The 57671-nt window shown below is 70.2% G+C and carries 54 protein-coding genes and 1 tRNA gene (2 of these 55 cut by a window edge); 42 read left to right on the plus strand and 13 right to left on the minus strand.

Annotated features, from left to right (window positions below; all coding sequences use genetic code 11):
* Together ACIA03_RS10295 and ACIA03_RS10300 are read right to left on the minus strand one after the other, a co-directional pair.
* On the minus strand, positions 1-217 hold the beginning of the coding sequence (locus tag ACIA03_RS10295) for a M15 family metallopeptidase (protein ID WP_396981915.1). 692 nt of this gene lie to the left of the window's left edge; only the first 217 of its 909 coding nucleotides appear in the window; it begins with the start codon at positions 215-217; its stop codon lies beyond the left edge, outside the window.
* Complete coding sequence (locus ACIA03_RS10300) at positions 199-792, minus strand: TetR/AcrR family transcriptional regulator (protein ID WP_396981917.1); 594 nt, start codon at positions 790-792, stop codon at positions 199-201. Before ACIA03_RS10300 ends, ACIA03_RS10295 begins: the two co-directional genes overlap by 19 nt.
* Before the next feature lie 67 nt (positions 793-859).
* On the opposite strand from ACIA03_RS10300, the gene ACIA03_RS10305 reads away from it, so the two are divergent.
* Positions 860-1615, plus strand: a complete 756-nt coding sequence (locus tag ACIA03_RS10305; protein ID WP_396981919.1) for an SDR family NAD(P)-dependent oxidoreductase — start codon at positions 860-862, stop codon at positions 1613-1615.
* A 42-nt stretch (positions 1616-1657) separates the two neighbouring features.
* Entirely contained in the window at positions 1658-2113 is a 456-nt protein-coding gene (locus ACIA03_RS10310; protein ID WP_396981921.1) for a MerR family transcriptional regulator, read from the plus strand.
* Here the strand turns inward: ACIA03_RS10310 and ACIA03_RS10315 are convergent.
* On the minus strand, positions 2070-3080 hold the full coding sequence (locus tag ACIA03_RS10315) for an aldo/keto reductase (RefSeq protein WP_396981923.1): 1011 nt from the start codon (positions 3078-3080) through the stop codon (positions 2070-2072). The two genes, ACIA03_RS10310 and ACIA03_RS10315, sit on opposite strands and share 44 nt — an antisense overlap.
* A 107-nt stretch (positions 3081-3187) precedes the next feature.
* On the opposite strand from ACIA03_RS10315, the gene mfd reads away from it, so the two are divergent.
* The 9 genes from mfd to ACIA03_RS10360 all read left to right on the plus strand — a co-directional run bounded on the left by mfd (position 3188) and on the right by ACIA03_RS10360 (position 12886).
* On the plus strand, positions 3188-6799 hold the full coding sequence (gene mfd, locus ACIA03_RS10320) for a transcription-repair coupling factor (RefSeq protein ID WP_396981925.1): 3612 nt from the start codon (positions 3188-3190) through the stop codon (positions 6797-6799).
* A gap of 201 nt (positions 6800-7000) precedes the next feature.
* The gene (locus ACIA03_RS10325; RefSeq protein WP_396981927.1) at positions 7001-8383 is read left to right on the plus strand and encodes a hypothetical protein; all 1383 of its coding nucleotides are present in this window, start codon (positions 7001-7003) and stop codon (positions 8381-8383) included.
* Positions 8384-8432: 49 nt separating this feature from the next.
* Complete coding sequence (locus ACIA03_RS10330; RefSeq protein WP_396981930.1) at positions 8433-9050, plus strand: MarR family transcriptional regulator; 618 nt, start codon at positions 8433-8435, stop codon at positions 9048-9050.
* Complete coding sequence (locus tag ACIA03_RS10335; RefSeq protein WP_396981932.1) at positions 9010-9462, plus strand: hypothetical protein; 453 nt, start codon at positions 9010-9012, stop codon at positions 9460-9462. The genes ACIA03_RS10330 and ACIA03_RS10335 overlap by 41 nt, the downstream gene beginning before the upstream one ends.
* A gap of 174 nt (positions 9463-9636) precedes the next feature.
* The gene (locus ACIA03_RS10340) at positions 9637-10305 is read left to right on the plus strand and encodes a nucleotidyltransferase domain-containing protein (protein WP_396981934.1); all 669 of its coding nucleotides are present in this window, start codon (positions 9637-9639) and stop codon (positions 10303-10305) included.
* A 29-nt stretch (positions 10306-10334) separates the two neighbouring features.
* Positions 10335-11369 carry an alpha/beta fold hydrolase gene (locus tag ACIA03_RS10345; RefSeq protein WP_396981936.1) on the plus strand — a complete coding sequence of 345 codons (1035 nt, stop codon included), beginning with the start codon at positions 10335-10337 and terminating at the stop codon, positions 11367-11369.
* Positions 11370-11441: 72 nt separating this feature from the next.
* On the plus strand, positions 11442-11834 hold the full coding sequence (locus ACIA03_RS10350; protein WP_396981938.1) for a hypothetical protein: 393 nt from the start codon (positions 11442-11444) through the stop codon (positions 11832-11834).
* Between the two features lie 60 nt (positions 11835-11894).
* Positions 11895-12476 (plus strand): NUDIX hydrolase family protein, encoded by a 582-nt coding sequence (locus tag ACIA03_RS10355; protein WP_396981940.1) that lies wholly within the window; start codon positions 11895-11897, stop codon positions 12474-12476.
* The gene (locus tag ACIA03_RS10360) at positions 12473-12886 is read left to right on the plus strand and encodes a MazG nucleotide pyrophosphohydrolase domain-containing protein (RefSeq protein ID WP_396981942.1); all 414 of its coding nucleotides are present in this window, start codon (positions 12473-12475) and stop codon (positions 12884-12886) included. Before ACIA03_RS10355 ends, ACIA03_RS10360 begins: the two co-directional genes overlap by 4 nt.
* A 40-nt stretch (positions 12887-12926) precedes the next feature.
* Here ACIA03_RS10360 and ACIA03_RS10365 read toward each other — a convergent pair whose 3' ends face one another.
* Positions 12927-14396 carry an MFS transporter gene (locus tag ACIA03_RS10365; protein ID WP_396981944.1) on the minus strand — a complete coding sequence of 490 codons (1470 nt, stop codon included), beginning with the start codon at positions 14394-14396 and terminating at the stop codon, positions 12927-12929.
* Between the two features lie 135 nt (positions 14397-14531).
* Positions 14532-15155, minus strand: a complete 624-nt coding sequence (locus ACIA03_RS10370; protein ID WP_396981946.1) for a malonic semialdehyde reductase — start codon at positions 15153-15155, stop codon at positions 14532-14534.
* A gap of 93 nt (positions 15156-15248) precedes the next feature.
* On the opposite strand from ACIA03_RS10370, the gene ACIA03_RS10375 reads away from it, so the two are divergent.
* The 10 genes from ACIA03_RS10375 (at position 15249) to ACIA03_RS10420 (ending at position 22220) form a co-directional block, all read left to right on the plus strand.
* On the plus strand, positions 15249-15602 hold the full coding sequence (locus ACIA03_RS10375; RefSeq protein ID WP_396981948.1) for a winged helix-turn-helix transcriptional regulator: 354 nt from the start codon (positions 15249-15251) through the stop codon (positions 15600-15602).
* Between the two features lie 100 nt (positions 15603-15702).
* Positions 15703-16980, plus strand: a complete 1278-nt coding sequence (gene eno / locus ACIA03_RS10380; protein ID WP_396981950.1) for a phosphopyruvate hydratase — start codon at positions 15703-15705, stop codon at positions 16978-16980.
* A 175-nt stretch (positions 16981-17155) separates the two neighbouring features.
* On the plus strand, positions 17156-17755 hold the full coding sequence (locus ACIA03_RS10385; protein WP_396981952.1) for a septum formation initiator family protein: 600 nt from the start codon (positions 17156-17158) through the stop codon (positions 17753-17755).
* Between the two features lie 3 nt (positions 17756-17758).
* Positions 17759-18268, plus strand: coding sequence for a DUF501 domain-containing protein (locus ACIA03_RS10390; protein WP_396981954.1), 510 nt, complete (start codon positions 17759-17761; stop codon positions 18266-18268).
* On the plus strand, positions 18265-19185 hold the full coding sequence (locus tag ACIA03_RS10395) for an exopolyphosphatase (RefSeq protein WP_396981956.1): 921 nt from the start codon (positions 18265-18267) through the stop codon (positions 19183-19185). Before ACIA03_RS10390 ends, ACIA03_RS10395 begins: the two co-directional genes overlap by 4 nt.
* Before the next feature lie 99 nt (positions 19186-19284).
* Positions 19285-19923: a hypothetical protein gene (locus ACIA03_RS10400; protein WP_396981958.1), complete on the plus strand. Its 639-nt coding sequence runs from the start codon at positions 19285-19287 to the stop codon at positions 19921-19923.
* 72 nt (positions 19924-19995) lie between these two features.
* The gene (locus ACIA03_RS10405; protein WP_396981960.1) at positions 19996-20514 is read left to right on the plus strand and encodes a glycine cleavage system protein R; all 519 of its coding nucleotides are present in this window, start codon (positions 19996-19998) and stop codon (positions 20512-20514) included.
* 79 nt (positions 20515-20593) lie between these two features.
* Positions 20594-21151 (plus strand): peptide deformylase, encoded by a 558-nt coding sequence (gene def, locus ACIA03_RS10410; RefSeq protein WP_396981962.1) that lies wholly within the window; start codon positions 20594-20596, stop codon positions 21149-21151.
* 18 nt (positions 21152-21169) lie between these two features.
* Positions 21170-21244 (plus strand) — tRNA-Leu (locus tag ACIA03_RS10415).
* A gap of 127 nt (positions 21245-21371) precedes the next feature.
* Entirely contained in the window at positions 21372-22220 is an 849-nt protein-coding gene (locus tag ACIA03_RS10420) for a Bax inhibitor-1/YccA family protein (protein WP_396981964.1), read from the plus strand.
* A gap of 172 nt (positions 22221-22392) precedes the next feature.
* On the opposite strand, the gene ACIA03_RS10425 is transcribed toward ACIA03_RS10420, so the two are convergent.
* Positions 22393-23403, minus strand: coding sequence for an SGNH/GDSL hydrolase family protein (locus ACIA03_RS10425; RefSeq protein WP_396981966.1), 1011 nt, complete (start codon positions 23401-23403; stop codon positions 22393-22395).
* Positions 23404-23490: 87 nt separating this feature from the next.
* On the opposite strand from ACIA03_RS10425, the gene ACIA03_RS10430 reads away from it, so the two are divergent.
* The gene (locus ACIA03_RS10430) at positions 23491-24891 is read left to right on the plus strand and encodes a cystathionine beta-synthase (protein WP_396981968.1); all 1401 of its coding nucleotides are present in this window, start codon (positions 23491-23493) and stop codon (positions 24889-24891) included.
* 58 nt (positions 24892-24949) lie between these two features.
* Entirely contained in the window at positions 24950-25306 is a 357-nt protein-coding gene (locus tag ACIA03_RS10435; protein WP_396981971.1) for a hypothetical protein, read from the plus strand.
* Here the strand turns inward: ACIA03_RS10435 and ACIA03_RS10440 are convergent.
* The gene (locus ACIA03_RS10440; RefSeq protein ID WP_396981973.1) at positions 25267-27831 is read right to left on the minus strand and encodes a LuxR C-terminal-related transcriptional regulator; all 2565 of its coding nucleotides are present in this window, start codon (positions 27829-27831) and stop codon (positions 25267-25269) included. The genes ACIA03_RS10435 and ACIA03_RS10440 overlap by 40 nt on opposite strands.
* Before the next feature lie 465 nt (positions 27832-28296).
* Between ACIA03_RS10440 and ACIA03_RS10445 the strand changes: the two genes are divergently transcribed.
* Genes ACIA03_RS10445 through ACIA03_RS10460 form a run of 4 tightly spaced genes read left to right on the plus strand, consistent with a single transcriptional unit; the run spans position 28297 to position 34960 of the window.
* A complete protein-coding gene (locus ACIA03_RS10445; RefSeq protein ID WP_396981975.1) occupies positions 28297-29766 on the plus strand; it encodes a cytochrome ubiquinol oxidase subunit I in 1470 nt (489 codons plus the stop codon).
* Positions 29767-29776: 10 nt separating this feature from the next.
* Positions 29777-30778, plus strand: a complete 1002-nt coding sequence (gene cydB / locus ACIA03_RS10450; RefSeq protein ID WP_396981977.1) for a cytochrome d ubiquinol oxidase subunit II — start codon at positions 29777-29779, stop codon at positions 30776-30778.
* Between the two features lies 1 nt (position 30779).
* Positions 30780-34304, plus strand: a complete 3525-nt coding sequence (gene cydD / locus ACIA03_RS10455; RefSeq protein WP_396981979.1) for a thiol reductant ABC exporter subunit CydD — start codon at positions 30780-30782, stop codon at positions 34302-34304.
* Positions 34298-34960 (plus strand): response regulator transcription factor, encoded by a 663-nt coding sequence (locus tag ACIA03_RS10460; protein WP_141792128.1) that lies wholly within the window; start codon positions 34298-34300, stop codon positions 34958-34960. The genes cydD and ACIA03_RS10460 overlap by 7 nt, the downstream gene beginning before the upstream one ends.
* Before the next feature lie 5 nt (positions 34961-34965).
* Here the strand turns inward: ACIA03_RS10460 and ACIA03_RS10465 are convergent, their stop codons facing one another.
* Positions 34966-36660, minus strand: a complete 1695-nt coding sequence (locus ACIA03_RS10465) for a sensor histidine kinase (RefSeq protein WP_396981982.1) — start codon at positions 36658-36660, stop codon at positions 34966-34968.
* A 97-nt stretch (positions 36661-36757) separates the two neighbouring features.
* Positions 36758-37183: a YchJ family protein gene (locus tag ACIA03_RS10470; protein WP_396981984.1), complete on the minus strand. Its 426-nt coding sequence runs from the start codon at positions 37181-37183 to the stop codon at positions 36758-36760.
* 173 nt (positions 37184-37356) lie between these two features.
* Here ACIA03_RS10470 and ACIA03_RS10475 point away from each other — a divergent pair, with 173 nt between their 5' ends.
* The 6 genes from ACIA03_RS10475 to ACIA03_RS10500 all read left to right on the plus strand — a co-directional run bounded on the left by ACIA03_RS10475 (position 37357) and on the right by ACIA03_RS10500 (position 46192).
* Positions 37357-40152: a BTAD domain-containing putative transcriptional regulator gene (locus tag ACIA03_RS10475; protein ID WP_396981986.1), complete on the plus strand. Its 2796-nt coding sequence runs from the start codon at positions 37357-37359 to the stop codon at positions 40150-40152.
* Positions 40149-41552, plus strand: a complete 1404-nt coding sequence (locus ACIA03_RS10480) for a magnesium chelatase (RefSeq protein WP_396981988.1) — start codon at positions 40149-40151, stop codon at positions 41550-41552. Before ACIA03_RS10475 ends, ACIA03_RS10480 begins: the two co-directional genes overlap by 4 nt.
* A gap of 109 nt (positions 41553-41661) precedes the next feature.
* Positions 41662-43677, plus strand: coding sequence for a hypothetical protein (locus ACIA03_RS10485; RefSeq protein WP_396981990.1), 2016 nt, complete (start codon positions 41662-41664; stop codon positions 43675-43677).
* A 59-nt stretch (positions 43678-43736) separates the two neighbouring features.
* A complete protein-coding gene (locus ACIA03_RS10490) occupies positions 43737-44516 on the plus strand; it encodes a TSUP family transporter (RefSeq protein WP_396981992.1) in 780 nt (259 codons plus the stop codon).
* A gap of 1 nt (position 44517) precedes the next feature.
* A complete protein-coding gene (locus ACIA03_RS10495; RefSeq protein ID WP_396981994.1) occupies positions 44518-45147 on the plus strand; it encodes a YigZ family protein in 630 nt (209 codons plus the stop codon).
* 43 nt (positions 45148-45190) lie between these two features.
* Positions 45191-46192, plus strand: a complete 1002-nt coding sequence (locus ACIA03_RS10500; RefSeq protein WP_396981996.1) for a GNAT family N-acetyltransferase — start codon at positions 45191-45193, stop codon at positions 46190-46192.
* An 11-nt stretch (positions 46193-46203) separates the two neighbouring features.
* Here the strand turns inward: ACIA03_RS10500 and ACIA03_RS10505 are convergent, their stop codons facing one another.
* Positions 46204-47007, minus strand: coding sequence for an SDR family oxidoreductase (locus ACIA03_RS10505; RefSeq protein ID WP_396981998.1), 804 nt, complete (start codon positions 47005-47007; stop codon positions 46204-46206).
* A gap of 228 nt (positions 47008-47235) precedes the next feature.
* Positions 47236-48339, minus strand: a complete 1104-nt coding sequence (locus ACIA03_RS10510) for a diacylglycerol kinase (protein WP_396982000.1) — start codon at positions 48337-48339, stop codon at positions 47236-47238.
* Positions 48340-48414: 75 nt separating this feature from the next.
* Between ACIA03_RS10510 and ACIA03_RS10515 the strand changes: the two genes are divergently transcribed.
* Entirely contained in the window at positions 48415-48954 is a 540-nt protein-coding gene (locus ACIA03_RS10515) for a DinB family protein (RefSeq protein ID WP_396982002.1), read from the plus strand.
* A complete protein-coding gene (locus ACIA03_RS10520) occupies positions 48954-49433 on the plus strand; it encodes a GNAT family N-acetyltransferase (RefSeq protein ID WP_396982004.1) in 480 nt (159 codons plus the stop codon). Before ACIA03_RS10515 ends, ACIA03_RS10520 begins: the two co-directional genes overlap by 1 nt.
* Positions 49434-49435: 2 nt before the next feature.
* Here ACIA03_RS10520 and msrA read toward each other — a convergent pair whose 3' ends face one another.
* On the minus strand, positions 49436-50089 hold the full coding sequence (gene msrA / locus ACIA03_RS10525) for a peptide-methionine (S)-S-oxide reductase MsrA (protein ID WP_396982007.1): 654 nt from the start codon (positions 50087-50089) through the stop codon (positions 49436-49438).
* 103 nt (positions 50090-50192) lie between these two features.
* On the opposite strand from msrA, the gene ACIA03_RS10530 reads away from it, so the two are divergent.
* The 5 genes from ACIA03_RS10530 to greA all read left to right on the plus strand — a co-directional run bounded on the left by ACIA03_RS10530 (position 50193) and on the right by greA (position 56097).
* Complete coding sequence (locus ACIA03_RS10530; RefSeq protein WP_396982009.1) at positions 50193-51362, plus strand: cystathionine gamma-synthase; 1170 nt, start codon at positions 50193-50195, stop codon at positions 51360-51362.
* Positions 51349-52716, plus strand: a complete 1368-nt coding sequence (locus ACIA03_RS10535) for a glutamate mutase L (protein ID WP_396982011.1) — start codon at positions 51349-51351, stop codon at positions 52714-52716. Before ACIA03_RS10530 ends, ACIA03_RS10535 begins: the two co-directional genes overlap by 14 nt.
* Before the next feature lie 10 nt (positions 52717-52726).
* Positions 52727-54157 carry an AI-2E family transporter gene (locus ACIA03_RS10540; protein WP_396982013.1) on the plus strand — a complete coding sequence of 477 codons (1431 nt, stop codon included), beginning with the start codon at positions 52727-52729 and terminating at the stop codon, positions 54155-54157.
* Entirely contained in the window at positions 54150-55370 is a 1221-nt protein-coding gene (ilvA, locus tag ACIA03_RS10545; protein WP_396982015.1) for a threonine ammonia-lyase, read from the plus strand. The genes ACIA03_RS10540 and ilvA overlap by 8 nt, the downstream gene beginning before the upstream one ends.
* Positions 55371-55587: 217 nt before the next feature.
* The gene (greA, locus tag ACIA03_RS10550; protein ID WP_045548421.1) at positions 55588-56097 is read left to right on the plus strand and encodes a transcription elongation factor GreA; all 510 of its coding nucleotides are present in this window, start codon (positions 55588-55590) and stop codon (positions 56095-56097) included.
* A 19-nt stretch (positions 56098-56116) separates the two neighbouring features.
* Here greA and ACIA03_RS10555 read toward each other — a convergent pair whose 3' ends face one another.
* Positions 56117-56509 (minus strand): DUF4307 domain-containing protein, encoded by a 393-nt coding sequence (locus tag ACIA03_RS10555; protein WP_396982017.1) that lies wholly within the window; start codon positions 56507-56509, stop codon positions 56117-56119.
* 125 nt (positions 56510-56634) lie between these two features.
* On the opposite strand from ACIA03_RS10555, the gene mca reads away from it, so the two are divergent.
* Together mca and ACIA03_RS10565 are read left to right on the plus strand one after the other, a co-directional pair.
* On the plus strand, positions 56635-57621 hold the full coding sequence (gene mca, locus ACIA03_RS10560; RefSeq protein WP_396982019.1) for a mycothiol conjugate amidase Mca: 987 nt from the start codon (positions 56635-56637) through the stop codon (positions 57619-57621).
* 44 nt (positions 57622-57665) lie between these two features.
* Positions 57666-57671: the beginning of a hypothetical protein gene (locus ACIA03_RS10565; RefSeq protein ID WP_045548424.1), read on the plus strand. Its footprint extends 282 nt past the window's final position; the window shows 6 of its 288 coding nt (coding positions 1-6); its start codon is at positions 57666-57668; its stop codon lies off the right edge, out of view.

Below are 57671 nucleotides of genomic sequence, written 5' to 3' on the forward strand. Positions count from 1 at the left end.
GTGGCACCGACCCGGGCTTCGGGGCAACCGGAGAAGACGACGGTACGTCGCTGGGCGAAGGCTCCGCCGACGCCGATCTCGAGGCGTCCGCCGTCGGGCTCGGCGAGGGCCCGGCACTGGAGGCCTGACCACAAGCGGCGAGCGCGAGCGCGAGGGCCGCCAGCGTGGCGGCGTACGTCCGGGTTCTCACCTTCCCGGTCAACGCGTTGCCGGCCACGCGTTCATCGTGATCGTGGCGAGAGCGCGCAGGTCGGCGCGGGTGGCGCCGTCGATCGCCTGCACCGACATCCCCTGGACCACGGCTCCGACGAGGCGGGCGAGGGCGGCAACGTCGGCTGTCGCCGGGAGCTCGCCGTCGTCGACGGCCCGTCGCAGCCGCTGCTCGATCCCGTCGAGCGTCTGCGCCCGCATCCGGGCCGGCCGGGTGGCGACCCCGCGCTGCGCGGCACCGACGCCCAGGGCGGCCGTCGAGATCATGCAGCCCGGCGGCAACCCGCCCTCGCTGAACCGGTCGGCCGCATCGAGCAGGAACTCCGCGATGGCCTCGCGAGCCGGCCCGTCGGGCCGCAGCACGGTGCCGTGCTCGCTCGCGTAGCGCTCCAGGACGGTCTGGTAGAGGACCTCCTTGGAGCCGAACGCCCCGTAGAGGCTGGGTGCCTTGAGCCCGGTCGCGGCCTCGAGCGTCGCGACGCTCGTGCCTTCGTACCCGTGCTCCCAGAACGCCCTCATCACGGCGTCGAGCACCGCGTCCTCGTCGAAGGAGCGAGGTCGCCCGCGAGAAGCCTTGCGCATTTCCATAGTGATCCCTACATTAACCGTCAGGGAGTTATTTAGCGACTACTACAGAAATGAGACCGAGATGACCCGCAACGCACTCGTCACCGGAGCATCGCGTGGGATCGGCCGCGCCATCGCCGTACGTCTCGCCACCGACGGCGTCGGCCTGATCGGCATCCACTACGGCTCGAACCGGGCGGCTGCCGAGGAGACCGCGAGGCTCGTCGAGTCCGCCGGGGCGCGGGCGGTACTGATCGAGGCGGATCTCGGCAAGGACGGCGCGCAGGCGGCGGCCGACATCGCCGACGCCTGGGCCGAGGAGGCGCTCGCCGACGAGGACGGCTTCGACATCCTGGTCAACAACGCCGGCATCAACGGCAACCAGGAGCTCCACGAGCTCGACCCGGACACCGCTCGCCGCGTTCTCGAGGTCAACCTGATCGCGCCGATGTTCCTGACCCAGGCGATCGTGGCGCGGATGCGCGAGGGCGGCCGCGTGATCAACGTGTCGACCGGATACACCCGGGTGGCGGCGCCGACCCACCTGGCGTACGCCGCGGCCAAGGCCGGCATCAACAACCTCACCCGCGCCCTGGCGGCGCCGGTCGCGGCGCGGGGCGCGACGGTCAACGCCGTGCTTCCCGGTGTGATCGAGACCGACATCAACGCCGACTGGATCAACCTCCCCGGGCCGCGAGCGCAGGCCGAGGGGCTGTCGGTGTTCGGTCGGATCGGCACGGCGGAGGACGTCGCCGACGCCGTCGGCTTCCTCGCCTCGCCCCAGGCGCGCTGGGTGACCGGCGAGACGCTCGACGTGACCGGCGGCTCCGCACTCTGAATCACTTGACTTCGAGTGCACTCCAACCCGGACACTGGAGTCATGACGACGCAGGCGCACAGCGACGGGCTCAGCGACGGGCTCAGCATCGCCGAGGTGGCCGAGCGGACCGGCCTGACCGCCCACACGCTGCGCTACTACGAACGCGACGGCCTGATGCTCGGTGTCGGCCGCAATGGCTCCGGCCACCGCGCCTACACCGAGGACGACCTCGGCTGGATCACGCTGATCACCAGGCTGCGCTCGACCGGGATGCCGATCCGGGAGATCCGGCGCTACGCCGAGATGGTCCGCTCCGGCGTGGGCAACGAGTCCGACCGCCTGGCCCTGCTCCGCGCACACCGCGACCGGGTGCGCGCGCAGCTCGCCGAGACGGCCGCGCACCTGGAGGCGATCGAGTTCAAGGTGGACTACTACGAGGCGACGGTCGGGGGCTGCGACCCCGACGCCGAGCTCATCGCCCAGCAGCGTCGAGCCGACGTCGCTGCTCCTCGCTGAGCTCCAGATCCACCGCCGCCAGGCTCTCGTCGAGCTGGGCGACCGACGACGCCCCGACCAGCGGGATCACCGGAAGCGCGTCGCCGAGCATCCAGGCCAGCACGACCTGGTTTCGGGTCGCACCGGTCTCGGCAGCGACCTCGTCGAGCACCGCGAGCCGCGCGGTCGTCCCCGGGTGGTCATAGGCGGGATCGAGAGGCTTCGCAGGGTTCGTGTAGGCCCCGCTGAGCAGCGGCGTGTATGCCACCAGAGTCAACCCCGGAGTGGCCCGGACCAGCGCGAGCAACGAGGCGTCCGCCACCCCGATCTCGCCGTCGACCGAGAGCCGCCGGTCGGGGATGTCCGTGCGCATCCGCAGGTAGGTGTGGTGAAACTGAAGCACGCTCGGCCGCGCCGCCTCCGGGTTGACCGCCCGGGCTCGCTCCACCTGCCAGGACCAGTGGTTGCTCAGCCCGAACTGGCCGATGACACCGTCCTTCACGAGGGCCGCGAAGCCGGCGGCGTACTCCTCCAGCGGCACGCCGTTCATGTCCGGCACGTGCGCGTAGTAGAGGTCGAGCCGGTCGACGCCGAGCCGCTCGCGGGAGCGGTCGGCCTGCTCGTGTACGTTCTCCGGAGCCAGGCCCTCCCAAACCCGGGTCCGCTGGTTCTCCCAGCCGTTCTCGACACGCTCGACGACGTCGGTGGGACGCGCGCCGACCTTGGTGGAGATGACGAGCTCGTCGCCGATCCCGCGGTCACGGCGCCACTGGCCGAGCACGGTCTCGCTCTCGCCGCCCTGGGTGCCGTTGGCCCAGTAGGCGTAGTTGTTGGAGGTGTCGACGAAGGTGCCGCCGGCCTCGACGAAGCGGTCGAGGATGTCGTAGGAGGTCGAGACGTCCGTGTCCGTCCCGAACTTCATCACGCCGAGGGCGAGCTTGCTGACGCGCCGGGAGCCGGCGCCTGATCCGATGGTCGTGTATCTCATGCGATGCACGCTCCGGCTTCGCGTGCGCTCGAAGTCAAACGTCTTGATGCGCTTCTCCTAGACTGGTGCCCGCACCCCCTGTTCCTCCCGGCCGGGGGCTCTCGTGCATGCCCGTCACTTTGGAGTCACCCGTGATCCTCGCCCCGCTCGCCGATCTCGTCCTGCGCGATGCCGCCCTGAGCGAGGTGATGGCGGAGGCCAAGGGCGGCCGGATGCTGGCGCTCGACGTCACCGGCCCGGAGGCGCTGCGCCCCTTCGTGGTCACCGGTCTCGTACGCCAGGAGCGCACCGTCCTCGCGGTCACCGCCACCTCGCGCGAGGCGGAGGACCTGGTCAACGACCTGACCGACCTGCTGCCGCCCGACTCGGTCGCCTACTACCCGAGCTGGGAGACGCTGCCTCACGAACGGCTCTCCCCGCGCAGCGACACCGTCGGGCGCCGGCTCGCGGTGCTCCGCCGACTCCGTCACCCGGACGCTGACGGAGTCCACGGTCCGCTGAAGGTGGTCGTCGCGCCGGTCCGCAGCGTGCTCCAGCCGCAGGTCAAGGGTCTCGGCGACCTGGAGCCCGTGGAGCTGGTCAAGGGCCAGGAGGCGAGCCTCGACGACGTCGTCACGAAGCTCGCCGATGCCGCCTACTCCCGCGTCGACCTGGTCGAGAAGCGTGGCGAGTTCGCGGTCCGCGGTGGCATCGTGGACGTCTTCCCGCCGACCGAGGAGCACCCGGTCCGCGTCGAGTTCTGGGGCGACGAGGTCGACTCGATCCGCCACTTCGCCGTCGCTGACCAGCGCGCCATCCCCGCCGAGCACGGTGGCGAGACCGAGCGCCTCTGGGCGCCGCCGTGCCGCGAGCTCCTGCTGACCCCGGAGGTCAGGGACCGGGCCCGAAAGCTGGGCGAGGACCACCCGACCCTGATCGAGCTCACCGACAAGATCGCCGCCGGGATCGCGGTCGAGGGCATGGAGTCGCTGGCTCCCGCCCTCGTCGACGACATGGAGCTGCTGCTCGACCTGATCCCCGAGGACAGCCACGTGCTGCTCCTCGACCCCGAGCGGATCCGCAGCCGGGCCCACGACCTGGTCGCCACCGCCGACGAGTTCCTCGGTGCCTCCTGGGCCGCTGCGGCCAGCGGAGGAGTCGCCCCGATCGACCTCTCCGCTGCCTCCTACAAGGACCTCGCCGACGTACGCGCCCACGCCATCGCGCAAGGCAAGCCGTGGTGGTCGGTCAGCCCGTTCGGGATCGACACTGAGCACGCTTCCTCGGGCTCCGCCGATCTCGCCGACCCCGACGTCGTCGGCGTTCCCGCTCGCAAGATCGACTGGCAGCCCGCGAAGGCCTACCGCGGCGACACCGCCGCAGCGCTGGCCGACATCGAACGCTGGCGCGACGACAGCTGGCGCGTGGTCGTCGTCCAGCCGGCACACGGCACGGCGCAGCGTACGGTCGAAGCCCTCGGCGAGCGGGACGTGCCCGCCCGACTGGCCGAGGAGCCGGGGGACGATGCCAAGCCCGTCCACAAGACGGTGACCGTCATCCACGCACGGCTCAACCACGGCTTCCTCGACGAGGCCAACCAGCTGGTCGTGCTCACCGGCGAGGACATCTCGGGCCAGAAGTCGTCGACGCGCGACATGGTCAAGATGCCCGCGCGACGCAAGAAGCAGATCGACCCGCTCGAGCTCAAGCCCGGCGACTACGTCGTCCACGAGCAGCACGGCGTGGGCCAGTTCATCGAGATGAAGCAGCGCGAGGTGCAGGGCGCGACCCGCGAATACCTCGTCCTCGAATACGGGGCGAGCAAGCGCGGCGCCCCGCCCGACCGCCTCTACGTCCCGGCCGACGCCCTCGACCAGGTCACCAGGTACGTCGGCGGCGAGCAACCCAGCCTCGACCGCCTCGGCGGCGCCGACTGGCAGAAGCGGAAGGCGCGCGCCCGCAAGGCGGTCCGCGAGATCGCCGCCGAGCTGATCAAGCTCTACGCCGCCAGGCAGGCGACCAAGGGCTTCCAGTACGGCCCCGACAACCCCTGGCAGCGCGAGCTCGAGGACGCCTTCCCGTTCCAGGAGACCGCCGACCAGCTCGCCGTCATCGACGAGGTCAAGCAGGACATGATGCGGCCCGTGCCGATGGACCGGCTGGTCTGCGGTGACGTCGGCTACGGCAAGACCGAGATCGCCGTGCGGGCGGCCTTCAAGGCCGTCCAGGACGGCAAGCAGGTCGCCGTGCTGGTGCCGACGACGCTGCTGGTCTCCCAGCACATGAGCACCTTCATGGAGCGGATGTCCGGCTTCCCGGTCAACCTGCGCGGCCTGTCCCGGTTCCAGACCGACAAGGAGGCCGCCGACGTGATGGCGGGCCTGGCCGACGGCACCGTCGACATCGTCGTCGGCACCCACCGCCTGTTCAACAAGGACATCCGGTTCAAGGACCTCGGCCTGATCATCGTCGACGAGGAGCAGCGCTTCGGCGTTGAGCACAAGGAGGCGATGAAGCGTCTGCGCACCTCCGTCGACTTCCTGTCCATGTCGGCCACGCCTATCCCAAGAACCCTGGAGATGTCGATCACCGGCATCCGTGAGATGTCCACGATCACCACGCCGCCCGAGGAGCGACACCCGGTCCTGACGTACGTCGGGGCCTATGAGGACCGCCAGATCGTCGCCGCGGTGCGGCGTGAGCTGCTCCGCGAGGGCCAGGTCTTCTACATCCACAACCGGGTCAACTCGATCGAGAAGGCGGCCGCGCGGATCCGCGAGCTGGTGCCCGAGGCGCGGGTCGCGGTCGCCCACGGCCAGATGAACGAGAAGCAGCTCGAGCAGGTGATGGTCGACTTCTGGGAGAAGGAGTTCGACGTGCTGGTGTGCACCACGCTGGTGGAGTCCGGCCTCGACGTCTCCAACGCCAACACGATGATCATCGAGCGCGCCGACACCCTCGGCCTGAGCCAGCTCCACCAGCTGCGCGGCCGCGTCGGCCGCTCCCGCGAGCGCGCCTACGCCTACTTCCTCTACCCCGGTGAGAAGCCCCTGACCGAGACCGCCCACGAGCGGCTCGCGACCCTGGCGCAACACTCCGACCTGGGCGGTGGCATGGCGATCGCGATGAAGGACCTCGAGATCCGCGGCGCCGGCAACCTGCTCGGTGGCGAGCAGTCCGGCCACATCGCCGACGTCGGCTTCGACCTCTACGTACGGCTGGTCGGCGAGGCCGTCGCCGAGTTCAAGGCCGGTCCGGACGGGGCTGCCGAGGAGCTCAACGAGGTACGCATCGAGCTCCCCGTCGACGCCCACCTGCCCCACGACTACATCCCGAGCGAGCGACTCCGGCTGGAGATCTACAAGCGTCTGGCCGAGGTGCGCTCCGACGAGGACGTCGAGTCGGTCGCCGCCGAGCTCCTCGACCGCTACGGCAAGCCGCCCGCGGAGGTCTCCTCACTGCTCCAGGTCGCCCGCTTCCGCGCCCGCGCCCGCCAGGCCGGCGTCTCCGAGGTCACCCTGGCCGGCAAGAACGTACGCTTCCACCCGGTCACGCTGCCCGACTCCCGTGTCGTCCGGCTCAACCGGATGTACCCGAAGTCCCTGGTCAAGCCGCAGCTGGAGACCATCATGGTCCCGCGCCCGGTCTCCTCCGGCTTCCCCGCCAAGCCCCTCGACGGCCCCGACCTCCTCGACTGGGCCCGGGTCGTCATCGACGCCATCATCGACCCACTGAAGTGATGCGGCGCCGGGCACTCCCCACTCACCCGGATCTTTCCCACCGCGTCGGTAGGTTCCCCACGCTCCGGTGCGTGGGGAACCTACGTGAGGATGGGGAATTGCCGGAGCCGACGTTGCGCAGACGTTCTAAGGCCCGGCCCGCGAGGCGTCTCGCGACCTGAGCCCGGACTCGATGTCGGTGCTCAGATCTACGGTGGGCACATGACGGAGAAGCAGGAGCTTTCGAGGGAGCCGTCGTGGCAGGTTCTGGCTGTCTTTCACAACGAGGACGACAGCCGCGACTTCGCCTACACGGTCGGACTGGCCGAGCTTGGGCTGCCCGAGGTGCACATGTGGGCGCGGCCGGATGCCGGCGAAGACCCTGGCCATGATTGGCGGTTCAGCCCCCACGATGCGGCTGTCATCCTCAATGAGCTTGCCTGGCGGCTGATCGACGGTCGTGTCGCCCCAGGCGATACGTACAGCCGGCGGTTCGACGCCGGGATGGTGCAGGTGACGTTCGAGCTCGGCGCCCCAGTGGAGGCAGCCAGCCTCGACGCCTATCAGGCGGAGCCATCGAGCGTCATACCATTGCGTTGGTCGCTCCATCGTGTGCCCGAGGGGACTCTCGTGTCGATGGACGATGACGCGATCGATGTTGCTGAGGCCGAGTATGCCCGACTCAGCGCCAGCCTCCGGCGCTCAGACGAGGTGCCAGACGGGATGTGGACACTGCCTGTCGTGGCGTCCTGGGATCCGCACCAACGGTGGGGACCGCGTACGCCGCTGGTGGCCGCTCATGCCGCCGCGATCTGCGCTTTCTCGCCAGAGGACATGATCGGGTTGGTGAACATCGCCTTTCCTTTGGAGTCGGCAAGAGCCGCCGGTCATCCGCAACTGGTGGCACGCGCAGCGGCCCGAAGCGTCGGTAGAAGTGCCGCACTCGACCGCCTTGTCGATGATGCGTCGACCCTCGTCGATGGACTCGGTCTCACGTGGGGCCGCAGCGCTTGGCCGGCTGCACGCGACTGGTTGGACGGCGACAACAGCGACGACCCCTTCCCGGAGGGGGATCTTCGACGGATGGTCAAGACGATCGTGACCAGCCATCTGTTGACGGTTGCGGTCGCGGACCAGCTCACCACGGATCAAGAGCTGACCGGAACGGGCCCGGTCGCGTTCGCTGTGATGATCGACGGCCTGCCGCCCGACGGACGATGGCACGCTGCGCCGCACATCGTCGATGTCGTGGTCGGGTTGCTGGCCGACGTCGACGCGGCTGTCGTGGCGGCCCGTGCTTGGCGCCTGGTGGACAACGAGCCGGTGATGGAAGCCCGTGGGGATCTCCAGATCGCCGCCATCCATGGCCCATCGATGTTTCCCGACCTGTCGGTCGCGCTTCCGGGGTCATTGCTGGGTGACGTACGTCAGGCGACACTCGCTCACCGTGTGACAGGGGCGGTCGTGCAATCCTGGCTCAGTGTCCTTGCGACGGTGCTCACCCACAGAGCACACCTTCGGGACGAGACTGTTGATGCGGTCGTCCAGGTGGGGGCGGGGATGCCGGGCCTCGCGGCTATCGTGAACACGCCCGTCGCTGCATGAGCCGAGGTCAGGGTTTCATATCCACAAAATGGAGGTTATTATCCATTTTGTGAGAAATCAGGCTCCGGTGCTCGCGCCTCTGTTCCGGTCGGAGGCGCAGGCGCTGCTGCTCTCGGAGCTGCTGCTCCCGGGCGAGGAGATGAGCATGACCGAGCTGGCCGAGCGGGTCGGGCTGCCATATCCGACGGTCCATCGCGAGGTCGCGCGGCTGCTCGACGCGGGTCTCCTCGTCGACCGGCGCGTCGGCCGGACTCGGCTCGTGAAGGGCAACGAGCAGAGCCCGCTGCTCGCGCCGACGCGGGAGATCCTGCTGACCGTGACCGGACCGGTCGTGCTGCTGCGGGAGGCCCTCGACGAACTCGACGGGATCGAGAAGGCCTTCCTCTTCGGCTCGTTCGCCGCCAGGGCAAAGGGGGAGCCGGGACCGCCGCCGAACGACATCGACCTGATGGTGATCGGGACCCCTGACGCACTGGCCGTCTACCGCGTCTGCCGGGAGGTCTCCGACGGCGTCGGGCGCATCGTCAACCCGACGATCATGAGCCCGGAGGAGGCCGAGGAGCAGACCGGGTTCCTCGAGGAGGTCCGGGCCAGCCCGGTGATCGAGATCTACGGAGGAGGACCGGATGCCCCTACCGCTGACGCCGGCGCAGCAGAAGGCAGTTGACGCACTCGTACGCTCCGGCGCGCTGCGCGAGGTGCGCCCCGATGAGAAGAAGGCCCGTGCCTTCCTCGCCGGAGCGGAGTCGGCCCTCGCCGACGTACCCAACGTCACCCGCACCGAGAACCGCTACAACCTCGCCTACAAGGCGGCCCACGACGTCGGCGAGGCAGTGCTCGCCGGCTACGGCTACAAGACGACCTACGGCGCCGGTGGCCATGTGAAGGTCGGCCGCTTTCTGGCCGCGATCTTCGACACCCCGCCACCGCGCGACGCGGCCATCCACTACGACGTGATGCGCCTGGACCGCAACGCCAACAACTACCTCGGCAAGCCGGTGACCATCGCCGCCGCCGACGCCGCGGCCGACGCGGCCCGGACGCTCTACGACGCCGCCGTGGAGCGCCTCGCCACCTGAGTCGCCGCCAGAAGCGACCGGCCCGCTGAACCGCACGGTGAGAACCGTGCATGTGCGTGGAAGTGACAGCGACCGGTCCCCGCTGCGATGTCAGAACCCCACACATGCGCCGTTCTGACAATCTGCCCCGGAATCCGGTCGCGCCAGGGCGCGCGGGGAGGCAGGATCGCGGGCATGGACTCCGCAGGTCGCGCCCCGCTCGTACGCACGCAGGACGAGGTGGCGGCCGACGAGGAGTTCTTCTCGGTCTACGGGCCGTGGGCGCCGTTGACTCCGGCCGAGGTGGCGCGGGAGTTGGCGGGGTTCGACCGGCCCTGGTGGGTCGTGGGTGGCTGGGCGATCGAGGCGGCGACGGGTTATCGGCGGGAGCACGAGGACACCGACATCTCGCTGCTCTCGAGCGATGTTCCGGCACTGGTCGAGTTCCTTGCCGGCCGGTGGCATGTGTGGAACAACGTCGACGGTGTGCTGCATCCTCTGGGCGAGCGATGGACCGATGTCGACGAGCCCGACAGCCAGCTGTGGCTGCGGCGCGATGCGAGCTCGCCGTGGGTGCTCGACATCCCGCTCACCCCGGTAAGCGCGGACGGCCGGTGGACCAACAAGCGGGTCGCCGGCCACGTCGCCGAGATCGACGAGGTCACCTGGGTCGCTGCCGACGGGATCCGTTACCTGCGGCCCGAGATCGTGCTCGCGTACAAGGCCAGGCTGCGGCGGCCGAAGGACGAGCCCGACCTCGAGGCGACCCTTCCGGTCCTCCCGCGCGGCCGGCTCGCCTGGCTGAGCACAACGCTGCGCGAGATCGACCCAGGTCATCCCTGGATCTCCAGGCTGCAGTCCTGAGCCGTGGACAGGCCCGCAAGAATGGGCCCGTGACCGGCGAGCCAGAGGTGCGCTATGCGCAGACCAGCGACGACATCGCGATCGCGTATCAGGTCGTCGGGAGCGGGCCGGTGACGATCTGGATGCCGTCCCTCAGCAACATCAGGGCGCAGTGGCGCGTGCCCGCGCTGCGGATGGCCTACGAGCGGCTGAGCCAGGACCTGACGCTCGTGCTCTACGACGGCCGCGGCACCGGCGCCTCGGACCGCCGGCCCGGCGACCTCGGCCTCGACGCGCACGTCCGCGACCTCGAGGCGGTCATCGACGCGCTCGGCGCCGACCGGGTCAACCTGCTCGGCTACTACCACGCGGTCGCGACCGCGGTGGCGTACGCAGCCGCCAACCCGCAGCGCGTCGACCGGATGCTCCTCTTCGGCGGGGCGGCGCGGATGCGCGAGGCGATGAGCCCGGCGCAGACGCAGGCGCTGCTCTCGCTGGTCGAGCAGGACTGGGACCTCTTCGCCGACGCCGCCGCGACCGCCTGGCTGGGCTGGGGCTCGGGCGAGAACGCCGGCCGGGTCGCCGAGGCGTTCCGCACCGCCACGACCCCGGCGCTCGCCCGCGACTGGTTCGCGGAGGCCGCTCGGCTGGATGTCAGCGACCTGCTCGACCGGGTGGTGGCGCCGACGCTGGTGCTGCACCGGCAGGCGGTGAGCCAGATCCCGGTCGAGGTGTCGCGGCACCTCGCCGACGGCGTCCGCAACGGGACCCTGGTCGAGCTCGAGGGCAGCACACCGACGCTGTTCGTCGAGGGTGGCGCCCGTGACCTCGCCATGGTGAGCCGCTGGTTCCTGACCGGGGAGGTGCACCGCGGGTCCACGTCTGCCTCGGGCCTGGCACTGACCACGCGCGAGCAGGAGGTGCTGCGGCTGATCGCCACGGGACGTACGAATGCGGCGGTCGCCCGCGAGCTCGGCATCACCGAGCACACCGTCGAGCGGCACGCGGCGAACCTCTACCGCAAGCTCGGCGTACGCAGCCGGGCCGAGGCCACCGCCTGGGCGATCCACAACGGGGCCGACTGACGGGAATCCGTCACTTCTGCTGCGCACTGTCCGGGAAGCGGTGACCCCGCGACCCCCGGCACAGTGGGGAGCATGACGACGATCACCCCGAGCAACGACTCCTGGCGGATGGCGAAGGCGACCGCCCCGATGATGCGGAGGATGGCCGGGCGCCGGCTGTTCCCACTCTGGGCCGTGGTGCACCACCGGGGCCGCAAGACCGGTCGCGAGCTCAGCCTCCCGGTCGCCCTGCTGCACACCGAGGACGAGTTCGTGATCACGCTCCCCTGGGGACCGGGCACCAACTGGGTCCGCAACGTGCTGGCGGCCGGGGAGTGCACGATCACCTGGAAGGGCCGCGACCACGCCGCCACCCAGCCGCGGCTGCTCGGCCCCGACGAGGCGCGTCCCTACTACGACGGCTTCTCGTGGTGGATGGTCGAGAAGGCGTTCAAGGCCGACAGCTTCCTGGCCCTGCGTCGGTGACAGTCCACACTCCGGCGCCGTTGCTCCGTGACGTACGCCTGTGTCTGGCAGGATCGACGCATGACCATGGAGGCGTTCGGCGAGCAGTCCTTCCCTGAGGAGCCCTTCGGCAACGAGTGGGACACCGAGCCGGGGTGGCTCTCCGAGGAGGAGCTGGGCGAGACCCGCGGGCGGGTGCCCATCATCTACGTGGAGGCGGTCCCGGTGCGGGTCGATCCCGACGGCCGGGTCACCGAGGTCGGGCTGCTTCTGCGCGGCTCGCCCACGACCGGGACGATCACGAGGTCGCTGGTCTCCGGCCGTGTGCTGCACGGCGAGCGGATCCGCGACGCGCTGATGCGCAACCTGGAGAAGGACCTCGGCCCGGTCGCGTTCCCGACCCTGCCGCTGACCACGGTGCCGGTGACCGTCGCCGAATACTTCCCGTGGCCCGGCGAGCGCTTCCACGACCCGCGCCAGCACGCGGTCGCGCTGGTCTACGTCATCCCCGTGACCGGCGAGTGCGAGCCCCGCCAGGACGCCCTGGAGCTCTCCTGGCTGACGCCCGCCGAGGCGGTCTCCGACGCCGTCGTCGGGGACATGGAGGGTGGCCGCGGGACCCTGCTGCGACAGTGCCTGAGCGTGTACGGGGCCCTGGATTGAACGAGCGGACGCACGCATCGGGAGAGGGGCTCGTCGAGTTCCTCGACCTGATGCGGCTGATGCGTGAGCGGTGCGTGTGGAAGTCGTCCCAGACGCACGCGTCGTTGGCGCAGTATCTGCGCGAGGAATCCGACGAGGTCCTCGAGGCCATCGAGGAGGGAGACCCCGAACACCTCAAGGAGGAGCTCGGCGATCTGCTCCTCCAGGTCTACTTCCACGCCTCCATCGCCGAGGAGGCCGGCGAGTTCACCATGGATGACGTCATCGCCGGCCTCACCGCGAAGATGAAGCGCCGCAACCCGCACGTCTTCGGCCCCGAGGCCGAGTCCGGCCGCCGCTACACCCTCGACGAGGTCGAGCGCCTCTGGCAGGCCGCCAAGGCCGCCGAGCGTGCCGACCCCACCGAGTAGAACCCTGCCGAGGCGTCACCTACGTCGGCCGAGGCGTCACCTACGTCGGTCGACATGGCATCTCGGTGCCATCTCGGCCGACGGGAGCGACGCCTCGGCTCGCGTACGTGACGTCTCGGCCGACCGGGGCGACCCTTCGCGGGGCCAGGGGGATGAGCACGGCCGCGAGAGCGGCGCCCAGAGCGACGAGGGCGAGGAAGCCGAAGCCGTTGACGTACCCCTGCTCGGTCGGGTAGCCCGAGGGCAGGGTCTGGGCGGTGACCACGGAGGTCATGACCGCGGATCCGATGGTGCCACCGACGGTGCGGATGTTGGCGTTCATCCCGGTGGCGACGCCGGTGTGCTCCGGCGGCACCGCGGCGACGACCGCGTTGGCGAGGTTGGCGAAGACCAGGCCCGTGCCGAAGCCGGAGAGGCCCGTGGCGACGCACATCTGCCACGGCTCGTCGTGGACGAGGGTGACCATGGCGAGGGAGACCGCAGTGAGCAGCCCGCCGATGACCAGGGTGCGGCGCATGCCGATGAGCTCGGCGAGCCGGGCGCTGACCAGTCCACACAGGAACGAGGTGATGGCCGTCGGGAGCATCAGGTAGCCGGCGACCGTGACCGACGCGCCGAACCCGTAGCCGGCCGACGTCGGGGTCTGGGTCAGCTGCGGGATGAAGCCGAAGGAGGCGTACATCGCGATGCCGATCAGCAGGGCGACCAGGTTGGCGGTCCAGACGCCGCGGCGGCCCATCAGACGCAGGTCGACCAGCGGCTGACGTACGGTCCATTCGACCCGGATCCAGGTGGCCAGGAGCAGGACGGCGGCACCGAGCAGGCCGATGGTGGCCGGAGAGGTCCATCCCCACGACGGTGCGCGGCTGACCCCGAGAAGGAGCGCGACGAGCCAGCCGGCGAGGAGCACGGCGGGGAGCAGCGGAATCGGCTCCCGGGTGAGCACGGGTGACTCGGGCACCATCCGCAGGGCCCCGATCGCGGCGCCGGCCGCGACCAGCGCGGGCAGCAGGAACAGCGCCCGGAAGCCCAGGGTGTCGGCGACCGGGCCGGCCACCACGATCCCGGCTGCGAAGCCCATCGAGAGCAGGGACGAGGTCACCGCGATCGCCCCGGCGACGCGTTCCCGGGGCAGCTCGTCACGCAGGATCGCGAAGGCCAGCGGCAAGGTGCCGCCACCCAGCCCCTGCAGGACCCGCGCGCCGATCATCACCTCGATGCTGGGGGCCGCGGCGGCGAGGACGGCGCCGGCGGTGAGGGCGGCGAGGCTCCACACGTACATCCTGCGCTTGCCGAAGGAGTCGCCCATCCTGCCGATGATCGGGGTCGCGACCGAGGCCGAGAGCAGGAAGGCGGTCAGGATCCACGACGCGGTTGCCTGGTCGGTCTCCAGCTCGGTCTGGATCAGCGGCATCGTCGGCACGGAGACCGACTGCAGCAGGGAGTAGGAACAGACGCCGATGGCGACGATGGCGAAGGTGAGGCGGGGACTGGTGTGGGTCACGGGCATCGAAGGAAAGTTTAGCTTGGCTAACTGTGTTCGTGGAGTCATTTCTCTCGTGACGGAAGACACGTGATCACCGAAGACAGCGGAGCCCGCCTGCCGTGATGGCAGGCGGGCGCCTCGGACGAGCAGGTCAGCGGGTCAGGCCCACTTCACCGCGGCCTCGGTCTCCACACGCGGGAGCCGGTCGAACCACGGGTTCTCGCCCGGGTGGCCGATGTTGACGATCATCTTGGTGGTCCAGTCGCCCTCGGGGAAGAACTCCTTGTCGACGCCCGCGGTGTCGTAGCCCGCGATCGGGCCGGCGGCGAGACCGGCGGCACGGACGGCGAGGATGAAGGCGCCGGCCTGCAGGCCGGCGGACCAGCCGCCCGCACCGTGTCGTGCGGTCTCGTCCGACTCGAAGTAGTCCTTCATCTCCGGGCGGATCGGGAAGACGTTCGGGATCTCCTCGTGCCAGTTGTTGTCGTAGGCGACGATCGCGGTCGCCGGGGCGGCCTTGGTCTTCTCGAGGTTGCCCTCGGCGATGTGCGGGAGGAGGCGCTCCTTGCCCTCCGCCGTGCGCACGAACACGACCCGCAGCGGCTGGGTGTTGGCCATGGTCGGCGTCCAGCGGGTGAGCTCCCAGATGTCGGCGAGCTCATCGTCGGTCACGGGGGTGTCGGCGAAGGTGTTGGACGTGCGGGCGCCGGTGAAGACGATCTGGCGGCCGCGGGTGTCCAGCTTCTCGAGGGTGGTGGTCTCGAGGGCGGTGGTTTCGGTCATGTCGCTCTGAACTCCGTGGTTACTAGGATTATTCCGGTTGCTTCGAAAATAGTAGTTCCTCAGGATTCAGGCAATACCTGTACGCTTGGGCACATGCCCGCGACGAAACCCGCGCACGATCCCCAGGTGTGCAACGCAGCGCTCGTGCGGGCCTTCGACTTCCTCGGCAAGCGCTGGAACGGCGTGATCCTCGGCAGCCTGACCCAGGGCCCGCTCGGCTTCGCCGAGCTCAAGCGAGCGGTGGCCGGCATCAGCGACTCGATGCTCTCCGAGCGCCTCAGCGAGCTGGCCGGCCTGGGCCTGCTCGCCCGCGAGGTCGATCCCGGCCCGCCGGTGGCGGTGCGCTACGCGCTCACCGGATCCGGGGAAGCGCTCGCGCCGACGCTCGGCGCGCTCACCGAGTGGGCCGGCACCCACCTCCCGGCCGGCGGCTGCTCCGAGGACTGACCACACCTACTGTCCGGTTAACGTTCCAATCGCCAGGCCCATCCGGCCGAGTAATAGGCTGACCGGCGACACCCCGTCCCTGAGACCCAGGAGTAGTTCAGTGGCATCGATCGACGCCGTAGGCGCCCGCGAGATCCTCGATTCGCGAGGCAACCCGACTGTGGAAGTTGAGGTCGTCCTCGATGACGGCACCTTCGCCCGGGCCCAGGTGCCCAGTGGCGCCTCGACCGGAGCCTTCGAGGCCGTCGAGCTGCGCGACGGTGGCGAGCGCTACGGCGGCAAGGGCGTACAGAACGCCGTCGCCGCCGTCGTGGAGACCCTGGCCCCGGCGATCGAGGGCTTCGACGCCGACGACCAGCGCGCCATCGACCAGGCGATGATCGAGGCCGACGCGACCCCCAACAAGGCAAAGGCTGGCGCCAACGCGATCCTCGGGGTCTCGCTCGCGGTCGCGAAGGCCGCCGCCGACTCGGCGGGCCTGTCCCTCTTCCGCTACGTCGGTGGCCCCAACGCCCACGTGCTCCCGGTGCCGATGCTCAACATCCTCAACGGTGGCTCGCACGCGGACTCCAACGTGGACATCCAGGAGTTCATGATCGCGCCGATCGGCGCCCCGACCTTCGCCGAGGCGCTGCGCACCGGCGCCGAGGTCTACCATGCCCTCAAGTCCGTGCTGAAGGAGAAGGGCCTGGCCACCGGCCTCGGCGACGAGGGTGGCTTCGCGCCCAACCTCGAGTCCAACCGTGCCGCTCTCGACCTGATCGCCGAGGCGATCGGCAAGGCCGGCTACGAGCTCGGCAAGGACGTCGTGCTGGCGCTGGACGTGGCGGCGAGCGAGTTCTACGAGGACGGGGCCTACCTCTTCGAGGGCGCCAAGAAGACCGCCGAGGAGATGACCGCCTACTACGAGGAGCTCGTCGCGGCCTACCCGATCGTCTCCATCGAGGACCCCCTCGACGAGGAGGACTGGGACGGCTGGAAGGCGATCACCGACGCCATCGGCGACAAGACCCAGCTCGTCGGCGACGACCTGTTCGTCACCAACGTCGAGCGCCTCGCCCGCGGCATCGAGGGCGGCCAGGGCAACGCGCTGCTGGTCAAGGTCAACCAGATCGGCACGCTCACCGAGACCCTCGACGCGGTCGACATGGCTCACCGTGCCGGTTTCAAGACGATGATGTCCCACCGCTCCGGCGAGACCGAGGACACCACCATCGCCGACCTCGCCGTGGCCGTCGGCTCCGGCCAGATCAAGACCGGCGCCCCGGCCCGCTCCGAGCGTGTCGCGAAATACAACCAGCTCCTCCGCATCGAGGACGAGCTCGGCGACTCCGCCCGCTACGCCGGCGCCTCCGCGTTCCCGCGCTACCAGGCCTGACCGCCCACCCGGCGCGTCTGTCCCGTTTCCCAGCGCCGAGTCGGCGCTACTGTCCCACCACTGTGGGTCAGACGCGCCGACTCGGCGTCATTTGGCGGGGCAGTAGCGCCGACTCGGCGCGGCTCGGCGGGACAGATGCGCCGACTCGTTGGTCTCGGATGGGAGGATGAGCGACGTGGCAACGCAGGGACCGGGACAGCAGAGTCAGAGCAAGCGCGTGCAACGGTCCCGGGCCCCGCAGGGTCCGGGGCGACGGCCGCGTGCCCCGATCCCCGCTCGTCCGGCGTCGAGCGGCGGCATAGAGGCGCTGCGCAAGCGGCTGCGCCGGCCCAAGCTGACCGGCCGGGCGATGATGATCATGGTGGTGGCCGCGGTGCTGGTGATCTCCTACGCCTCCTCGCTGCGCGCCTACCTGCAGCAGCGCCACGACATCAACGCGCTCCAGACCGAGATCGCCGAGCGCAAGGAGCACATCAAGCAGCTCGAGGAGCAGACCCGCCGCTGGGAGGACCCGGCCTACGTCCAGCAGCAGGCCCGGGAGCGGTTCGGGTTCGTGATGCCGGGCGAGACGGCGTACGTCGCCCTCGACGAGAATGGCGAGCGCATCCAGACCGAGCCGGAGCTCACCGACCCCGGCAAGGTGGGCAGTGCGGAGCATCCGGAGGCATGGTGGGACGATGCGTGGGGTTCCGTGCTGCTGGCCGGTGACCCGCCGGAGCAGACTGGAGAAGGGCCGGAGTCGGAGATCGACCCGCCCAAGCAGAAGAAAGACTGAGACATGGCCATCGATCCCAAGGACGTGGCCGCGATCACGGCACAGCTGGGACGCGAGCCACGGGGGATCCACGAGATCGGGCACCGCTGCCCGTGCTCGCTGCCCGATGTGGTGACCACCGAGCCGCGGCTGCCCAACGGCACGCCGTTCCCGACGACCTTCTACCTCACCTGCCCGCGTGCGGCCTCGAAGATCGGCACGCTCGAGGGCACTCACGTGATGAAGGACATGGAGGCGCGGCTGGCCACCGACGAGGAGCTCGCGGCCGCCTACGCCAAGGCCCACGAGGCCTATCTCGAGGCGCGTTACGAGCTCGGCGACCCGCCCGAGATCCACGGCATCTCCGCAGGTGGGATGCCGGACCGGGTGAAGTGCCTGCACGTCCTCGCCGGCCAGGCCCTGGCCCAGGGACCCGGCGTCAACCCGCTCGGCGACGAGGTGCTCGAGCGCCTCGGCGAGTGGTGGAAGTCGGGTCCGTGCGTGGATCTCGAGCTGGAGGACGAGGAGCAGTGACGAAGGTTGCTGCCATCGACTGCGGCACCAACACCATCAAGCTCCTGATCGCGACGGTCACCGCCGACGGCCTCACCGAGGACGTACGTGAGGCCCGCATGGTCCGCCTCGGCCAGGGTGTCGACCGGACCGGCGTGCTCGCGGAGGAGGCGCTCCAGCGCGCCTTCGGGGCCATCGACGAGTACGCGGAGCTGATCCGTGAGCACGGCGTCGAGAAGGTGCGCTTCGTGGCCACCTCGGCCACCCGGGACGCCGCCAACGCGGCGACCTTCACCGACGGCGTACGCGCTCGTCTCGGGGTCACGCCCGAGGTCGTCACCGGGGCCGAGGAGGCGGCGCTCTCCTTCGGCGGCGCGGCCCGCAACCTGCGTGGCACCCGGGAGCCGCCGGTGCTGGTGATCGACATCGGCGGTGGCTCGACCGAGCTGATCCTCGGTGACGGCCCCACACTGGGCGTCAGCGAGGCGGACAGCATGGACATCGGCTCGGTGCGCCTCCACGAGCGTCACTTGCGCTCCGACCCGCCCACGCGGGAGGAGATCGAGGCCTGCGTACGCGACATCGACGCGCACCTCGACGCCTGCCCCGTCGACCCGGCGGCCGCCCAGACCGTGGTCGCGGTCGGCGGCACCATGATCCAGCTGACCATGGGGCTGCTCGAGCTGAGTGCCTATGACCGCACCGCCACCGACCACGCCGAGGTCGCGCCGGACGACGTCTACCGGCTCGTCGACCGGCTGCTGGCGATGACGGTCAACGAACGGCTCGCGCTGCCCTGGATGCATCCCGGCCGGGCCGACGTGATCGCCGCCGGCGGGGTGATCCTCAGCCGGATCCTGAAGCGCTCGCGTATCGAGTCTCTGCTGGTCTCCGAGTCCGACATCCTCGACGGAATCGCCTGGTCCGTTAGAGACTAGGCATGTCGGGGGACTTGATCTTTGTTTATGGCATCTAGGTTTGGGTTCACCGGCGTACCCATCAAACAGAACCAAAGCTGTCTCTCGGAAGGTCAAGAAGTGAAAAAGCTCATCCTGCTTGCCATCGCCGCCGTTGGTGTCGGCGTGCTGGTCAAGAACAAGTCTGAGCAGCTGAAGGCCGGCGCGAACAAGGTCACCCACGACCCGCGCGTCCAGTCGGCCCTCGCGACCGCCTCGGAGAAGGCGGCGCCCCTGAAGGAGAAGGCTGCTCCCTATGCCGAGGCCGCCATGGCCAAGGCCGGTCCCTACGCCGCCACGGTGAAGGAGAAGGCGGGCCCCTACGCGGAGCAGGCCAAGGAGAAGGTCACGGCTGCGGCCGGGGTCGCCTCCGACAAGCTGCACCGCAACGGCTCCGTCCCCGAGTCCGCCCCGGAGGTCCCGGAGCCGCCGAAGGACTCGTCCTCGGCCAGCGAGTACGGCGGCTACCCGCCGGCCCCGTCGACGCCGTCGGCCCCGCAGTCCGGCGTCACCGGCGACCCGCTCACCGACCCGATCGAGCAGGCCGACCCCTACGCCACCGAGGTCCCGGCCCCGCCGGCCGAACCCGACCAGACGTCCTATGACGACCTGGGCGGCGGCGACACCGCGGTCAAGCCCACCCCGGAGAGCGCGCCCGAGTTCGCTCCCGAGCCGGTCGACTCCTCCGAGGAGGGCAAGGACAAGTGGTTCCGCGGCTGAGCTGCGGCCGGAAGTAGTCCATCTGAGTCACCCGCGGTCCGCCATCGGCGGGCCGCGGGTGACAATGGTTTGGTGACCATCCACGCCATCACCGTCCTGGGACACGACCGCCCGGGGATCATCGCCGACACCACCGCCCGCCTGGCCGGACTCGGACTCAACCTCGAGGACTCGACGATGACGCGGCTCCGAGGTCACTTCGCGATGACGCTGCTCTGCGCGGGAGAGGCGGCCACCGAGGCCATCCGCGCCGACCTCGAGCCGATCGCGTCCGACGGCACCCTGACGGTCACGGTCTACGAGCTCCCCGAGGAGCAGGCTCCCGCCGGAGCCGGCCGGCTCTTCGTGCTCTCCGTGCACGGCGGTGACCGCCCCGGCATCGTCTCCACGGTGACCGCCGAGATCGCCGCCGTCGGCGGCAACATCACCGACCTGACCACCCGTCTCTCGGGTGAGCTCTATGTCGTCGTCGCCGAGCTCGAGCTGCCGGCGGACGCCGATGTCGCCGTGCTCGAGGCGTCGGTCAAGCGGGTCACCCAGGAGCTCGGCGTCGACGCCACCCTGCGGCCGATCGAGGCCGACGACCTGTGAGCGAGCGTCAGCGAGTGAACCATCTGATCAACACGCGGCCGCGTCCGTATTCTTGCGCTCGCGCCACGGAGGTGGTCGCGTGAGCGTGAACGCACGAGTTGCCGCGTGGACCGAGGCTGAGCTGGGTGTCGAGGGCAAGGTCCTCGATGTCGTACGCGCCCCCGCGCAGGTCCTCTCCGTGCCCGGCAAGGACGTCGACCCGGCCGCCCCCGAGACGGTCCAGCTCGCCGCCGACCTGATCGCCACCATGCGGGTCTCGCCCGGCTGCGTCGGCCTGGCCGCCGACCAGGTCGGGGTCTCGGCCCGGATCTTCTGCGTCGACGTCTCCACCCACGTCAAGACGAGGACCCACCACGGGACGTACGTCCTGTGCAACGCCGAGGTCGTCGAGGCCAGTCGCAACGAGAAGGCCCGGGAGGGCTGCATGTCCGTCCCCGACCTGACCGGTGACGTCAAGCGCGCCTCCCGGTTGAAGGTACGCGGCCAGCTCCCGGTCACCGGCGAGACCGTCGAGATCGTCACCGACGCGTTCGAGGCCCGCTGCCTGCAGCATGAGATCGACCACACCAACGGCCTGCTCTTCATCGACCGCGTCGCCGGTGCCCACGCGCTGCACCAGCGCCAGACGTACTTATGACGCTAAGGTCGGCCGCGCGCCCCGGTATCCCAATCGGTCAGAGGACAGCGTCTTAAAAACGCTTCAGTGTGGGTTCGAGTCCCACCCGGGGCACTCTGCGATCGCAAAGGAACCTCAGGGTTCTCCCGGACGTTGAGTGAGACACAGGGCCGGTACGCTGGCCACAGGAGCCGCCACCGTGGCGGAACCTTTCACGTCGCTTTCGAGGAGTGACCCCCAGATGCAGAGCAACAACCCGGTGTTCCGTAGGGCAGAGGGCTTCGGGCAGCCGTCGCACAACGCCTATGGCAACGCGACCTACGGTGGCAACGGCGCTGCGTACGCCGGCTACGGGCAGGACCCGAGCCAGTGGTCGACCGGCGGCCCCCAGGCTCCCACCACGGGTGCCCCCATGACGATCGACTCGGTGGTGCAGAAGGGCGCGATCACGCTCGGCGTCGTGTTCCTCGCCGCCATCGCGACGTGGGTCATGACCCCCGACATCGACTCCACCGCCAACCTCGCGCCGCTCTACCTGGCCGCGACCCTAGGTGCTGGTGCCGCGTTCATCCTGTCGCTGGTCAACTCGTTCAAGCGGGTGGTCAGCCCGGCGCTGGTGCTGGCCTTCGCGGTCGCCGAGGGTGTCGCCCTGGGTGCCCTGAGCAAGACCTTCGACGCCATGTTCGGGGGCGGCATCGTCGTCCAGGCCGTGATCGGCACCTTCGCCGCGTTCGCGGGCACCCTGGCTGCGTACAAGTTCTTCAACATCAAGGTCGGCAACAAGTTCCGCACCTTCGTGATCGCCGCGATGTTCGGCATGGTCGGCCTGAGCCTGATGGAGCTCGTGCTCGGATTCTTCGGCGCCAGCTTCGGCCTCTTCGGCTTCGGCACCCTCGGCCTGATCACCGCCATCGTCGGCCTCGCGCTCGGTGTGTTCATGCTGATCCTCGACTTCGACCAGATCGAGCAGGGCGTTCGTGCCCAGCTCCCTGAGCGTGAGTCGTGGCGCGCCGTCTTCGGCCTGACCGTCAGCCTCGTCTGGATCTACACCAACCTGCTTCGCCTCCTGGCGATCTTCCAGCAGGACTGATCAGTCGAACCAGAACTGCCCCGCTCCAGTGGAGCGGGGCAGTTCTGATTTCGCCCAGGCGTCAGCCCGGTCGGTCGAGGCGTCAGCTAGGTCGGTCGAGATGGCAAGCGGATGCCAACTCGACCGACGGGCGTGACGCCTCGGCCGACGTACGTGACGCCTCGACGGGTGGTCAGCGCTGGGCGGTGAGCGGGGGAGTCTCGGCGGGGCGCTCGCCGCGGCGGGGCTCGCGCTGCTCGTTCTCGAAGGAACGGGCAAGGGCCCAGTTGCGGCCGACGCGTCCACGGGGACGCGGGGCCGGGTCGATCTCGGTTCCTGGCCGGATGACGGCGCGCAGGGAGGCGGCGGCGAGCGGCATCACGTGCTTGCCGTTGTAGGTCTCCAGGATGGCGTTCTCGTCGCCGACGAGACCCAGCACGGAGAGCGTCGGCGGGACCAGGACCTCGCCGAGGGCGTGGTAGCCGGCGGCCGAGGGGTGGAACTGGTCGGCGCCGAACCAGAACGCCGGGGTGGCCTTGAAGGCCGGGCCGAGGACGTCACCCAGTGACACGGTGTGGCCACCGGCGCGGATGACGTGGAAGATCTGGCCGGCGGCGATGCGGATCGACCAGGCCCGCATGATCGAGCGCAGCGGCGGCAGGATCGGGGTGGCGGTGCTGAGGTCGGGGACGGTGCCGACGAGCACCTTCACGCCCGCCTCCTGGAGCCGGATGACGGCCTGGGCGAGGTGGCTCACCGCGACCCGCGGGCGCACCCGGCGGATCACGTCGTTGGAGCCGACCAGGATGACCGCGATGTCGGCGTCGGCGGCGATCGCCTTCTCGACCTGAGGGTGCAGGTCGGAGGATTTCGCGCCGATCTCGGAGAGGTCGTGCAGACGCACGGGCCGGTGCGCCTTCTCGGACACGCCGGAGGCGAGGACGGCACCGGGCGTGTCCTCGACCTCGGTCATCCCGTAGCCCGCGGCGCTCGAATCACCGAGCAGCGCGATGTTGATCGGACGCCCCGGCTGACGTGCTCCGTACCACCCCGTGGGGGAGGGTGCCACCGGCATCTTGACCTGATGGGTCGCCCGGACGGCAAGGGCCGCTTCCGCGACGAGGACCCCGGCGAACGCGGCCGTCGCGGCCAGAACACCCCCGCCGGCGTACGCGGTCTTGCGAGCCAGACTCTTCTTCGCCACGGGGACCACTCTAAAGTCTTCGGCCCATTACCGGGCACTCAGTATCGGGATATAGGGGATCTCACCTAGTGGACATACGCTGTGGCCATGGAGTACGTGGACTCGCTTCTCGACCTTATCGGCAACACTCCGCTCGTGCGGCTGAGGCGTGCGCTGGACGGCGCCGGCGCCTCTGAACCCGGCCAGGGACCGCTGGTTCTGGCCAAGGTGGAATACCTCAACCCGGGCGGTTCGGTGAAGGATCGCATCGCCACCCGGATGATCGAGGCGGCCGAGGCATCGGGCGAGCTCAAGCCCGGCGGCACGATCGTCGAGCCCACCTCCGGCAACACCGGTGTCGGCCTGGCGATGGTCGCCCAGCAGAAGGGCTACAAGTGCATCTTCGTCTGCCCCGACAAGGTCAGCGAGGACAAGCGCAACGTGCTGAAGGCCTACGGCGCCGAGGTCGTCGTCGCGCCCACGGCCGTGCCGCCCGAGCACCCCGACTCCTACTACAACGTCTCCGACCGGCTCGCGTCCCAGCCGGGCGCCTGGAAGCCGAACCAGTACGCCAACCCGAACAACCCGCGCTCCCACTACGAGGAGACCGGCCCCGAGATCTGGCGCCAGACCGAGGGCAAGATCACCCACTTCGTGGCCGGCGTCGGCACCGGCGGCACGATCTCCGGGATCGGCCGCTACCTCAAGGAGCAGAACCCTGACGTCCAGGTGATCGGCGCCGACCCCGCCGGGAGCGTCTACTCCGGCGGCACCGGCCGGCCCTACCTGGTCGAGGGCGTCGGTGAGGACTTCTGGCCGGAGACCTACGACCGCGACATCGCCGACCGGATCATCGAGGTCTCCGACGCCGACTCCTTCGCCTACACCCGCCGGCTCGCCCGCGAGGAGCAGCTGCTCGTCGGCGGCAGCGCCGGCATGGCTGCGTACGCCGCCAAGCAGCTGGCCGAGGAGCTGGCCGGCACGCCGGAGGGCGAGAACGCCGTGATCGTCGTGCTGCTGCCCGACTCCGGGCGCGGCTACCTGACCAAGGTGTTCAACGACGAGTGGCTGGCTCAGTACGGCTTCGCGACCGGTGAGGCGGCCAAGCAGACCGTCGGCGACGTGCTGCGCGGCAAGTCCGGCCGGCTGCCCGACCTGGTCCACACCCACCCCGGCGAGACGATCGCCGAGGCGGTGCACATCCTGCAGGAGTACGGGGTCTCGCAGATGCCCGTCGTGCGCGCCGAGCCGCCGATCGTAGCCGCCGAGGTCGCGGGCTCGGTCTCGGAGCGGACGCTGCTCGAGGCGCTGTTCACCGGCAAGGCCAAGCTCACCGACCCGGTCGAGGAGCACATGTCCCCGCCGCTGCCCTCGATCGGTTCAGGTGCCGACGCCCACGACGCCGCCCACACCCTGGGCTCCTCCGACGCGCTGCTGGTGCACGAGGACGGCAAGCCGGTCGGTGTCCTCACCCGCCAGGACCTGCTCTTCTTCCTGACCGGCTCCTGAGGTCGCTCATACCCTCCCCCCTAGCGGGGGAGGGTGGCGTACGCCATGATGCGTGGTCATGATCGCGTACCCCCACACGCGCCGGTCGGCCATCGCCGCGGCCATCCTGACCACGCTGTTCTCGCTGACCGCTTGTGGTGGTGGCGACGGCGGCAGTGGCGGCGGCGATCGTCCCAGCGTCGCGGACATCAAGGGTCAGATCACCCAGAGCAGCGGCAACCAGGTGACCGAGGAGCAGGCCGTCTGCCTGGCGAAGACCTACTACGAGTCGGATCTCTCCGACGAGGCGGTGCGTCTTCTGGTCGAGGCCGAGGACGTCTCCAAGATCAGCCCGGAGGATCTCTCGGAGGCCGACCAGAAGGCCAGCAAGGCGCTCTACGACCCGTTGGTGAAGTGCCTGACGCCCGCTGAGTAGTCGCCGTTCGGCGCCGGCCGCAGCCAGGTGTTCGCCACCCGGGCGAGGTCCTCGCGGCCGGAGACCCCGGTCTTGCGGCTGATGTTGTGCAGATGGGTCTCGACGGTGCGCGTGCTCATCTCCAGGTCTGCGGCGAGCGAGGCCGTGGTCGGGCCGTCGGGAAGTAGTCGGAGCACCTCGTTCTCCCGTGCGGAGAGCCCGATGTGGACCGCCGCACGGCGGAACAGGCCGGCTCGGCTGCCGGAGATCTCGGAGCGTTCCCAGGCGAGGTCGAGCGTCTCGGCGGCCTCGGCCAGGTCGCCGGCCTCGCGCTGCAGGATGGCCAGCGAGATCGCCGCCCGGGTCACGAACACCAGGGCGCCGGCGTCGGCGAGGGTCACGATCGCCTCGCGGAGGCCGTCGACGTCGCCCGCCGCGGTGGTCGCTGCGTACGCTCCCAGGCCCTGCAGCAGCGGGCTCTCGGTGCCTGCCGCGAGGCTGGCGGCCCGGGTGATGTGCTTGTTCTCGTTGGCGCCGCGCTCGATCGCCTCGACAGCGAGGAAGATGCCGCCGGTGACGTAGCCCGCGTCCAGCCGCTGGCCGACGAGCTCGCACAGCTCCTTGAGGCTGGGCATCCGGCCGCTGGGCGGGGCCATGATGCTGGCCACCATCCCGGGCCACGGGCCGAAGGCCACCTTCGCGCCGCCGATCTGGGAGGCGAGGCTGCGGGCGTACTCCGGGCGGCCCTGGGCCATCGCGATCTCGGCGCCGAGCGCCAGGATCCCGGTGTGGGCGACGTCGCGGTAGGCCGCGACGCTCGAGGAGGAGAGGCTCTGGAACGCCGCCTGGCTCGCCTCGGTCAGCCGGCCGGCGATGCTCAGACCGAGTACGCAGAGGTAGGCGTGGGCTTGGATGAGCATGGCGCTCGAGCTCTGGTTGGCCTCCTCGAGCTGCTCGCGGGCGAAGTCGATGCCGCGGTCGAGATCTCCGCCGAGCACGTCGGCGAGCCCGACCAGGAAGGCGTGCAGCCCGGCCGGGTGCGGGTTCTGTGGGTGCTGGCTCTCCAGCAGGTTACGCGCCTGCTCGACCATCCCGGCGGAGAGGAGGCGTTCGGCGGCGACGACGGCGAGCATCTCGGGACCGGCCGTGTCGCGCGGGTCGGGCTCGACGTCCGGCAGCTCGGGGACGTACTCGGTCTGGAACTGCAGGTGTGCCCGGGAGGCCTCGAGCGTCGCGGCGAAGGTGGGCAGCCGGGTCAGGCCGTCGTCGAGCACGGCCTTGGCCGCGCTCAGATCGCCCAGCTCGACCGCCTTCCAGGTGGCGAACCAGGCCAGCATCCAGGCCGACTCCTGGGTGTCGGTCAGCGGGGTGCGCCGCTCGACCTCCTCGATCTGGTCGCGAGGCGCAGCGGTGTTGCGGAGTGCGATGAGCAGCGGCAGCGCGGTCTCGGGCGAGGGCAGCTCGGTCCAGGAGCGGCGCGCCCGGGCGACCTCGTCGGCCATCTGACGAAGCGAGCGCTGGTGGAGCAGGGCGGCGTCGGCGCCGCGCGGCCGGTGGGTGGCGTAGTCGATGAGCGGCTGCTCGGCGGCGAGGTGGTTGCGCGCGATCACCAGCCCGAACGCCGAGCCCTCGGTGATCAGGTAGTCGCCGATGAGCGGCGGGTAGAGACCCACGACGCCGCTGCCCGGTCCGTCCTCGCTGTGGCGCGCCAGCCCGTGAGCGAAGAGCGCGTCGAGCACGCGGCGCTCGAGCAGCTTCTCGGCCTCGTCCAGGGGCACCGGGCCGGTCACCGCGAGGGCCGTGGCGCCGTCCCAGGTGTCCTGGTCGAGCCCGGCGACGAGCGGCTCGACGGCCGAGGCCAGCTCAGGAGCCCAGCCCGTACGCCGCGGCAGCCGCCACAGCCCGTCGAGCTGCTCCAGGACCCCTGCCCGGGGCCCGACGGTGGCGATGGCCCGCACCAGGCCGAGCAGTCCGCCGGTCGCCATCGCGATCCGGGCCAGGGACCCGGCCTCCACCGGGCCGCCCAGGATCGCCCGGCACACCTCGTGCACCTCGTCGACCTCGAGCGCGGGGGAGCGCACCTGGACCGAGGGGGCGATGCCGAGCATCAGCGTGTCCTCGGCGACCGGGTGCTGGTGGCGGCTGCTGGTCACGGCGAGAAGACGTCGCTGACGGTGGATGTTGCGCAGGGCGCCGACCGAGTAGGTGTCGAGCGCGTCGGCGTCGTCGATCACCAGGACGGTGCCGTTGCCGAGCTGCTTGCTCAGCGCGGCGGTCATCTCGCCGATGGTCCTCCGCGGCCCGGGCGGTGTCGCGCCGCCGATGCCGGCGGCGAGCAGCGCGGCGAACGGCTCGTTCTGCCAGGCCCGGTGGCCGCTGAGCTGGAACACCGTGAGACCGTCGTCCTCGAGCCGGTCGGCGACCAGGGCGCAGAGCTCGCTGCGTCCGGAACCTCGGGGGCCGACCAGATGTACGCTCAGGCCCGCACCGACGTAGCCGGCGACCTCGTCGACCACCCGCGCGAGGACACCTTCGCGATCCGACATGGTCACCCCCCACCTCAAGGTATATCCAAATGCATACCGGATTTTCTGTGGGAGCGCTGTATCGCCCGCGTATTAGGTCTACTGATACGCAGGTTACCTGTTTACAGTACGTAAACAGTCCGTCCGAGACCGCAATGTCTGGCGCAGATGATGAGATAGTGCTCTCACGGGCTGAGGTTCACCTCGGCCTGCACCACTGAGTGACCACCGGGTCGCCGCAACAGCTCCCCCATCTGATTGCGGCCCTGGTGGCACACAGACCTACGGAGCCCGGCCGTCCCGGACTCGAGGTCGCGATCATCCCCCCGCGGTCGTGACCTCGAGCCCAGGGCGGCCGGGTTTCTTTGCGTCCGGGAGCGTGGAATGCGGCGTGGTTCACCAGGGACGTAAGCCACGACACAAGGGACGTATGCCTAGGGGAGGGGGTGGTGTGGCCGATGGGGCCGCAGTGACATAGTGACTGCCGTGGACAGCGTCCTGGAGTTAGCCAGGTGGCAGTTCGGCATCGTGACCGTCTACCACTTCCTGTTCGTCCCACTCACGGTGGGACTCACCATGCTCGTCGCCGTGCTGGAGACGATCTGGCTGCGTACGAAGAACCCTGAGTGGCTTCGGCTGACCAAGTTCTTCTCGAAGCTCTTCCTGATCAACTTCGCGCTCGGTGTGGTCACCGGGATCGTGCAGGAGTTCCAGTTCGGGATGACCTGGTCGGACTACTCCCGGTTCGTCGGGGACGTCTTCGGGGCGCCGCTGGCGATCGAGGCGCTGCTGGCCTTCTTCCTGGAGTCGACGTTCCTCGGCCTGTGGATCTTCGGCTGGGACAAGCTGCCGCGGGCGCTGCACAACGCGTGCATGTGGATCGTCCACCTCGGCACGCTGGCGTCGTCGTGGTTCATCCTCGCGGCCAACTCCTGGATGCAGCACCCGGTCGGCTACAAGTTCAACGAGGTCACCGGCCGTGCGGAGCTCACCGACTTCTGGGCGGTGATGTTCAACAAGGTGCAGCTGGGCACGTTCCCGCACGTCATCCTCGCGGCGTACCTGACCTCGGCGGCCTTCATGCTCGGCATCCTCGGCTGGCTCTACCTGCGCCGGCCGGGTGTCGACGGGGCGGACCGGCCGATGCACCGGCGCGGGATGGTCCTGGCGGCCTGGATCATGGTCTTCTCCGGCGTCGGCGTGGCGGTCTCGGGTGACATCCAGGGCAAGATCATGACCGAGGTGCAGCCGATGAAGATGGCGGCCGCGGAGGCGCTGTGGGAGACCTCGGACTCGTGCGCGCCGTTCTCGGTCCTGACCATCGGCACCCGCGACGGGAAGCACGAGAAATGGGCCCTGGAGGTGCCCTGCGTGCTCTCTTTCCTCGGCACCGGCACCTTCGACGGCAAGGTCGAGGGCATCTACGACCTGCAGCAGCAGTATCGGGAGACGTACGGGTCGACGCCGGGGGCGACCTACTACTCGCCCGGTGACTACACCCCCAACATCCCGGTCACCTACTGGACCTTCCGCTGGATGATGGGCCTCGGTGTCGTCGGTGGTCTCGTCGGGCTGGCGGTGCTGTGGCTGACCCGCCGTGGGCGTGAGCCTTCCGGACTGGTCGGGCGCTTCCTGCCGGCTCTGGCGATCTCGGCGCCGGTGATGGTGCTGCTGGGCAACTCGATGGGCTGGATCTTCACCGAGATGGGTCGTCAGCCGTGGGTGGTCTTCGGGGTGCTGACGACCGCACAGGGTGTCTCACCCGGCGTCGAGCCCTGGGAGGTGTGGATGTCGCTGATCGGGTTCACGTTGCTCTACGCCGTGCTCGCCGTCATCGAGGTGGGCCTGCTGATCAAGTATGTGAAGAAGGCTCCGGACCCGTTCGTCGAGCCGCCTTCACCGTCCCTGCGCGGCTCCGAGTCGGATGCCGACGAGCCGATGAACTTCGCGTACTGAGGAGCCTGCGATGGAACTCACGACTGTCTGGTTCTGCCTCATCGCCGTGCTGTGGATCGGCTACTTCGTCCTCGAAGGCTTCGACTTCGGCGTCGGCATGCTGCTTCCGGTGCTGGCCCGCGACGACCGCGAGCGGCGCGTCATGATCAACACGATCGGCCCGGTCTGGGACGGCAACGAGGTCTGGCTGCTGACCGCGGGCGGGGCGACGTTCGCGGCCTTCCCGGAGTGGTACGCCACCTTGTTCTCCGGCTTCTACCTGCCGCTGTTCCTCATCCTGATCGCGCTGATCGTGCGTGGGGTCGCGTTCGAGTACCGCCACCAGCGTCCTTCGGCCACCTGGGCCGGCTGGTGGGACCGTGCAGTGATCTTCGGCTCCTACGTGCCCGCGTTCCTGTGGGGTGTGGCCTTCGCCAACATCGTGCGCGGGGTGCCGATCGACGGGGACTTCGAGTTCACCGGGACCGTGTTCACCCTGCTCAACCCCTATGGGCTGTTGGGTGGGCTCGTGACCCTGTCGCTCTTCGTGACCCACGGAGCGCTGTTCATCGCTCTGAAGACAGATGGGGAGATCCGCGGCCGGGCTCGCGCGCTGGCGCTCAAGGTCGGGGTCGTCGCGGCCGTGCTCGCCGTCGTGTTCCTGGTCTGGACCCAGGTGCTCACCGGCAGCGTCGCGACCGCGGTGATCTTCGTCGTGGCGGCACTCGCGCTCGTGGGCGGGCTGGGGGCGGCGTACGTCGGTCGTGAGGGGCTCGCCTTCGCCGGCACCTTCCTCGCGATCGGGCTGGCCGTGGCCGGGCTCTTCGTGGGGCTCTTCCCCGACGTGATGCCGTCGACCACCGACGTCGCGAACTCGTTGACCACGACGAACGCGTCGGCGACGCCCTACACGCTGAAGCTGATGACGATCGTCGCGGCGGTGTTCACGCCGATCGTGGTGGGCTATCAGGCCTGGACGTACTGGATCTTCCGCAAGCGGATCTCCATCCACCACATCCCGGCCGCCCATTGACATGCGTCCGAGTGATCCCCGCCTCCGTGCCCAGCTGAGCGTCGCCCGCCGGCCGCTGGCCGTGGTGGTCGCGGCGGGGGTGCTCGGCGCGGTCCTGCTGATCATCCAGACGTACGCCGTCACCGGGCTGCTGATCTCCGCGATCCGCGGCACGGGGTCGGTGAGCGGCTGGGCGCTGGCGGTCGTGGCGGTCTTCGCCGGGCGCGCGGTCGTCGGGGTCGTCTCGGACGTGGCCGGCGCCCGGGCTGCCGGTGTCGTCGGGGCGGACCTGCGGCGCCGGGTGGTCGCGGCGATCCTGCGTGGCCGGTCGGGCGCCTCGGGCTCGTTGTCGGCGCTGGCGACCCGCGGAGTCTCGGCCGCCGAGCCGTATCTGACGCGCTACGTGCCGGCACTGGTGCTCGCCTGCGTACTGCCTGTTCTCGTGCTTGCCGTCATCGTCTGGACCGACCCGCTCAGCGGTCTCATCGTGGGGCTCACGCTCCCGTTGATCCCGGTCTTCGGGGTGCTGGTCGGGCTGGCGACGCGTGACCAGGCGGCCAGCCAGTGGCGGGCGATGTCGGCCCTGGCCGGTCATTTCCTCGACGTGATGAAGGGTCTGCCCACCCTGGTCGCCTTCGGCCGCGCGCGGGCGCAGTCCCGGGTCATCGCCACGATCACCGACCGCTACCGCCGCCGCACCCTCGAGACCCTGAAGATCGCGTTCGCCTCCTCGGCCGTGCTCGAGCTGGTGGCGACCATCTCGGTCGCCCTGGTGGCCGTGACCATCGGCGTCCGCCTCGCCGCCGGCTCGGTCGACCTGCAGACGGCTCTCGTGGTCCTGCTGCTCGCTCCCGAGGCCTACTGGCCGCTGCGTCGCGTCGGGACCGAGTTCCATGCCGCCGCCGAGGGCACGGCCACCCTCGAAGCCACTGCCGACCTGAGCCGAGGCGTCACCGGCGTCGGCCGAGGCGTCACCGGCGTCGGCCGAGACGTCACGCGCGTCGGCCGAGACGTCACCGACTGCCAACTCGACCGACGGGAGCGACGTCTCGGCATGTCTCTCGGGGAGGTCGGGGTGTCCTATCCGGGGCGGGAGCGGCCGGCGCTGGCCGCGGTGAGCGCGACCATCCCGGACCGGGGGATCACCGCGATCGTGGGCCCGAGCGGCTGCGGGAAGTCGACGTTGCTGGCGACGATCGCGGGTCTCCAGGAGACGTACGAGGGTGCAGTCGAGCTCGACGGACAGACCCCGGCGGCGGGCGACGAGTGGCGGCGCCGGTTCGCCTACCTCCCGCAGCGACCGGTGTTCGTCAGCGGGACGATCGCCGACAACCTCCGCCTGGGGTTGCCGGAGGCCACCGAGAGCGACCTGTGGCAGGTGTTGAAGCGGGTCGCGCTCGCCGACCGGATCGCCGAGCTCCCCGGCGGACTCGGGGCCGACCTGGCCGAGGACGGCCGGTCCCTCTCGGCCGGTGAGCGGGCCCGGCTCGCGCTGGCCCGCGTCGTACTCTCCGAGCGCCCCTGGGTCCTCCTCGACGAACCCACCGCCCATCTCGACCCCGACACCGAGCGGATCATCGCCGACACCGTCACCGACCTCGCCCGCGACCGCGCGGTCGTCCTCGTCGCCCACCGCCAGGCCCTCATCGACATCGCCGACCAGGTCATCACCCTCTCCGCCGAGAAGGCGCCCCCGTCGGCCGAGACGTCACCAGCGTCGGCCGAGACGTCGCTCCGGGCGGCCGAGACGTCGCTCCGGTCGGCCGAGACGTCGCTCCGGGCGGCCGAGACGGCAACTGTTGACGCTTCGGCCGACGGGGCTGACGCTTCGGCCGACCGGGGTGACGCCTCGGCCGCCCGGGGTGACGCCTCGGCGCGGGTGGCGTTGTGGGGGTCGGCGGTGGTCGGCGGGCTGAGCTGGGCGTCGGGGGTGGCGCTGACGGCGCTGGCGGGGTGGCTGATCATCAAGGCCTCCTACCACCCGGTGATCCTGACGCTGGTGGCGGCGATGGTGGGGGTGCGTACGTTCGGGATCGCGCGGCCGGTGCTGCGCTACCTGGAGCGGTTGTGGTCCCACGACAGCGCGCTGCGGCTGCTGGCGAAGCGACGGGTCGACATCTACGACGCGCTGGTGCCGCTCGTGCCCGGCGCGCTCCCGGGCAGAAGAGGAGACGTGCTCGCGAGCGTCGTCGACGATGTCGACGCGGTGCTCGACGAGGAGCTGCGGGTGCGGCTGCCGATCCGGGAGCACGCCGTCGTGGCCCTCCTCGCGGTCGTCGCGACCGCGCTCATCGACCCGGCCGCAGCGGCCTTCACCATGGCCACGGTGCTGGCGGCGGGAGCCGCCTTCGGGATCGCGTACGCAGGAGCAGCACGCGCCGAGAACATCTCGATCACCGTGCGGGCCAGAGTGTCCGAGCAGGTGGTGGAGGCGACCCAGACGGCGACCGAGCGCCGGATGTGGCAGGCGGGCGAGCCGGTGCTGGACGCGCTCGACGACCTGGCTCGCACCGCCACCCGAGCGACCACGACCGCAGCATTCGCCGCGTCCGCGGCGAAGGCCCTCGTGCTGGTCGCCGCCGGCGCGGCGGTGGCCGCGACCGCCGCCTACACGACGGCCGGCGACGGCCCGATGCTCGCGCTCCTCACCCTGGTCCCGCTGGCACTGGCCGAGCCCGCCGCGACGCTCGCCGACGCCGGCGCCGCCAGGGCCCGCACCCGTGCCGCGCAGCGTCGTCTCGACGCCCTCACCAGCCGCCGCCCCGCGGTCGCCGCCCCGGACCGCCGCGAGCAGCCCGCCGGCGACACCACGATCACGATCACCGGCGTCACCGCCCACCCCGGCGGCCAGATCGTCGGCCGGTCGAGAGGCCACAGCGTCGAGATCCCCGACCTGCACATCGAGCCGGGCGCGAAGATCGGCATCGTCGGCCCCTCGGGCTCCGGCAAGAGCACCCTGGCTGCCCTGCTGCTGCGCTTCCTCGACCCGGACACCGGCACGATCACGCTCGGCGGCCGCGCGGCGCGCGACCTGGATCCCGAGGACGTACGGAAGGTTGTCGGGCTCGTCGACGACGACCCGCACGTCTTCGCGTCCAACCTCGTCGAGAACGTCCGCCTGGCGCGGCCCGACGCCACCGACGAGGAGGTCGAGCGGGCGCTCCGGCGCGCGCATCTCGGTGACTGGCTCGACGCCCTCCCGACAGGATTGCGGACCAGGCTCGGCGACGGCGCGGCCCAGGTCTCCGGCGGCGAACGGGCCAGGCTGGCCGTGGCGAGGTCGCTGCTGGCCGGGCACAAGGTCCTGGTTCTGGACGAACCTTTGGCTCATCTGGACACCTCGACCGCCGAGTCGCTGGCGCGTGAGGTGCTCGCGCGGGAGTATGGCTCGACAGCTGACACAGAGCCCGGCACAGAACACGGCGCGGAGCCTGGTCCGCATGGCGGCACGAAAACCGTAGTGTGGATGACTCACACATCGACCGGACTGGGGTTGACCGATACCGTGGTCTCCCTTCAACGAATGGGGGAAGTGAGACGGTGTTGACCGAGACAAGGACGATCCGGGTCTACCTGCTCGACGACCACGAGGTCGTCCGCCAGGGGTTGACGACGCTGCTGGACAGCCATGACGACATCGCTGTCGTCGGTCAGGGTGGCACCACCGCCCAGGCGCGCGAGGACATCGACCGTCTCCAGCCGGACGTGTGCGTGCTCGACGCCCGCCTCCCCGACGGCTCGGGGATCGAGGTCTGCCGTGAGGTCCGGGCGGCCTACCCGGACATGCTCGCGCTCATCCTGACCTCCTATGACGACGACGAGGCGCTCTTCTCGGCGATCATGGCCGGGGCGAAGGGCTACGTCCTCAAGGACATCCGCGGCAACGACCTGGTCGAGGCGATCCGCACCGTCTCCGGCGGCGGCTCGTTGCTCGACCCGCTCATGACCGCGAAGGTCATGGAGAAGATGCGCAACCCCGACGGTGAGTCGCCGCAGATGCAGGCGCTCACCCCTCAGGAGAAGCGCCTGCTCGCGCTCATCGGCGAGGGCCTGACCAACCGTGAGATCGCCGGCCGGATGTTCCTGGCCGAGAAGACGGTCAAGAACTACGTCTCCAGCATCCTGGCCAAGCTCGGTGTCCAGCGACGCACCCAGGCCGCGCTGATGGCCAAGGAACTCCTCCACCCCCGCCGAGGTCAGTAAGAAGCTCAGGCCCCAGCGGTGATCGGCACCTGCCAGATGAGCTCGGTGCCGCTGGGGGAGCGCGGGCCGATCTCGAGCTGGCCGCCGAGCTGGACCGCGCGGCAGCGGGCGTTCTTCAGCCCGCTCTCCTCGGCCTCCTCCGGGACACCGCTGCCGTCGTCGCGTACGACCAGCTTGATCTCGTCGTCCTGGAGCGAGAGCTCGATCTGGGCGCTGTGGGCCTGGGCGTGCCGGGCGAGGTTGGAGACCGCCTCGCGCAGGACCGGCAGCAGGTGGTTGCGCACCGAGTCGGGCACCGCGGTGTCGACCGGCCCGGTGATCTTGATCTCCGGGGTGAAGTCCATGACGCCGGCGTACTCTCGGACGACCTCGCGCACCTGCGCCCGCAGCGAGGAGGCGTCGTGGTTGCTGAGGTCGAAGATGGAGCCGCGTACGTCCTTGATGGTCTGGTCCAGCGCGTCGACCTGCTCCGAGAGCCGCTTGGGCAGGTCCTCGACCCGCTGCGGGTTGCGGCCCAGGGTCTCGAGCTGGAGCCCGATCGCGAAGAGACGCTGGATGACGACGTCGTGGAGGTCGCGGGCGATCCGGTCGCGGTCGGTGATGACGGCGAGGTCGGCCCGGTCCTCGACCGCGCGGAGGCGGTCCAGGGCGAGGGCGGCCTGGCCGGCGAAGCCGAAGAAGAGCTCGCGCTCGTGCTCGTCGTGGGCGGCGCCGGCGTTGTCGTAGATCGCCAGCAGCGCGCCGCGGCCGGCGAGCGAGGAGCGCACCGGGGCGACCACGACGTAGAGCCCGTCGACCTCGAGGTCCAGCGGCTCGACGATGCGACGGTCGATCAGGAGCGGGACCTTCTCGGTCACCGCCCGCACCCGCTCCTCCTGGCCGGGCGCGGCAGCGACGCCGGAGACGAGTCCGTGCTCGATGCGGGTGCCGGCGCCGACCCCGATCGCGCGCATGAGCGGCAACGCGGTCTCACACATCCGCTCGAGGGCGACCGTGTGGTCCAGCGGCGGGGTCAGGGCCCGGCTGAGCTCGGCGCTCGCCTCGAGCCACTTGCGGCGCTGCTCGCTGAGCTCGAGCTCGCGTACTTTGTCGATCTGGGCTCCCGCGGCACGCGCGAGGGCGACGACGAGCTGCTCGTCGTGGCTGGTGAAGTCGGCACCGCCGACCTTCTCCGAGAGGAGCAGGTGGCCGAAGTCGCGCTCACCGATCCGCAGCGGCACCTCGATGAACTTGCGCTTGCCCGGGTCGCTCGTACGCAGCGCGTGGCTGCCACCCTCGGGCGTGCGGGGTGCGACCAGCAGGAGGGGGTCGGGAGCGGTGATCCCTCTGGGCCGGGTCGTCGATGCCGGCTCGCCATCGTCGTCCGCGCCGTCGTGAACACCCTCATAGGTGTTGGCATCGGCATCGGCATCGGAGTCGACGTCGGCATCGAGGCGGGCACGGCGGCCGCGGCTCTTGCCCACGACCTGCAGCGTCGGCTCCTGCTGGTGGCCGTAGGTGATCAGGTCCTGCAGCTCGCCGTCGAGGCCGAGGATGCCGAGAGCGCCGTAGCCCGCCCCGGTCAGCTCGCAGGCGGAGCGGGTGATCCGCTCCAGCATGGCGCTCAGGTCGAGCTCGCTCGACATCGCGATGACCGCGTCCAAGAGCGAGCGCGCCGATGGCTCGAGACCGGTCAGGTCTTCGGTCGCGTCAGTGGTCACTTGTCAGAGTCTGTCGTGCCGGACCCGGTCGCGTCCACATAACGGCAACAGTTTCTCTACTGTCTGCCTCAAACTCACGCGAATGTGTGCGTTTGGATCATTCGTCTGCGATCTTGCCGTCGACGTAGAGCCACCGTCCGGCACGCACCTCGAACCGACTGTGCTCGGCGAGCACGCCGTCGCCCGCCGGGGAGCGATAGGACGCCCGGAACGCCACCCAGCCGTGGGTGTCGTCATCGAGCCCCGAGCCCTCGATCTCCAGTCCCGTCCAGGTCGGTCCCGAGTCCGGTGCGGCACCTCCCAGGTCGTCCGGGCGGGTCCGCGGATGCCAGGTCCGGAAGATGTAGTCCCAGTCCCCGAGGGCGTACGCCGCATAGCGGCTGCGCATCAGCTCCTCCGGCGTCTCGGCCGGGGCACCGCCACGGTGCAGCCGGTGGCAGCACACCGCGTAGCGCTTTCCGCTCCCGCACGGGCACTCCTCGGGCAGCGGTGTTCCGGTGGAGGTGCGGCCGAAGGGGGACATGCGCCCATTGTGTACCGGAAAGGGCACATTCCCGTCGTGGGCCCGGAGCGCCCCGACTATGGTGTGGGGGTGGCTCTCAGGCGCAGGCGGCTCGGGACGGCGGGGGTGCTTCGGTGACGGATGTGAGCATCTGTCTGCTGGGTCCCCTGATCGTTACGCGCGCAGGTGAGCCGGTGGAGATCCCGGGACGGCGCCCGCGCACGCTGCTGGCGTTGCTGGCCCTGGAGGCGGGCACACCCGTCTCCGCCGACGTGCTCGCCGACCGGATCTGGGGCGAGGAGCTGCCCGACAACCCGCGCGGCAGTCTGCACACCTACATCGGACGGCTGCGTCGCGTGCTCGGCAAGGAGGTCGTACGCCGCGCTGCCGGTGGCTACATCCTCGACCTGCCCCGCTCCTCGGTGGACGCGCTCGCCTTCATCGACCTGCTCGACGCGGCGCAGGGAACGGACGCCTACGCGCGGCTCGAGGAGGCGATCGAGCTGTGGCGGGCCGAGCCGTTCGCCGAGTCGGCCGACGAGTCGCTGGCCGAACGCACCCGGCCGTGGCTCGTCGACCGCTACCTCGCGGCGCTGGAGCAACGCGCCGAGCTCGACATCGCCGCCGGCCGGGCCGCGAAGGCGGTCGCCGACGTGCGCCGGGTGGTCGGCGACCACCCGCTGCGCGAGTCCCTGTGGGTCGTGATGCTGGATGCGCTGGACGCTGCGGGACGTACCGCCGAGGCGCTGGAGGCCTATGAGGAGGTCCGGTCACGACTGGCCGACGAGCTCGGCGCCGACCCCGGTGCGGAGCTGCGCTCGACCTTCACCCGGCTGCTGGTCGGCTCCTCGCCGGCCGCCCCGGAGGTGCAGGTCGCGCCGGGGGAGGCGACCGTGCCCGCCCAGCGCGTCTCCGAGGAGGACCTGGTCCCCAGGCAGCTCCCGGCCGACATCCCCAGCTTCTCCGGTCGGGAGGCCGAGCTCCGGCTGCTGGACGCGGTCACCATCGGCCACGAGGCCGGCTGGCCGAGCGTGGTCGCCGTGCACGGCATCGGTGCGGTGGGCAAGACCGCGTTCGCGGTGCACTGGGCGCGCGCCCGGACCGAGCACTTCCCCGACGGTCAGCTCTTCATCGACCTGCGCGGCTTCGGGCCGGGCGAGCCGCTCTCGCACGCCCAGGCGCTCACGACCCTGCTGATCGGGCTCGGCGTCGACGTCGCCTCGGTGCCGGCCGAGGTGGACGCGGCATCGGCCCTGCTGCGTACGACTCTCGCGCAGCGGCGCATGCTCCTCGTGCTCGACAACGCTCGCGACTCCACGCAGGTGCGGCCGCTGCTGCCGGGTGGTGACTCGCTGGTGCTGGTGACCAGCCGGAGCCAGCTGCGCGGCCTGGCCACCCGTGAGGGGGCCCGGCGGCTCGCGCTGGACACGCTCGCCCCCGCGGAGTCGGCGGCGTTCCTCCGGCAGCGGCTCATCGACCGGCCGGCGGACGATGAGGACGTACGTGCCCTTGCGGACAGGTGCGGACACCTGCCGCTCGCGCTCGCCGTAGCGGCCGAGCGTTGCAGCCGCTACCCGGATCTTCCGCTGACCGACCTGCTGGCCGAGCTCGACGGCGAGACCAGCCGGCTGGCCGCGCTCGAGGCGCCGCTCGATCCCATCTCCGATCTGCGCGCGGTCTTCTCCTGGTCCTACGACTCCCTCGACGAGGAGTCGCGGCGTGCCTTCCGCCTCCTCGGCCTCCGCCCGGGCCACGAGATCGGGATGCCTGCGATGGCGGCGCTCTTCGCCGTCGACATCGCCGCCGCCCGGCGGCTGGTCGACAAGCTCGTCGACGCCAACCTGGTCCGCGAGCACCGCCCGGGCCGTTTCGTGCTCCATGACCTGATCCGCGACTACGCCCTGGAGATGGGCTCCGCGGAGGAGTCAGGTGAGGCGCTGCTGCGGTTGGTGAGCTGGTACACCCACTCCCTGGTCGCGGCCTCCGAGGCCGGCGGCCGCTCCTTCCGGCTGATGAGCCTCGACCCCGTCGTCGACGGGGTCACCCCGCTGAGCTTCGCCACCGCGCAGCAGGCGCGCGCCTGGGGAGACCGGGAGTGGCTGACCATGGGGAGCGCCGTGCGCCTCGCGGTGCGTGCCGAGCTTCTCGGCCCCGCCTACCAGCTGGTCAACAAGATGTTCACCCTCTCGATGCGGCACCCACCCGCCGAGATGGTGCCCCTCCAGGAGCTCGGTCTCGACGCCGCCCTCCGTGCCGGTCAGCACGTCGACGCTGCCTACATCCGCAACCAGGTCGGGATCAGCCGGGCGAGGGCCGGCGACCTGAGCCGCGCGATCTCGGAGTTCCGTGGCGCTGCCTCGGTGTTCCGTGAGGCCGGGACCGCCGCCGGCCTGGAGATGGCGCTGTCCAACTGCGGCCAGGCGATGAGCATGATCGGGTCCCTCGACGAGGCCGTCGCGGTCCTCGAGGAGGCGTACGCCGTCGCGGACGCGGCCGGGATGGACGACCGTGCCCGCGGCAGCCTGATCGGGCTGGCCGAGGTCTACGTCCGGATGGAGCGCTACGAGGACGCCGTGCGGCTGATCGAGGAGGAGATCGGTCACGGGCCGGTCGACGTCGACTCCTCCGCCTCGCCGCGGTTGACCCTGGTCGACGCCCTGATCGGCCTGGGCCGCTACACCGACGCCGAGACCCATCTCCGCCTGGAGCTCGCCCACCACCTCGAGGAGCGCAACCGGTGGGGTGAGGCCAACATCCTCGTACGCCGCGCCGTGATCGAGCGCGAGACCGACCGGGTCGCCCAGGCCCGGGCCACGCTCCACGAGGTGGTCGCGATCCTCGACGAGGTGGGCGAGCTCGACCGCACCGCGCTGACCCGGGAGCGGGTCGAGGAGCTGCTCGCCAGCGTCGGCTCCTCCGTATCCGAGGGTCGGGACGTCGACGCATCGGCCGCCCAGGGGTTGGGCGGCGGCGTAGCGTTGCGTCCGTGACTGCCGCACCCACGATCAGCACCCTCGGCCAGCTTCGCGCGAGTGGCCATGTGTTCAAGTCGCTCCGTGAGGAGATCCGCGACAACCTGCTGGCGAAGCTGGCAGCCGGAGAGGACCCCTGGCCCGGGCTGCACGGGCTGGAGGACACCGTCATCCCGCAGCTCGAGCGTGCCCTGATCGCCGGACACGACGTCGTCCTGCTCGGTGAGCGTGGCCAGGGGAAGACCAGGCTGCTGCGTACGTTGGTGGGGTTGCTCGACGAGTGGACCCCGGTCATCGAGGGATCCGAGCTCGGTGAGCACCCCTACGAGCCGGTCTCGGTCGGGTCCCAGCGCTTGGCGGCGACGGCAGGTGACGCGCTGCCGGTCGCGTGGAAGCACCGCTCCGAGCGCTACGCGGAGAAGCTGGCCACCCCCGACACGTCGGTGGCCGACCTGATCGGCGACGTCGACCCGATGAAGGTCGCCGAGGGACGCTCGCTGGGCGACCCGGAGACGATCCACTTCGGCCTGATCCCGCGCTCCCACCGCGGCATCGTCGCGATCAACGAGCTGCCCGACCTCGCCGAGCGGATCCAGGTGGCGATGCTCAACGTGATGGAGGAGCGCGACATCCAGATCCGCGGCTACGTGCTGCGGCTGCCGCTCGATCTGCTGGTGGTGGCCTCCGCGAACCCGGAGGACTACACCAACCGCGGCCGGATCATCACCCCGCTCAAGGACCGTTTCGGCGCCGAGATCCGCACTCACTACCCGCGCGAGCTCGCCGCGGAGATGGCGGTCATCCGGCAGGAGGCCGCGCTGGTCGCCGACGTACCCGACCATCTCCTCGAGATCCTCGCGGTCTTCACCCGCCACCTGCGTTCATCCTCCGCCGTCGATCAGCGCTCCGGGGTCTCGGCGCGCTTCTCGATCGCCGGCGCCGAGACCGTCGCCGCGGCGGCGCTCCACCGAGCCACCGTGGCAGGGGAGCCCGACGCCGTCGCTCGTCTCGTCGACATCGAGACCGCCGTCGAGGTGCTCTCCGGCAAGATCGAGTTCGAGTCCGGCGAGGAGGGCCGCGAGGCCGAGATCCTGACCCATCTGCTGCGTACGGCCATCGCCGAGGTCGTCCGCAAGTCCTTCCGCGGCCTCGACTTCGCGCTGCTCATCGACGCCATCGAGGACGGCCGAATGGTCACCACCGGCACCAAGATCTCCGCCCGCGCCTTCCTGGAGGGCCTCCCGGTCCTGGGCGAGTCCGACCTCTACGACCAGATCGGCGACCGCGTCTACGAGGCCACCGGCGGCCCCCAGAACGACGGCCAGCTGGCCAGCGCCGTCGAGCTGGCCCTGGAGGGCCTGTTCCTGGCCAGAAAGATCGGCAAGGACACGGCGGATGGCGAGACGGTCTATGGCTGATCAGCGAGTGTCGAGCGAGGTGTAACACGTCGTTCGTAGGACTACTCGCCCTATTGGAACGACCGGATAGACCTACGAACAGCGTGTTACACGCGTTGAGGAGCACCACGTGAGCAGATACAAGAAGTACGCCGGGGGCGACCCGCTCGCTCCGCCGGTCGACATCGCCGAGGCGCTGGACGCGATCGGCGAGGACGTGATGTCGGGCTACTCGCCCGAGCGCGCGATGCGGGAGTTCCTGCGGCGCGGGGGACAGGACCAGCGGGGCCTCGACGACCTCGCCCGGCAGGTCGCCGAGAGGCGCCGTGAGCTGCTGCAGCGCCACAACCTCGATGGCACGCTCGAGCAGGTGCGCGAGCTGCTGGACAAGGCGGTCCTGGAGGAGCGCAAGCAGCTGGCCCGCGACGTCACGATGGACGACGGCGACCGTGCGTTCCGGGAGATGCAGATCGACAACCTCTCGCCGAACACCGCCGCCGCGGTCAGCGAGCTGTCCTCCTACGACTGGACCTCACGCGAGGCCCGCGAGGCCTACGAGGAGATCAAGGACCTGCTCGGCCGCGAGATCCTCGACCAGCGGTTTGCCGGGATGAAGCAGGCGCTCGAAGGGGCCACCGACGAGGACCGCGAGGCGATCGCGGAGATGCTGCGCGACCTCAACCAGCTCCTCGACAAGCACAATCGCGGCGAGGACACCGACGCGGACTTCGACGAGTTCATGGCCAAGCACGGCCAGTACTTCCCCGAGAACCCGCAGAACATCGACGAGCTGCTCGACACCCTGGCGCAGCGCTCGGCGGCCGCCCAGCGGATGCTCAACTCGATGTCGGCCGAGCAGCGACGCGAACTGATGGAGCTCTCGGCGCAGGCGTTCGGTTCGCCCGCCCTGATGGAGCAGATGGCCCAGCTCGACGCCAACCTGCAGGCGGCGCGGCCCGGCGAGGACTGGTACGGCTCCGAGGAGTTCGGCGGCGGCGAGGGGCTCGGCCTCGGCGACGGCACCGGCGTGCTGCAGGACATCGCCGAGCTCGACCAGCTCTCCGAGCAGCTCCAGCAGTCCTACGCCGGGAGCCGGCTCGACGACATCGACCTCGACGCGCTCTCGCGCCAGCTCGGTGATCAGGCCGCGGTCGACGCGCGCACCCTGCAGGAGCTCGAGCAGGCGCTGCGCGACTCCGGCCAGCTCGAGCGCGGCTCCGACGGCGACCTCCGGCTGACCCCGAAGGCGATGCGCCAGCTCGGGAAGGCCCTGCTCCGCGACGTCGCCCAGCGGCTCTCCGGGCGGCAGGGCGAACGCGACCTGCAGCGCGCCGGTGCGGCGGGCGACCTCTCCGGCTCCTCGCGGCCCTGGGCCTTCGGCGACACGGAACCCTGGGACGTACCCCGCACGATCACGAACGCCGTCATCCGCGAGGTCGGCGAGGGCCGCCGCGGCCCCGGGGTCCGCCTGACCGTCGACGACATCGAGGTGCAGGAGACGGAGGCCCGTACGCAGGCAGCGGTCGCCCTCCTGGTCGACACCAGCTTCTCGATGGCCATGGACGGCCGCTGGGTGCCGATGAAGCGCACCGCGCTGGCGCTGCACACCCTGATCAAGAGCCGGTTCCGCAACGACGACCTGCAGCTGATCTCGTTCGGGCGCTACGCCCAGACGATGGAGATCGAGAAGCTGACCGCCCTCGACGCGATCTGGGACAAGGGCACCAACCTGCACCACGCGCTGCTGCTGGCCAACCGGCACTTCCGCAAGCACCCGGGTGCCCAGCCGGTGCTCCTGATCGTGACCGACGGCGAGCCCACCGCCCACCTGGAGCCCGGCGGCGACGTCTGGTTCTCCTACCCGCCGCACCCGGTCACGATCGCGCGGTCCGTCGAGGAGCTGGAGAACTCCCGGCGCCTCGGCGCCCAGACCACCTTCTTCCGCCTCGGCGACGATCCCGGCCTGGCCCGCTTCATCGACTCCATGGCCCGCCGGGTCGAGGGGCGCGTCGTCGCGCCCGAGCTGGACGACCTCGGTGCCGCCGTGGTCGGGTCCTATCTGGGCGACAGGACGGCGCGGCGTACGTCCAACTCCTACGGCGGCTATCCCGATGCGTTCGGGGGTCGTGGCTGGTGGGCCGGCTGAGCCTGGGTGGATGCTCACCGAGTTAACTCGGTGAGCATCCGGCCGCGTAGCCTGCGCTCGTGCCCGAGGAGACGCTGAACGTACTTGCCCTTCTCGCCCTCGCGGCCCTGGCCGCCGGATATGTGGACGCGGTGGTCGGCGGAGGTGGGCTGATCCAGCTGCCGGCGCTGCTGCTGTTCCTGCCCGGTGCCGCGCCGGTGCAGATCCTGGCGACCAACAAGCTGGCCTCGGTCTTCGGCACCTCGATCAGCGCCGCGACCTACTACCGGCGGGTCGGGCCGGACCCGAAGACCTTCATCCCGCTGATGATCCTCGCGTTCGCGGGCTCTGCCCTGGGGGCGGGGGTGGCTTCGTACCTTCCCGAGAGCGTCTTCGAACCGATCGTCCTGGTCGCGCTGATCCTCGTCGGGGCGTGGGTGCTCTTCAAGCCGTCGCTGGGCGAGGCGACGGAGCTGAGGTACGACGGTCACCGGCATCTGATCGGCGCGATGGTGGTCGGGTTCGCGGTCGGTTTCTACGACGGCGCCCTCGGTCCGGGGACCGGCAGCTTCCTGGTGATCGGGCTCGTCGGTCTCCTCGGCTACTCCTTCCTGGAGGCGAGCGCGAAGGCGAAGATGGCCAATGTCGCCACCAACCTCGCCGCCCTGGTCGTCTTCGTCCCGCAGGGCGCGGTGATGTGGAAGACCGGCCTGGTGATGGGCGTGTGCAACCTGATCGGTGGTTACCTCGGGGCGCGGACCGCGGTGGCGAAGGGCGCCGGGTTCGTACGCGTCTTCTTCATCGTCGTGGTCGCCGGGTTCATCGTCCGCATCGGCGGCAGCGTGCTGGGGATCTGGTGACATGGCGGGCTACCTGACGATCGCGCGCGACGGCGCCGCCGAGATCGAGGAGAAGCGGTCGCGGTTCCTGTGCACGCTCGCCCGGGTCGAGAATGAGACCGACGCCCGGGAGGTGGTCGAGCGGCTGCGCAAGCAGCACTGGGACGCCCGCCACACCTGCTCCGCCTTCAGGATCGGTCCGCCGCCGCAGCCGGTCGAGCGCTCCAACGACGACGGCGAGCCGGCCGGCACGGCCGGCGCGCCGATGCTCGAGGTGCTTCGCGGTGCCGGGGTCTCGGACACGGTCGCCGTGGTGACTCGCTGGTTCGGCGGGACGCTGCTTGGCGCGGGCGGTCTCGTCCGGGCCTACTCCGACGCCGTCCGCACCGCGCTGGGCGAGGTCGGGACGCTCAGGCGAGAGCTGGTCCGGGAGTATTCGATCGAGGCTGCGTACGACGCCGCCGGCCGTCTCGAGACCGACCTGCGATCCTCCGGTGTGGCCGTCCTCGACACCGTCTACGGAGCTGCCGTGACCCTGCGGATCGGCGCTCCACCGGCCGAGGAGAAACGCCTCGAAGCGCTCGTCGCAGAGCTCACCGCGGGGGCGTCTGTGCTGGTCCCGGGCACGGACCAGTGGGTCGACCTTCCCTGAGGTTTGGGACAATGGACGGGTGAGCGACCATAGCGAGACGCCCGTGGAACTCCCTGATGGATGGACGACGAAGGTCCCGGACCTCGACGATCTACCCGCACTTCTGAGGCTCCGAGCAGCCGACAAGACACCCTTCGAAGGGTCCGGAAAGGTCGACGCGGATGCCATCACCGGCGAGGTCGCCGGCCCCGCCTCCTGGACCCGACAGCAGCTCGTCGCGATCGACCCGGAGGGCGACATCCGCGCCTGGGCGATCGCCCACGACCGCGCCGCCGGGCGCACGCTCGTCTACCTCTACGTCGACCGAACCATCGAGCGGACCGCCGAGATCGCGGCCGGGCTCTACGCCTGGCTCGAGGACCAGGCCCGGTCCATGGCCGAGCTGCGTGGCATCACCGAGTCCCATCTCGACGCCAGCCCGTTCGCCGACGACACCGTGCAGCGGGAGTGGCTGGCGGCGGCGGAGTTCACCAACAAGCGCACCTGGCTGCACATGAGCCGTCCGGTGCTGCCCGACGAGACCGTGCCCCCGCTCCGCGAGGGCGTGACGATCCGGCAGGTCGAGACCCACGAGAACGGGATGCCCGTCGCAGCCGACCTGCAGACGGTCCACCAGACCCTCGAGGAGTCCTTCCAGGACCACTTCAACTCCTACCGGGAGAGCTTCCCGGAGTTCGTACAGCGCCTCCGCGAGGACCCCGGCCACCGCTGGGACCACTGGTGGCTCGCCTACGTCGACGATCTCGAGGATCCCGACACCATGCTGCCCGCCGGCTCGCTGGTCGCCTCGGTGCTGCCCGCCAACGCGGCCGGGGTCGAGGGGACGTACGTCGAATACATCGGCGTCAACCGCAACGCACGCGGCCGCGGGGTGGCCAAGGGGCTCCTGCATGCCGTCATCGGCGACGCGCTCGAGCGCGGCCGCGACCGGGTCTCGCTCGAGGTCGACGCAGACAGCCCGACCGGGGCCGACGGGCTCTACAAGTCGATGGGCTGGGTGACCGACTACGTCACCGAGTCCTGGCACAAGGACGTCACCGTCTGACTGCCCGACGATCAGGCGCCGACGTCGGGGAGCTTCAGATCCAGCGTCGGCGCCTCGGTGCCGCCGTCGACCTCGAGCAGCTTCCCGGTGACGAACTGCCCAGCCTGTGAGGTCAGGTAGACCGCCGCGGCGGCGATGTCCTCCGCCTCCCCGATCCGTCCGAGCGGGGTCTTCGCCTCGATCTCGCCGCGCATGTTCTCGTCGCCGGCCACGAACTCGAGGGCGCTGGTCAGCACCGATCCCACGAAGATCCCGTTGACCCGGATCCGCGGTGCCAGGTCGGTGGCCGCCAGCCGGGTCCAGTGCGCCAGCGCCGCCTTCGCGGTCCCGTACGCGAGATAGCCGCGCCCCGCCGTACGTCCCATCATCGAGCTGATCGACACCACCGACTGCTGCCCGTCCGGGCTCTTCACCATGTACGGCACCGCCGCCCGCGTCAGTGCGTGCGCCGTGGTCACGTTGAAGTGGAAGGCCTCCTCGAGATAGGCCTCGTCGGTGTCGAGGAACGTGTTCGGGATCGTCCCGCCGACGTTGTTGACCACGATGTCGAGGCGCCCGAACTCCTCGTACGCCTGCTCCGCCAGCCCCGCCGTCGCAGCCGTATCGGCCAAGTCAGCCGGCACCACCAGCGCCCGCCGCCCCACCGCCTCGATCCTCTCGGCGACCTTCCGGAGCTGGCTCTCGGTCCGTGACGCGATCACCACGTCCGCCCCCGCCTCCGCCAGCGCCACCGCGGTAGCGGCGCCGATCCCGCGCCCCGCCCCCGTCACGATCGCCACGTGGTCGGTCAGTCTGAACCGTTCGAGAATGCTCATCTGTTTCCTCCATGTCGAGACGTCCGGCCGGTCGGCCGAGACGTCGCTTGCGCTGGCCGAGACGTCAGCGGCGTCGGCCGAAACGTCGCTCCGGTTGGTCGAGGCGTCGCTTGCGTCGGCCGAGATGGCAACGTGACGTGTCGGCCGACGTGCGTGACGACTCGGCCGACGGGGGTGACGCCTCGGCCGACGGGGGTGACGCCTCGGCCGACCGTAGTGACGTCTCGCTCATCGGGTGACGAGCCCGCGGCCGGTGATCAACGGAAGATCGAGAGGGGAGACGAGGCCGGGGGAGGCGGCGACGACGGCGGGGACGGCGTTGACCAGCCGCTGGGCGGTGACGATCATGCCGGAGACGTTGTGGTCGCCGTGCTCGCCGTGGTGGCTGAGCTCGACGGTCATCGACGGTTCGCCGGTGACCTCGATCCGGTAGCAGCCGTCGCCCGTCGCCGGGACAGGCCAGTCGGGGTCGGAGGCCGCGTCGGTGCGGGTCACGTGCTCCAGGGTGATGCGAGGGACGCCGTCGACGGTGCCGGTGACGGTGAAACGTACGGAACCCTGGGTGCCCTTCGCGATGTCCACCGACACGGTCTTGGTGTCCTGGGCCGCCGGGCGGCGCTCGACGTGCTCGACGAGCGGCTCGTCGAGGGTCACCCCGAGACCGGCGGCGAGCACCCGGACGACGGGGCCCCAGGCGGTGCTCAGCACCCCCGGCTCCCACAGGAACGGCTTGTCCTCCAAGGATCCTCCGAAGCCGAAGAGGTCCTTCATCACGACCGGCTGGAAGTACGTCGAGTAGTCGGCGATCTCGCTGACCCGGAGGTGGTCGATCCGCTGGGACAGCGACGTGATCGCGAGCGGCAGTACGTCGTTGGCGAAGCCCGGGTCGATGCCGTTGACGTGCAGCGACGCACCGCCCTCCCGCCCGGCCTCGTCGATCCCGGCGATCATCTCGTCCGGCAGCGTCCCCTGCGGATGGACCAGGATCACCGGCCCGGACGAGACCACGTTCACCCCGTCCCGGATCAGCTCGGTGAGATCCGAGATCGCCTCGAACACCCGGTCGTCGGTCATCGCCGCGTGGACGACGCAGTCCGGGGAGAGCGCGAGCAGCTCCTCGCGCGACGTGGTCGCAGCAACGCCCAGGGTCCGCCCCAGCCCCGCCAGCTCCCCGGCGTCGACCCCGGCCTTCGCCGGCGTCGACGTCCAGACCCCGACCAGCTCCAGGTCGGGATGGGCATCCACCCCCGCGATCGCATGACGTCCCACCGTCCCGGTGGACCAGACGACGACTCTGAGTGGCTTCTCGGGACTCCCGAAGGCGAAGGACATGGCGCCAATCTAGAACGTGTTTCAGTTTCGCGGAAGTGATTCGCCCAGGAAACCCTCCGCAGCTACGTTGACGCCATGACCGAGGCACTCTTCGAGGACACCCGACATCCGACCGGCGCCCCCTATGTCGCGGACGAGTCCACCACACTGCGCGCGTTCCTCGACTTCCATCGGGCGACCCTGCTCAGACAGGTCGAGGGCCTCGACCACGAGCAGCTGAACCGGCCCTTCCCGCCCACGACCATGACGCTGGCGGGACTCCTCAAGCACATGGCGTACGTAGAGGACACCTGGTTCGGCGTACGCCTGGCCGGCAACGGCCCGTTCCCGCCGTTCGACACGGCTCCGTGGGACGACGACCAGGACTGGGACTTCAACAGCGCCGCCGCCGACGACCCCGAGGCGCTGCGCACCCTCCTCCGCGACGCGATCGCTCGCTCCAACGAGCTCACCGATGCCGCCGGCTCCTTCGATCGCATCGCGGTCGGGAAGACACGGGACGGCCAGCAGGTCAGCCTGCGCTGGATCCTGGTCCACATGATCGAGGAGTACGCCCGCCACTGCGGCCACGCCGACCTCATGCGCGAGGCCATCGACGGAAGGACAGACATCTGATGCAGATCCGCGAAGCGACGGCCGAGGACTGGCCGCAGATCTACCCGTTCTGGTCCGAGATCGTGGCGGCGGGGGAGACCTACGCCTACCCCGAAGGCCTCACCTCAGAGGAGGCCCGCGAGATGTGGATGTCCGACCACGTCGTGGTCGCCGTCGAGGGCGAAGAGATCCTGGGCAGCGCCAAGATGGGCCCCAACCGCCCGGGCCGCGGCAGCCACATCGGCACCGCTTCGTTCATGGTCTCCCCGGCCGCCCGCGGCAAGGGCGTCGGCCGGGCCCTCGGCGACTACTGCGTGCAGTGGCACAAGGACAGTGGCTTCCACGGCATCCAGTTCAACGCCGTCGTGGAGACCAACACCACCGCCGTACGCCTGTGGAAGTCGCTCGGCTTCCAGATCATCGGGACCGTCCCGGACGCGTTCGACTCGACGTCGCACGGCCGGGTCGGCCTCCACGTGATGTATCTGCCGCTGACCTGACCTCAGGCGGTCGCGGGGAAGGCGATGCCCGTGTTCGCGTGGCAGCGGTAGCCGTTGGGCACGCGGTCCAGGTACTGCTGGTGCGCGGGCTCGGCGGCGTAGAAGGTGGGCACCTCGCGGATCTCGGTGGTGATCTCGCCGTAGCCACGCTTGGTGATCTCGGCGCCGTAGATCTTGGTCAGCTCCTCAGCGGTCTCCCGCTGCGCGTCGGAGACGTAGTAGAGCGCCGAGCGGTACTGGGTCCCGACGTCGTTGCCCTGCCGCATCCCCTGCGTCGGGTCGTGCACCTCGAAGAACTTCTTGACGAGGTCCGCGTAGGAGACCACGGTGGGGTCGAAGACGACCCGGACGGCCTCGGTGTGGTTGGTCTGACCGCTGCAGACCTCCTCGTAGGTCGGGTTGGCCGTGGTGCCACCCTGGTAGCCCACGGCGGTCGAGTAGACCCCCGGCGTCTGCCAGAAGATCTCCTCGGCACCCCAGAAACAGCCGAGACCGAAGTACGCCACCTCGGACCCTTCCGGAGCGGTGCCGTCCTCGGGCGAGGCGAGCAGCGGAGTCCCCAGGACGCGGTGCTTCGCGGGCAGGTCGAAGAGGGCCTGGTCGCGCCCGGCGAGGGTGCGGTCCTCGGGGAAGAGCTGTGTTGGGCGACCGAACATGAGTGACCTCCAGAAAGTCAGGTTGCTACCAGTCTCCAACACAGTTCGACGCGCGAACGTTCCCGGATGGGCGGCGAGGTGAGATCGGACGTAGGCTCGGAGCGTGAGCGAGCAGCAGCACCTCGGCAAGGCCGGATTCGAGACCAAGGCGATCCACGCGGGCTACGAGCCCGACCCGACGACGGGTGCGGTGATCCCGCCGATCTACGCCACCACGACCTACAAGCAGGACGGCGTCGGCGGCCTGCGCAACGGCTATGAGTACAGCCGCTCCGCCAACCCGACCCGCACCGCGCTCGAGGGTGCGCTGGCGGCGGTCGAGGAGGGCGAGAAGGGGTTCGCCTTCGCCTCCGGTCTGGCCGCCGAGGACACCCTGATCCGCAGCCTGATGCGGCCCGGTGACCACATGGTCATCCCCGACGACGCCTACGGCGGCACCCACCGGTTGATCGACAAGGTCGAGAGCCAGTGGGGCATCGCGCACACCCCCGCTCAGGTCGCCGACGTCGACGCCGTCGCCGCCGCGATCCAGCCCGGCAAGACCAAGGTGGTCTGGGTCGAGACGCCGACCAACCCGCTGCTCAACATCGCCGACATCTCCGCGCTCGCCACCGTCGCCCACGAGGCCGGTGCGCGGCTGGTGGTCGACAACACCTTCGCCAGCCCCTACCTGCAGCAGCCGCTCACCCTCGGCGCCGACGTGGTGGTGCACTCCACGACCAAGTACGTCGGTGGCCACTCCGACGTCGTCGGCGGTGCCGTGGTCGTCCGCGACCTGGAGATCGCCGAGAAGATCGGCTACCTGCAGAACGCCGCCGGCGCGATCGCCGACCCGTTCGGCGCCTGGCTGACCCTGCGCGGCCTCAAGACCCTGGCCGTACGCATGGACCGCCACTGCGACAACGCCGAGCGCGTCGCCGACTTCCTGACCTCGCACCCGAAGGTCGGCGAGGTCATCTACCCGGGCCTGGAGACCCACCCCGGCCACACGGTCGCCCAGAAGCAGATGAAGCGCTTCGGCGGCATGGTCTCCTTCCGGGTGACCGGCGGCGAGGCCCAGGCGCTCGCGGTGTGCGAGCGCACCAAGATCTTCACGCTGGGCGAGTCGCTCGGCGGTGTCGAGAGCCTGATCGAGCACCCGGGCAGGATGACCCACGCGTCCGTCGCGGGCACCGACCTGGAGGTGCCGGCCGACCTGGTGCGGATCTCCGTCGGGATCGAGTACGCCGAGGACCTGGTCGCGGACCTCGAGCAGGCCCTTGACCAGAGCTGATCAGCCACAGACCGCCGTCTGCGTCGACTTCGGCTCCACCTGGACCAAGGCTCTCCACGTCGACCTCGCCTCGGGAGAGGTCCTCGGCTCCGCGAGCGCGCCGACGTCGCTGCACGAGGTGATGGAGGCGTACGACGCCTGCCTGGCCACGCTCACCGAGAAGGACTCCCGGGCGGCCGACGCCGAGATCCTCGCCTGCTCCTCGGCAGGCGGCGGACTGCGGATCGCCGTGGTCGGCAACGAGGAGCTGGTGACCGCCGAGGCCGGGCGGCGGGTGGCGCTGTCCAGCGGTGGCAAGGTCGTCGCGGTGGTCGCGACCGCAGGTCGTGAAGCCGAGAGTGACCTGGGGGCCACGCTGAGCTTGACGACCCCGGATCTGGTGCTGCTGACCGGTGGCACCGACGGGGGCAACCGGGACGCCATCGTCTCCGCCGCGCGCGAGCTGGCCGCGGCCGGCTGGCGCGGGCCGGTGGTCGTGGCGGGCAACCGTGACGCGAACCCGGAGATCGACGAGATCCTGGCCGACGTTCCCCATGTGACCTGCGACAACGTCGTTCCCAAGATCGGCGTGCTCGCGCCCGAGAGCGCCCGCGCGGCGGTCCGGGAGATGTTCCTCGAGCACGTGATCGGCGGCAAGCACCTGAGCAGCCGGGACGACTTCCGGCGGATCGTCCGGGGGGCGACCCCTGATGTCGTGCTCCAGGGGGTCGAGACGCTGGCCGAGGTGCTCGGCGAGGACGTCGTCGTCGTCGATGTCGGCGGCGCCACCACCGACGTGCACAGCGTGGTCCGTCCCGACCCCGAGGCCGAGCACGTCCGCGAGGAGGTCGTCGCGGTCACCCCGGTGACCAGGACGGTCGAGGGCGATCTGGGCATGCGTTGGTCGGCGATCACGACCCTGGAGGCGGCCGAGCACTCGGACCCGAGCCTGGCCGAGTCGGATCTCTCCGGCGAGGTCGAGCACCGGCACAACCACCCCGGCTGGCTGCCGCGCACCGAGCAGGACAAGGACATCGACGAGCTCCTGGCGAGGATCGCGATCTCCACGGCCCTGCAGCGGCACGCGGGACGGTCCCGGGTCGTGCTGTCACCGAGCGGCAAGGTCATCGAGCGCACCGGCACCGACCTGCGCCGGGTCGGCGTGGTGATCGGCTCCGGAGGCGTACTCCGGCATGGTCGTGAGCGCATCGAGGAAAGGGTGATGCGCTGGTCGGTCCGCGGCGGGTGGCAGCTCCCGGAGGCGCCGCTGCGGACGGTCGACAGCGACTACGTGCTCGCCGCGGTGGGCCTGCTCGCGCGATCGCACCCCGCCACGGCGCGGCACCTTGCGACCCACCTCACACCCTCCCGGTAGCCTCTGTCAGGTGACGGATCAGGGGGATACACCCGGGGGAGAGAAGCCGACCGCGAAGGATGGCCTCGAGCGGGTGACAGGAGCGTTCAGACGCAACCGCGAGGCACGTGAGGCGCAGCGTCATGCCCAGGAGGAAGCCGACGCGCGGGAGTCAGCAGAGGTGGCCAAGGAGGCCGCCGCGGAGGCCCGTGAGTCGGCCGAGAACTTCGCGCTACGCCTCGTCAACCAGTTCGAGCGCCTGCGCGAGGGGCGCCAGGAACAGCTGGCTGCGCCCGAGCCGGTGACCGCCCCGACGTCGGTGAGCCGCACGAACGTCCCCTACGGTGTCGAAGTCGCCGCCCAGTGGGGCTGGCGATTCCTGGTGATCGTCGCCGCCGGCTATCTGATCGTCCGGGCCCTCGGCTTCCTCAGCATCGTCGTCGTCCCGTTGGTCATCGCGCTGCTGATCGCCGCGCTCGTCTCCCCGGTCGTCAACGGCCTGGCCCGGGTCGGGCTGAGGCGGAGCATCTCGGCACTCTTCGTGGTGATCGGCGTGCTCGTTGCGGTCATCGCGATGCTGAGCTTCGCCGGCACCCAGGTCGCCAACGGCTTCACCGACCTCGCCGGGCAGACCGTCAAGGCGCTCGACGAGATCCGCGACTGGCTGATCAACGGGCCGTTCCATGCGAGCGAGGCCCAGGTCGACACCTGGCTCAAGACGGTCCAGACCACCGTGCAGGACTGGGCGGCGGCGTACGCCTCCAACCCGTTCTCCCGGGTCAGCGAGGTCGGCGGGGTCGCCCTCGACGTCTTCGCCGGGCTGTTCATCGTGCTCTTCTCGACCTACTTCTTCTGCGCCGAGGGCGAGCGGATCTGGGGCTGGCTCGTCCGTCTCGCCCCGCGGGCCGCGCGCAGCCGGATGGACAGCTCCGGCCGGGTCGCGTGGGTCTCGCTGACCCAGTTCACCCGCGCCACCGTCATCGTGGCCGCGGTCGACGCGGTCGGCATCATGATCATCGCCGCGATCCTGCAGGTGCCGTTCGTGGCGGCGATCGGCGTGCTGGTCTTCCTGAGCTCGTTCGTGCCCCTGATCGGGGCCACCGTCGCCGGCGCGGTCGCCGTGCTCGTCGCGCTCGTCTCCCAGGGGCCGTTGACTGCGCTGCTGATGCTCGGTGGCGTGATCCTGGTCCAGCAGCTCGAGGCTCACGGCCTGCAGCCCTTCCTGCTCGGTCGCTGGGTCCGCGTCCACCCGCTCGGCGTCATCCTCGCGGTCGCCACCGGCATCGTGCTCGGTGGCGTGGCCGGTGCGCTCGTGGCGGTGCCTCTCGTGGCCGCCCTCAACGCGGTGGCCAACCATCTGACCGCGGTCCCGGCCCTGGCACCGACGGCGTCGACGCCGCCCCCGGTGCCGCCCGGTCCCACGTCCCCACCCCCACCGAGCCCAGGAGCGGGCAGTGCCTGAGTTGCATGGTCAGCCGACGTACGACGACATCCTCGCGGCGCGCGAGCTGCTGCGCGGCCACATCACCGAGACCCCGGTCCAGGGAGCCCGCTGGCTCACCGACATGGTCGGAGACACGGTCATCCTCAAGTGCGAGAACCTGCAGCGTACGGGCTCCTTCAAGGCCCGCGGAGCATTCGTACGCATCGCCCGCCTGTCCGAGGAGGAGCGCAAGCACGGGGTGGTGGCCGCCAGTGCGGGCAACCATGCGCAGGGCGTCGCGCTGGCCGCGACCACCCTCGGCATCCCGTCCACCGTGTTCATGCCCGAGGGCGCGCCGATCCCGAAGGAGAAGGCCACCCGCGCCTACGGCGCGGAGGTGATCTTCGAGGGTCAGTACGTCGACCAGTGCCTCGACGCCGCGATGGCCTTCGCCGAGCGCACCGGTGCCGTCATGATCCACCCCTTCGACCACCCCGACGTCGTCGCCGGTCAGGGCACGATCGGCCTCGAGATCCTCGAGCAGGCGCCGGACGTGAAGACGGTCGTCATCCCGCTCGGCGGGGGTGGCCTGCTCGCCGGTGCGGCGCTCGCGATCAAGGCGAAGCACCCCGACGTGAAGGTGATCGGCGTGCAGGCGGAGACCGCCGCCGCCTACCCGGTCTCGCTGCGGGAGGGCCGACCGATCCGGCTCGACAAGATGCCGACGATGGCCGACGGCATCGCCGTCGGGCTGCCGGGGGAGACCAACTTCCCGATGATCCAGGCCTACGTCGACGAGATCCGTACGGTCTCGGAGGAGGCGATCTCGAGCGCGCTGCTGGCTCTCGTCGAGCGGGCCAAGCTCGTCGTCGAGCCCGCCGGCGCGGTCGGCGTGGCGGCACTGATGGACGCGCCCGAGGCCTTCGAGGGCCCGGTCGTGGTGGTGCTCTCCGGCGGCAACATCGACCCCCTCCTGCTCAGCAAGGTGATCCAGCACGGCATGACCCTGGCCGGACGCTACCTGCCGGTCGCGGTGACGATCCCCGACCAGCCCGGTGCGCTGGCCACCCTGCTGTCGGTGATCGGGGACACGGGGGCCAACGTCATGGAGGTCGTGCACTCGCGCACCAACCCCGGGTTGCGACTCGCCGAGGTCGTCGTGCAGCTCCAGCTGGAGACCCGCGGGCAGAACCACGCCGAGCGAGTGCTCGAACAGCTGCGCAACAAGGGATACCCGGCGATCAGCCCCTGACGTTCCGGGGAACGGTCCCGAGGTCGGATTGCGCAACGTTTCGGTCGCGAACTGTCTTCGGGTGTGGTTGCCTTGTTAAACTGAACCTTCTGACAATCTCCCGCGGAACGTTCAGCTGGGTGAAATATGCCCGCACAGCAGGGAGAGAAGGCGCCGGTGAATGGGGGTTGACCGGCGCCCCTTACCTATATTCACTACCCATCAGGAGTAACTCGCTATGACTCAGTCGACCGAGACCACGGCTGCCACTATCTGGCTCAGCAAGGGTGCATTCGACAAGCTCACCGCCGAGTTGGAATACCTGAAGGGCCCCCGGCGCCAGGAGATCCTCGCCGAGATCAGCTCCGCCCGCGACGAAGGTGACCTCAAGGAGAACGGCGGCTACCACGCCGCCCGTGAGGAGCAGGGCAAGCTCGAGGGTCAGATCCAGCAGCTCGAAGCGCTGCTGCGCAAGGCGGACACCACCGTCCCCGAGGACGACGGCGTCGTCTCGGTCGGCAAGCTGGTCACCTTCAAGTTCGAGGGCGATGACGACGACGAGGCCGAGACCCGCCTCATCGCCTCGATCGAGATGAAGGAGTACGCAGGCGGTGTCGAGATCTCCTCGGCCGCCTCCCCGATCGGCGCGGCGCTCATCGGCGCCAGCGTCGGTGACACCGTGACCTACGAGGGTCCTCGCGGGCCGCTCAAGGTCGAGATCCTGAAGACCGAGGTCTTCACCGGCTGATCTGCGGGTGGCTGCACGGTCATTCGACCGTGCAGTCGCCCCACTCGACCCGGGCCGCGCGGCGCTCGGTCGGGATGGTGATCGTCTGGCGGCCCTCGCCGGCGGTGAACTCGAGGTGGCCGACCTTCTCCTCCTGGTCGTCCTCGGCCTCGACGGTGCAGACGGGCTTCGCGTCCTTGTCGTGGAGGCGTACGACGAAGGTCACCTCGACCTCGTTCTCGCTGATCGCCTCCCACTTCTCCAGCCCGGAGGAGACCTCGGGGTGCAGCGCCAGCCACAGCGCCCAGCCGAACCAGCCGATGATCGCGACCAGGGCGAGGACCAGCGCGAGCAGGAGTACGCCCGGGCGACGGCGCGGGCCACGGCCGTAGCGGGTCGCGATGCGGGATTCTTCGGCTGACGGCGTGCTCACGGAAACATGGTCCCATCCCGCCGAAGAAGACCGCACATCCGTCCTGGGGGCCTACCACCGCCGATGTCCGCAGAGTGGGAGCGGGTAACCGAACTGTGAGACGAGGCGTGGTTAGGATTGAACCCATGCCAGAGCAGCTCCAGCAGGCGTTCCGCCTGATGCACGTGCACGCGCACCCCGACGACGAGTCGAGCAAGGGCGCGGGCATCACCGCGAAGTATGTCGCCGAGGGCGTCGACGTCCATGTCGCGACGTGCACCGGTGGCGAGCGGGGCGACATCCTCAACCCGAAGATGGAGCGCCCGGGGATCCTGGAGAACATCCACGAGATCCGCCGCGAGGAGATGCATCGTGCCCGCGACATCCTCGGCATCAAGCAGGACTGGCTCGGTTTCGTCGACTCCGGCTGGGTCGAGGAGTTCATGGCGGTCAAGGACACCGCGGCCAAGGACTGGTCGCTGCTCCCGGAGGGCTGCTTCGGCCGGATGCCGCTCGAGGTGAGCACGCGCCGGCTCGTCGAGATCATCCGCACCTTCCGGCCGCATGTGGTCACGACGTACGACGAGAACGGGGGCTACCCGCACCCGGACCACATCATGTGCCACCGGGTCTCGGTGGAGGCGTTCCGGGCGGCCGGCGACCCCGACCGGTTCCCCGATGCCGGTGAGCCGTGGCAGCCGCTGAAGCTCTACTACAGCCACACCTTCAACTACCCGCGCACGATCGCCCTGCACGAGGCGATGAAGAGCCACGGGCTCAGCTCGCCCTACGAGGAGCGCCTCGAGGAGTGGAAGCCGGACCCGGGCTGGGACGAGCGGGTCACCACGAAGGTGGAGTGTGCCGAATACTTCGGCGTACGTGACCAGGCGCTGCTCGCGCATGCCACCCAGATCGACCCCGACGGCCCCTGGTTCGCGGTGCCTCGGGAGATCGAGAAGGAGGCCTGGCCGACCGAGGACTACGAGCTGGTGACCTCCTACGTGCCGGTGCCCGAGGCCGAGAAGCGCGCGGAGACCGACCTGTTCGCCGGGCTCGACGTGTCCACCGCCGACGACGAGGGCAAGGCCGCGGTCGGTCGCGAGATCAGCTTCGGCAAGGTCGTCACAGCCTGAGCCCAGGCAGCGCCGTTCTCAGGCGAAGGTGAGACAATGTCCCCATGTCC

This window comes from Nocardioides sp. NPDC051685 (assembly GCF_044453405.1).
Lineage (GTDB): Bacteria > Actinomycetota > Actinomycetes > Propionibacteriales > Nocardioidaceae > Nocardioides.

Excerpts from the sequence above, each read along its gene's own strand:
- ACIA03_RS10300 (WP_396981917.1), bottom strand. The coding sequence starts at position 792 with ATGCGCAAGGCTTCTCGCGGGCGACCTCGCTCCTTCGACGAGGACGCG.
- ACIA03_RS10305 (WP_396981919.1), top strand. The coding sequence starts at position 860 with ATGACCCGCAACGCACTCGTCACCGGAGCATCGCGTGGGATCGGCCGC.
- ACIA03_RS10310 (WP_396981921.1), top strand. The coding sequence starts at position 1,658 with ATGACGACGCAGGCGCACAGCGACGGGCTCAGCGACGGGCTCAGCATC.
- ACIA03_RS10315 (WP_396981923.1), bottom strand. The coding sequence starts at position 3,080 with ATGAGATACACGACCATCGGATCAGGCGCCGGCTCCCGGCGCGTCAGC.
- mfd (WP_396981925.1), top strand. The coding sequence starts at position 3,188 with ATGCCCGTCACTTTGGAGTCACCCGTGATCCTCGCCCCGCTCGCCGAT.
- ACIA03_RS10325 (WP_396981927.1), top strand. The coding sequence starts at position 7,001 with ATGACGGAGAAGCAGGAGCTTTCGAGGGAGCCGTCGTGGCAGGTTCTG.
- ACIA03_RS10335 (WP_396981932.1), top strand. The coding sequence starts at position 9,010 with ATGCCCCTACCGCTGACGCCGGCGCAGCAGAAGGCAGTTGACGCACTC.
- ACIA03_RS10340 (WP_396981934.1), top strand. The coding sequence starts at position 9,637 with ATGGACTCCGCAGGTCGCGCCCCGCTCGTACGCACGCAGGACGAGGTG.
- ACIA03_RS10350 (WP_396981938.1), top strand. The coding sequence starts at position 11,442 with ATGACGACGATCACCCCGAGCAACGACTCCTGGCGGATGGCGAAGGCG.
- ACIA03_RS10355 (WP_396981940.1), top strand. The coding sequence starts at position 11,895 with ATGACCATGGAGGCGTTCGGCGAGCAGTCCTTCCCTGAGGAGCCCTTC.
- ACIA03_RS10365 (WP_396981944.1), bottom strand. The coding sequence starts at position 14,396 with ATGCCCGTGACCCACACCAGTCCCCGCCTCACCTTCGCCATCGTCGCC.
- ACIA03_RS10370 (WP_396981946.1), bottom strand. The coding sequence starts at position 15,155 with ATGACCGAAACCACCGCCCTCGAGACCACCACCCTCGAGAAGCTGGAC.
- ACIA03_RS10375 (WP_396981948.1), top strand. The coding sequence starts at position 15,249 with ATGCCCGCGACGAAACCCGCGCACGATCCCCAGGTGTGCAACGCAGCG.
- ACIA03_RS10390 (WP_396981954.1), top strand. The coding sequence starts at position 17,759 with ATGGCCATCGATCCCAAGGACGTGGCCGCGATCACGGCACAGCTGGGA.
- ACIA03_RS10420 (WP_396981964.1), top strand. The coding sequence starts at position 21,372 with ATGCAGAGCAACAACCCGGTGTTCCGTAGGGCAGAGGGCTTCGGGCAG.
- ACIA03_RS10430 (WP_396981968.1), top strand. The coding sequence starts at position 23,491 with ATGGAGTACGTGGACTCGCTTCTCGACCTTATCGGCAACACTCCGCTC.
- ACIA03_RS10435 (WP_396981971.1), top strand. The coding sequence starts at position 24,950 with ATGATCGCGTACCCCCACACGCGCCGGTCGGCCATCGCCGCGGCCATC.
- ACIA03_RS10440 (WP_396981973.1), bottom strand. The coding sequence starts at position 27,831 with ATGTCGGATCGCGAAGGTGTCCTCGCGCGGGTGGTCGACGAGGTCGCC.
- cydB (WP_396981977.1), top strand. The coding sequence starts at position 29,777 with ATGGAACTCACGACTGTCTGGTTCTGCCTCATCGCCGTGCTGTGGATC.
- cydD (WP_396981979.1), top strand. The coding sequence starts at position 30,780 with ATGCGTCCGAGTGATCCCCGCCTCCGTGCCCAGCTGAGCGTCGCCCGC.
- ACIA03_RS10470 (WP_396981984.1), bottom strand. The coding sequence starts at position 37,183 with ATGTCCCCCTTCGGCCGCACCTCCACCGGAACACCGCTGCCCGAGGAG.
- ACIA03_RS10495 (WP_396981994.1), top strand. The coding sequence starts at position 44,518 with ATGGCGGGCTACCTGACGATCGCGCGCGACGGCGCCGCCGAGATCGAG.
- ACIA03_RS10505 (WP_396981998.1), bottom strand. The coding sequence starts at position 47,007 with ATGAGCATTCTCGAACGGTTCAGACTGACCGACCACGTGGCGATCGTG.
- ACIA03_RS10510 (WP_396982000.1), bottom strand. The coding sequence starts at position 48,339 with ATGTCCTTCGCCTTCGGGAGTCCCGAGAAGCCACTCAGAGTCGTCGTC.
- ACIA03_RS10515 (WP_396982002.1), top strand. The coding sequence starts at position 48,415 with ATGACCGAGGCACTCTTCGAGGACACCCGACATCCGACCGGCGCCCCC.
- ACIA03_RS10520 (WP_396982004.1), top strand. The coding sequence starts at position 48,954 with ATGCAGATCCGCGAAGCGACGGCCGAGGACTGGCCGCAGATCTACCCG.
- msrA (WP_396982007.1), bottom strand. The coding sequence starts at position 50,089 with ATGTTCGGTCGCCCAACACAGCTCTTCCCCGAGGACCGCACCCTCGCC.
- greA (WP_045548421.1), top strand. The coding sequence starts at position 55,588 with ATGACTCAGTCGACCGAGACCACGGCTGCCACTATCTGGCTCAGCAAG.
- mca (WP_396982019.1), top strand. The coding sequence starts at position 56,635 with ATGCCAGAGCAGCTCCAGCAGGCGTTCCGCCTGATGCACGTGCACGCG.